Source organism: Paenarthrobacter sp. YAF11_1 (assembly GCF_052113445.1).
Lineage (GTDB): Bacteria > Actinomycetota > Actinomycetes > Actinomycetales > Micrococcaceae > Arthrobacter.
Genome location: NZ_JBFRDF010000011.1, coordinates 57,672 through 115,342, shown reverse-complemented (window position 1 = coordinate 115,342; position 57,671 = coordinate 57,672). Strand labels below are relative to the sequence as shown.

General features: G+C 63.9%; 47 protein-coding genes, 1 tRNA gene and 1 riboswitch (2 of these 49 cut by a window edge). Of the genes, 27 read left to right on the top strand and 21 right to left on the bottom strand.

Annotated features, from left to right (window positions below):
* The 4 genes from AB4Y77_RS16995 to AB4Y77_RS16980 form a co-directional block, all read right to left on the bottom strand.
* On the bottom strand, window positions 1-558 hold the 5' portion of the coding sequence (locus AB4Y77_RS16995; protein ID WP_442014732.1) for an amino acid ABC transporter permease. 102 nt of this gene lie to the left of the window's left edge; the window shows 558 of its 660 coding nt (coding positions 1-558); the start codon lies at window positions 556-558; the stop codon falls past the left edge of the window.
* Entirely contained in the window at window positions 559-1,374 is an 816-nt protein-coding gene (locus AB4Y77_RS16990) for an amino acid ABC transporter substrate-binding protein (RefSeq protein WP_311215078.1), read from the bottom strand.
* Window positions 1,375-1,600: 226 nt separating this feature from the next.
* Window positions 1,601-2,308: a hypothetical protein gene (locus AB4Y77_RS16985; protein WP_442014731.1), complete on the bottom strand. Its 708-nt coding sequence runs from the start codon at window positions 2,306-2,308 to the stop codon at window positions 1,601-1,603.
* Window positions 2,305-3,027, bottom strand: coding sequence for a hypothetical protein (locus AB4Y77_RS16980; RefSeq protein ID WP_442014730.1), 723 nt, complete (start codon window positions 3,025-3,027; stop codon window positions 2,305-2,307). The genes AB4Y77_RS16985 and AB4Y77_RS16980 overlap by 4 nt, the downstream gene beginning before the upstream one ends.
* A gap of 209 nt (window positions 3,028-3,236) precedes the next feature.
* Between AB4Y77_RS16980 and AB4Y77_RS16975 the strand changes: the two genes are divergently transcribed.
* On the top strand, window positions 3,237-4,904 hold the full coding sequence (locus AB4Y77_RS16975; protein ID WP_442014729.1) for an ABC-F family ATP-binding cassette domain-containing protein: 1,668 nt from the start codon (window positions 3,237-3,239) through the stop codon (window positions 4,902-4,904).
* Entirely contained in the window at window positions 4,901-6,814 is a 1,914-nt protein-coding gene (locus tag AB4Y77_RS16970) for an ABC transporter ATP-binding protein (RefSeq protein WP_442014728.1), read from the top strand. Before AB4Y77_RS16975 ends, AB4Y77_RS16970 begins: the two co-directional genes overlap by 4 nt.
* An 8-nt stretch (window positions 6,815-6,822) precedes the next feature.
* Here AB4Y77_RS16970 and AB4Y77_RS16965 read toward each other — a convergent pair whose 3' ends face one another.
* From AB4Y77_RS16965 to AB4Y77_RS16955, 3 genes are all read right to left on the bottom strand, one after another.
* Window positions 6,823-7,236, bottom strand: coding sequence for an NUDIX hydrolase (locus AB4Y77_RS16965; RefSeq protein WP_442014727.1), 414 nt, complete (start codon window positions 7,234-7,236; stop codon window positions 6,823-6,825).
* The gene (locus AB4Y77_RS16960) at window positions 7,233-7,691 is read right to left on the bottom strand and encodes a DUF6314 family protein (RefSeq protein ID WP_442014726.1); all 459 of its coding nucleotides are present in this window, start codon (window positions 7,689-7,691) and stop codon (window positions 7,233-7,235) included. The genes AB4Y77_RS16965 and AB4Y77_RS16960 overlap by 4 nt, the downstream gene beginning before the upstream one ends.
* Before the next feature lies 1 nt (window position 7,692).
* Window positions 7,693-7,765, bottom strand: a tRNA-Arg gene (locus tag AB4Y77_RS16955).
* A gap of 108 nt (window positions 7,766-7,873) precedes the next feature.
* Here AB4Y77_RS16955 and AB4Y77_RS16950 point away from each other — a divergent pair.
* On the top strand, window positions 7,874-8,671 hold the full coding sequence (locus tag AB4Y77_RS16950) for a DUF998 domain-containing protein (RefSeq protein WP_442014725.1): 798 nt from the start codon (window positions 7,874-7,876) through the stop codon (window positions 8,669-8,671).
* 319 nt (window positions 8,672-8,990) lie between these two features.
* A complete protein-coding gene (locus AB4Y77_RS16945; protein WP_442014724.1) occupies window positions 8,991-9,815 on the top strand; it encodes a DUF998 domain-containing protein in 825 nt (274 codons plus the stop codon).
* On the opposite strand, the gene AB4Y77_RS16940 is transcribed toward AB4Y77_RS16945, so the two are convergent.
* A complete protein-coding gene (locus AB4Y77_RS16940) occupies window positions 9,757-10,380 on the bottom strand; it encodes a hypothetical protein (protein WP_311211788.1) in 624 nt (207 codons plus the stop codon). The genes AB4Y77_RS16945 and AB4Y77_RS16940 overlap by 59 nt on opposite strands.
* A gap of 33 nt (window positions 10,381-10,413) precedes the next feature.
* On the opposite strand from AB4Y77_RS16940, the gene AB4Y77_RS16935 reads away from it, so the two are divergent.
* From AB4Y77_RS16935 to sucD, 5 genes are all read left to right on the top strand, one after another.
* Window positions 10,414-11,259 (top strand): inositol monophosphatase family protein, encoded by an 846-nt coding sequence (locus AB4Y77_RS16935; protein WP_311211789.1) that lies wholly within the window; start codon window positions 10,414-10,416, stop codon window positions 11,257-11,259.
* A gap of 88 nt (window positions 11,260-11,347) precedes the next feature.
* Window positions 11,348-13,891, top strand: coding sequence for a DNA helicase PcrA (gene pcrA / locus AB4Y77_RS16930; protein ID WP_442014723.1), 2,544 nt, complete (start codon window positions 11,348-11,350; stop codon window positions 13,889-13,891).
* 37 nt (window positions 13,892-13,928) lie between these two features.
* Window positions 13,929-14,618, top strand: coding sequence for a hypothetical protein (locus AB4Y77_RS16925; protein ID WP_442014722.1), 690 nt, complete (start codon window positions 13,929-13,931; stop codon window positions 14,616-14,618).
* A 253-nt stretch (window positions 14,619-14,871) separates the two neighbouring features.
* Window positions 14,872-16,041, top strand: coding sequence for an ADP-forming succinate--CoA ligase subunit beta (gene sucC, locus AB4Y77_RS16920; RefSeq protein ID WP_089593935.1), 1,170 nt, complete (start codon window positions 14,872-14,874; stop codon window positions 16,039-16,041).
* 12 nt (window positions 16,042-16,053) lie between these two features.
* The gene (gene sucD, locus AB4Y77_RS16915) at window positions 16,054-16,956 is read left to right on the top strand and encodes a succinate--CoA ligase subunit alpha (RefSeq protein WP_159703364.1); all 903 of its coding nucleotides are present in this window, start codon (window positions 16,054-16,056) and stop codon (window positions 16,954-16,956) included.
* A 148-nt stretch (window positions 16,957-17,104) separates the two neighbouring features.
* On the opposite strand, the gene AB4Y77_RS16910 is transcribed toward sucD, so the two are convergent.
* Together AB4Y77_RS16910 and AB4Y77_RS16905 are read right to left on the bottom strand one after the other, a co-directional pair.
* On the bottom strand, window positions 17,105-20,026 hold the full coding sequence (locus AB4Y77_RS16910; RefSeq protein ID WP_442014721.1) for a chitobiase/beta-hexosaminidase C-terminal domain-containing protein: 2,922 nt from the start codon (window positions 20,024-20,026) through the stop codon (window positions 17,105-17,107).
* Window positions 20,027-20,147: 121 nt separating this feature from the next.
* A complete protein-coding gene (locus AB4Y77_RS16905) occupies window positions 20,148-20,939 on the bottom strand; it encodes a gamma-glutamyl-gamma-aminobutyrate hydrolase family protein (protein WP_442014720.1) in 792 nt (263 codons plus the stop codon).
* Window positions 20,940-21,014: 75 nt separating this feature from the next.
* Between AB4Y77_RS16905 and AB4Y77_RS16900 the strand changes: the two genes are divergently transcribed.
* Window positions 21,015-22,154: an LOG family protein gene (locus AB4Y77_RS16900; protein ID WP_442014719.1), complete on the top strand. Its 1,140-nt coding sequence runs from the start codon at window positions 21,015-21,017 to the stop codon at window positions 22,152-22,154.
* 7 nt (window positions 22,155-22,161) lie between these two features.
* Here the strand turns inward: AB4Y77_RS16900 and AB4Y77_RS16895 are convergent, their stop codons facing one another.
* The 3 genes from AB4Y77_RS16895 to AB4Y77_RS16885 all read right to left on the bottom strand — a co-directional run bounded on the left by AB4Y77_RS16895 (window position 22,162) and on the right by AB4Y77_RS16885 (window position 25,389).
* Window positions 22,162-23,124: a matrixin family metalloprotease gene (locus tag AB4Y77_RS16895; protein ID WP_442014718.1), complete on the bottom strand. Its 963-nt coding sequence runs from the start codon at window positions 23,122-23,124 to the stop codon at window positions 22,162-22,164.
* A 109-nt stretch (window positions 23,125-23,233) separates the two neighbouring features.
* Complete coding sequence (locus AB4Y77_RS16890; protein ID WP_311211796.1) at window positions 23,234-24,133, bottom strand: matrixin family metalloprotease; 900 nt, start codon at window positions 24,131-24,133, stop codon at window positions 23,234-23,236.
* A gap of 83 nt (window positions 24,134-24,216) precedes the next feature.
* Window positions 24,217-25,389 (bottom strand): VIT1/CCC1 transporter family protein, encoded by a 1,173-nt coding sequence (locus AB4Y77_RS16885; protein ID WP_442014717.1) that lies wholly within the window; start codon window positions 25,387-25,389, stop codon window positions 24,217-24,219.
* A 233-nt stretch (window positions 25,390-25,622) separates the two neighbouring features.
* Here AB4Y77_RS16885 and AB4Y77_RS16880 point away from each other — a divergent pair, with 233 nt between their 5' ends.
* The gene (locus tag AB4Y77_RS16880) at window positions 25,623-25,820 is read left to right on the top strand and encodes a hypothetical protein (RefSeq protein ID WP_311211798.1); all 198 of its coding nucleotides are present in this window, start codon (window positions 25,623-25,625) and stop codon (window positions 25,818-25,820) included.
* Here AB4Y77_RS16880 and AB4Y77_RS16875 read toward each other — a convergent pair.
* Complete coding sequence (locus AB4Y77_RS16875; protein ID WP_442014716.1) at window positions 25,817-26,125, bottom strand: hypothetical protein; 309 nt, start codon at window positions 26,123-26,125, stop codon at window positions 25,817-25,819. The genes AB4Y77_RS16880 and AB4Y77_RS16875 overlap by 4 nt on opposite strands.
* 16 nt (window positions 26,126-26,141) lie before the next feature.
* Window positions 26,142-26,261, bottom strand: a riboswitch (SAM riboswitch).
* Between the two features lie 203 nt (window positions 26,262-26,464).
* Window positions 26,465-28,000 (bottom strand): sodium:solute symporter, encoded by a 1,536-nt coding sequence (locus tag AB4Y77_RS16870; RefSeq protein WP_311211800.1) that lies wholly within the window; start codon window positions 27,998-28,000, stop codon window positions 26,465-26,467.
* A gap of 266 nt (window positions 28,001-28,266) precedes the next feature.
* On the opposite strand from AB4Y77_RS16870, the gene AB4Y77_RS16865 reads away from it, so the two are divergent.
* Window positions 28,267-28,842 (top strand): helix-turn-helix domain-containing protein, encoded by a 576-nt coding sequence (locus AB4Y77_RS16865; RefSeq protein ID WP_024819844.1) that lies wholly within the window; start codon window positions 28,267-28,269, stop codon window positions 28,840-28,842.
* Window positions 28,843-28,930: 88 nt separating this feature from the next.
* On the opposite strand, the gene AB4Y77_RS16860 is transcribed toward AB4Y77_RS16865, so the two are convergent.
* Window positions 28,931-30,904, bottom strand: coding sequence for an amino acid transporter (locus AB4Y77_RS16860; protein ID WP_442014715.1), 1,974 nt, complete (start codon window positions 30,902-30,904; stop codon window positions 28,931-28,933).
* A 221-nt stretch (window positions 30,905-31,125) separates the two neighbouring features.
* On the opposite strand from AB4Y77_RS16860, the gene speB reads away from it, so the two are divergent.
* From speB to AB4Y77_RS16790, 14 genes are all read left to right on the top strand, one after another.
* Window positions 31,126-32,187: an agmatinase gene (gene speB, locus AB4Y77_RS16855; RefSeq protein ID WP_311211802.1), complete on the top strand. Its 1,062-nt coding sequence runs from the start codon at window positions 31,126-31,128 to the stop codon at window positions 32,185-32,187.
* Window positions 32,184-33,884, top strand: a complete 1,701-nt coding sequence (locus tag AB4Y77_RS16850) for a thiamine pyrophosphate-binding protein (RefSeq protein ID WP_442014714.1) — start codon at window positions 32,184-32,186, stop codon at window positions 33,882-33,884. The genes speB and AB4Y77_RS16850 overlap by 4 nt, the downstream gene beginning before the upstream one ends.
* Before the next feature lie 211 nt (window positions 33,885-34,095).
* A complete protein-coding gene (locus AB4Y77_RS16845) occupies window positions 34,096-34,578 on the top strand; it encodes a MarR family winged helix-turn-helix transcriptional regulator (RefSeq protein ID WP_442014713.1) in 483 nt (160 codons plus the stop codon).
* An 8-nt stretch (window positions 34,579-34,586) separates the two neighbouring features.
* A complete protein-coding gene (locus AB4Y77_RS16840) occupies window positions 34,587-36,698 on the top strand; it encodes an MFS transporter (protein ID WP_442014712.1) in 2,112 nt (703 codons plus the stop codon).
* A gap of 303 nt (window positions 36,699-37,001) precedes the next feature.
* Entirely contained in the window at window positions 37,002-38,735 is a 1,734-nt protein-coding gene (locus tag AB4Y77_RS16835; RefSeq protein ID WP_311211806.1) for an ABC transporter ATP-binding protein, read from the top strand.
* The gene (locus AB4Y77_RS16830; RefSeq protein WP_311211807.1) at window positions 38,732-40,810 is read left to right on the top strand and encodes an ABC transporter ATP-binding protein; all 2,079 of its coding nucleotides are present in this window, start codon (window positions 38,732-38,734) and stop codon (window positions 40,808-40,810) included. The genes AB4Y77_RS16835 and AB4Y77_RS16830 overlap by 4 nt, the downstream gene beginning before the upstream one ends.
* A 74-nt stretch (window positions 40,811-40,884) precedes the next feature.
* Window positions 40,885-41,301 (top strand): acyl-CoA thioesterase, encoded by a 417-nt coding sequence (locus AB4Y77_RS16825; protein ID WP_442014711.1) that lies wholly within the window; start codon window positions 40,885-40,887, stop codon window positions 41,299-41,301.
* An 80-nt stretch (window positions 41,302-41,381) separates the two neighbouring features.
* Window positions 41,382-42,146 (top strand): copper homeostasis protein CutC, encoded by a 765-nt coding sequence (locus tag AB4Y77_RS16820; RefSeq protein WP_442014710.1) that lies wholly within the window; start codon window positions 41,382-41,384, stop codon window positions 42,144-42,146.
* Window positions 42,147-42,289: 143 nt separating this feature from the next.
* Window positions 42,290-45,355: a glycoside hydrolase domain-containing protein gene (locus AB4Y77_RS16815; protein ID WP_442014709.1), complete on the top strand. Its 3,066-nt coding sequence runs from the start codon at window positions 42,290-42,292 to the stop codon at window positions 45,353-45,355.
* Window position 45,356: 1 nt separating this feature from the next.
* Entirely contained in the window at window positions 45,357-47,291 is a 1,935-nt protein-coding gene (locus AB4Y77_RS16810) for a DUF5107 domain-containing protein (RefSeq protein ID WP_442014708.1), read from the top strand.
* Between the two features lie 98 nt (window positions 47,292-47,389).
* Window positions 47,390-47,992 carry a DUF1349 domain-containing protein gene (locus AB4Y77_RS16805; RefSeq protein WP_442014707.1) on the top strand — a complete coding sequence of 201 codons (603 nt, stop codon included), beginning with the start codon at window positions 47,390-47,392 and terminating at the stop codon, window positions 47,990-47,992.
* Between the two features lie 73 nt (window positions 47,993-48,065).
* Entirely contained in the window at window positions 48,066-50,300 is a 2,235-nt protein-coding gene (locus AB4Y77_RS16800) for an McrB family protein (RefSeq protein WP_442014706.1), read from the top strand.
* 112 nt (window positions 50,301-50,412) lie between these two features.
* A complete protein-coding gene (locus AB4Y77_RS16795) occupies window positions 50,413-51,621 on the top strand; it encodes a 5-methylcytosine restriction system specificity protein McrC (protein WP_442014756.1) in 1,209 nt (402 codons plus the stop codon).
* 36 nt (window positions 51,622-51,657) lie between these two features.
* A complete protein-coding gene (locus AB4Y77_RS16790) occupies window positions 51,658-51,897 on the top strand; it encodes a PLD nuclease N-terminal domain-containing protein (RefSeq protein WP_442014705.1) in 240 nt (79 codons plus the stop codon).
* 5 nt (window positions 51,898-51,902) lie between these two features.
* Here AB4Y77_RS16790 and AB4Y77_RS16785 read toward each other — a convergent pair whose 3' ends face one another.
* A complete protein-coding gene (locus AB4Y77_RS16785; RefSeq protein WP_442014704.1) occupies window positions 51,903-53,573 on the bottom strand; it encodes a sensor histidine kinase in 1,671 nt (556 codons plus the stop codon).
* Between the two features lie 99 nt (window positions 53,574-53,672).
* Between AB4Y77_RS16785 and AB4Y77_RS16780 the strand changes: the two genes are divergently transcribed.
* On the top strand, window positions 53,673-54,413 hold the full coding sequence (locus tag AB4Y77_RS16780) for a response regulator transcription factor (RefSeq protein WP_442014703.1): 741 nt from the start codon (window positions 53,673-53,675) through the stop codon (window positions 54,411-54,413).
* A gap of 14 nt (window positions 54,414-54,427) precedes the next feature.
* On the opposite strand, the gene fdxA is transcribed toward AB4Y77_RS16780, so the two are convergent.
* The 4 genes in view from fdxA to AB4Y77_RS16760 are tightly spaced (at most 26 nt apart) and all read right to left on the bottom strand, a layout consistent with a single transcriptional unit that may run on beyond the window.
* Window positions 54,428-54,712 (bottom strand): ferredoxin, encoded by a 285-nt coding sequence (fdxA, locus tag AB4Y77_RS16775; protein ID WP_442014702.1) that lies wholly within the window; start codon window positions 54,710-54,712, stop codon window positions 54,428-54,430.
* A gap of 6 nt (window positions 54,713-54,718) precedes the next feature.
* Window positions 54,719-56,194 (bottom strand): aldehyde dehydrogenase family protein, encoded by a 1,476-nt coding sequence (locus AB4Y77_RS16770; protein WP_442014701.1) that lies wholly within the window; start codon window positions 56,192-56,194, stop codon window positions 54,719-54,721.
* 26 nt (window positions 56,195-56,220) lie between these two features.
* Window positions 56,221-57,033 (bottom strand): SDR family oxidoreductase, encoded by an 813-nt coding sequence (locus AB4Y77_RS16765; protein ID WP_442014700.1) that lies wholly within the window; start codon window positions 57,031-57,033, stop codon window positions 56,221-56,223.
* Window positions 57,033-57,671 carry the 3' portion of a dihydrodipicolinate synthase family protein gene (locus AB4Y77_RS16760; protein WP_442014699.1) on the bottom strand. The gene runs 318 nt beyond the window's last position, so 639 of the gene's 957 nt are visible here — the last part of the coding sequence; its start codon lies off the right edge, out of view; the stop codon is at window positions 57,033-57,035. Before AB4Y77_RS16760 ends, AB4Y77_RS16765 begins: the two co-directional genes overlap by 1 nt.

Genomic DNA, 57,671 nt, shown 5'->3' with positions numbered 1-57,671 from the left:
GGCCATGAACTCCTGGCTGAAAGCAGCGATCTGCTGGGCATTGCGGAACAGTTCGGTCACCAGGATCAGGGATGCCAGCGAGGTGTCCTTCACCAGCGAGATGAAGGTATTGGACAACGGGGGAACGGATACCCGGGCTGCTTGGGGGAGGATGATGCGCACCAGGGTTTGCGGCCTGGACATGCCGATGGTGTGGCCGGCTTCCCATTGGCCTTTGGGCACGGACAGGATGGCTGCCCGGATGATCTCGGCCGCGTAACCGCCCACGTTCAACGAGAACGCGATGATGGCACTCGGCCAGGGATCAAGCCGGATGCCAATGCTGGGGAGGCCGAAGAAAATCACGAACAGCTGTACCAGCAACGGAGTGCCACGGATGATCGAGACGTAGAAACGGCCGATCCCGGACAGCAGCCAGTTGGGGCTCAGCCTCATCAGGGCCACCACCAAGGCGAGCACCAGGCCGAAGGCGAAGGAAGCGAGCGTCAGCGGAATGGTCCCCGTGACGGCGCCGGTGATGAGCGGGCCGAAGGAACTCCAGATGAGGTCCCAGTTCATCTATTTGGTGACGTCCGCGCCGAAGTACTTTTCGGAGATCTTCGCCATGGTTCCATCTGCCTGGAGGTCGGCCAGGGCCTTGTCCACGGCCGAGGTGAGCTCCGTTGAACCCTTGCGGAAGACGAACGCGCTTTCAGTCTTGTCCGGTGCCTCTGCAGCAACCTTCAGGCCCGAGTCCGGTGTGTTCTTGGCGTAGTCCAAGTAGGTCAATTTGTCATTCACCGTCGCGTCCACGCGGCCCTGCTGGACCAGCGTGGCGGACTGTGCCCACCCTTCCACTGCCTGCACGTTGGCGCCGGCTTCCACTGCCATCTTGTAGAAGTTGCTGGTCAGCGACTGGGCGGTGGTCTTGCCCTTCAGGTCCGCGAAGCTGTTGATGCTGGTGTTGTCCGACTTGGTCACCACTACTCCGGTGGAGATGGTGTACGGGGTGGAGAACTCGTATTTGGCCTTGCGTTCGTCGTTGATGGAAATCTGGTTGGCGATGGTGTCGAAGCGCTTGGAGTCCAGGCCGGCGAAGATGCCATCGAACTGTGTTTCCTGGAACGTTGCCTTCACGCCGAGCTTTCCGGCCACAGCCTGGGCAATCTCGACATCGAAACCGGTGAGGTCCCCGGCGCCTTCGGCATGGAAGCTGAAGGGGCGGTACGTGCCCTCGGTGGCGATGACCAGCTCACCTTTGGACTTGACGTCCGAAAGGGAGGTGTCTCCGCCCGACTGCGCGGGAGTTGAACCTCCACCGCACGCTGTGAGCACAAGGGCGGCCGAGGCCAGAGTTGCGGCAATGACGGAGCGGCGGGTGCGAAGGCTGTTCATGGAGCCATCTTAGCCACCGTAAGGAGCCTTGCTGGGTGTGGGGCCGCTGGGGCGTTAAAAAGGCTGAGTGGGGGCGGTCCCCAACAGCCCGCCACCACTCATCCCCCCAATTGTGATCCCATGGGCGCCACATCCACCGGAAACCCGTTCTCTGATTCCGGTGTCAGGCTGCAACCGTGTTCACACATTCATGATTGTGCCACGATCTAATGCTTTTGTGAAAGTCTTACGCTGCGAGACGTCGTTTTCGTCGCGAATAGGCCTTGGAGAACCAGATTCCGGCCAGTCCGATGCACGTGGACATGGCTGCCGAGTAGTTGATGAGCACCCTCAGCCACGCCTCCGAGAAGGGGATCAACGGGAAAAATTGGGACAGCAGGAGCAAGCCCAGCCCCAGGAGCAGCAACGCTGAAGCAACCCGGAGCAGGACAGGTGCCGCGCTCGCCACCGTCCGCCAGATTGCGGGTACCAGGCAGGCGGCAACGAAGCCCGGGTAGAAGCGGCCCATGAACGCATAGGCCTCCAGCGACGGCCCCCACGTCAGTCCGCTCATGCCCGCTGAGGACCCTCGCGTGTCCGTAATGACGAAGAAGTACACGGTCAGGATGGCCACGATGGCCCCGACAGTAAGACCAACCGGACCCCGGATGGCACGGACGGCGGACGGGGAACCGAACGCGGTGGCGATCTTGATGCCCATGAGGAAGAACGTGGCGTACAGGAGGAAGCGGAGGACCAGATTGCCGATGTTTATTCCACCAAGCCAGCCGTCGAGGACCAGATAAGGCGCTTCGATGCTGATGAAGATGCTCAGCGAGATCAACGAGAAAATATAGAACACCACGCGGTTCTCGCCCCGCAACGCGCTGGGGATCCGTGCAACGGTGACAGCCAGGCATACAACCAGCGTCACCCAAGGCAGCACAGCCGTCATCCGAGGTTCTCCCAAATTCGTTCAGTACGTTCGTGGTCTTGTTCCTGGCGTTTCAGGGTCTTGCCCAGTGCCAGGAGCCGTTCGCCGGCCAGAGTAACCAGCGAGCTTCGGGTCATTCGGTCCAGGGCTTCCCGGCGGGCATTCGGTGGCCACCCGGCCTCGGCCTCGGTGATCAACCCTCCAGCCACCAGCCCCCCGGCAGGTCCGACGCCGGCAGCCCGGGAAGTGGCGATGGCCAGTTCAGGCGGCAGCCTGTTGGCAGTCAGATGGGCAGAGAAGTTCTGCGGCGCAATCCCGGTGGCTTCGCTGACCCGGTGCCGCAACTCGCCGTCGTCGATCGCGTCCACCCAGTTCCGCACTGATGTGGGGTGCGGCGGTTCAGAAAGAAACGCGGCGGGGGTCGGGCTTGGCTCACTGCGTTCCACCACTGCCCGCAGCAGATCGATGGTGGCGACCTGGCTGACCAGTTCGCAGGGCGTCGGCGGAACCGGGCCGCCCCTGAGATCGGCATAGAGATCAAACGTGGCCAGGGCCTGCACCGGATCCACCTGGAATCCGCGGCTGATGCTCACCAGCGTTGACTCGGCAACCTTGCCGCGGACCAGTTGCTGGGCCAGGGTTGTTCGTTTGATGCCGGCGATCCTGCAGACATCAGCGGTGCTGGCATCGGGCGCGACGCCGTGAAGCCAGCGCTGGAACGCCTTGGAGGGTAAGGGCATGGGGAACTTTCCGTGACGGGTCGCGGGGCAGGACTTCAGGAAGCCGTAAGTGGGAGTACGAAACGATTTTACGCCGACGCCACATTGAATTATGCTTGATGCTTGAACCCGTTGGTCCGTACACCCCCCAAGTCCGGACCAACGGGTTTTTCCATGCCTGCGGGAATCGCGGCCTGAATTCCTGCGTTTCCCTGCTGGAGGATACACACATGACAGCAACCTTGGTGGCCAAGGATCTTGCCGGTGGCCACGGCCATCGCACCCTTTTTTCCGACCTTTCCCTGACCGTTTCGCCCGGCGATGTTGTGGGCGTCGTGGGTGCGAACGGCGCCGGGAAGTCCACGCTGCTTCGCATCCTTGCCGGCGTGGACCAGTCGCAGGCGGGCAGCGTCAGCCTGGCGCCTTCGGACGCGTTTGTGGGCTGGCTGCCCCAGGAACACGAGCGCACCGCGGGGGAGAGCATCGCGGCGTACGTTGCGCGCCGGACAGGGTGCGCCCAGGCCACTGTGGAGATGGAAACCACCGCAGAAGCCCTCGGGTCCGGGGCCCCGGGAGCCGATGACGCCTACTCCCTGGCCTTCGACCGCTGGATGGCCTCGGGGGCGGCGGACCTTGAAGACCGCATACCGGCCGTGCTGTCCGATCTCGGTCTGGAACTGGGTGCCGATGCCCTCATGACAGGGCTCTCCGGTGGGCAGGCTGCACGCGTGGCTCTGGCAGCACTGTTGCTCAGCCGCTTCGACGTAGTCCTCCTTGACGAACCCACCAACGATCTTGACCTGGACGGACTGGCCCGCCTCGAAGCTTTTGTCCAGGGCCTTCGTGGCGGTGTTGTCCTGGTATCCCACGACCGCGAATTCCTGGCCCGCTGCGTGACCACCGTGGTGGAATTGGACCTGGCCCAGAATTCCGTGGCCGTGTATGACGGCGGCTACGAGGCGTTCCTCAAGGAGCGCGCCGTGGCCAGGCGCCACGCCCGTGAACGGTATGACGAGTTCGCCAACACCAAGGCAGACCTCATTTCCCGCGCACGCACCCAGCGGGAGTGGAGCTCCCAGGGTGTCCGCAACGCCATGAAGAAAAACCCGGACAATGACAAGATCCGTCGCGCCGCGAGCAGCGAGTCGTCGGAGAAGCAAGCCCAGAAAGTCCGGCAGATGGAGTCGCGCATTGCCCGCCTGACCGAGGTGGAGGAACCGCGCAAGGAGTGGCAGCTGCAGTTCAGCATCGGCCAGGCACCCCGCTCAAGTGCCGTCGTCGCCACCTTGCGTGACGTCGTCGCGCGCCAAGGTGACTTCACGCTGGGACCGGTGAACCTCCAACTCAACGGCGGCGAACGCATCGGCATCACAGGACCCAACGGCGCCGGCAAATCAACACTGCTGCGCCTGCTGCTTGGAACGCAGGAACCGGACGACGGCGATGCCTCCATGGGTGCCTCTGTAGCCATCGGCGAAATTGACCAAGCGCGTGGACTGCTCGACGGCGGGCAGCCGCTTGGCGACGCCGTCGAAGCGGTGCTGGTGGACTGGAACAGCGCCGATGTCCGGACGCTCCTGGCCAAGTTCGGACTCAAGGCCGACCACACCTCGCGCACTGTGGATTCGTTGTCTCCGGGGGAGCGGACACGTGCGGCCCTTGCGTTGCTGCAGGCCCGCGGCGTGAACCTGCTGGTGCTGGACGAACCCACCAACCACCTGGACCTCCCGGCGATCGAGCAACTCGAAGAGGCGCTGGAAAGCTACGAAGGCGCACTCCTGCTGGTCACCCATGATCGCCGGCTGCTGGAAAACGTGCGGCTCGATTCACGCTGGCACCTTGAAAACGGACAGGTCCAAGAACTGCACCACACCCCCAGCCAGGAGAAGCAACCATGAGCATGGACCGCGTGGCCTGGAGCTCGCTGTACAACATCACCACTGCCAAGAGCGGATCCAAGCCGTTCTCCAAGGAAACCCTGAAGCGGGTCATGGCCTTCGCCGCCCCGCACAAGGGCAAGCTCATTGCCTTCGTGATCGCTTCCATCGCAGGTGCTTTCCTGGCTGTCGCCACGCCCGTGCTGGCAGGCCAGGTGGTGGATGCCATCATTGCCAACGCCGGGGTGGGCACGGTCATCTGGCTTGCGGTCCTGATCGCCATCGTCGCGGTGGGCGAGGCCGGTGTGGGGCTGGTGACCCGCTGGCTGTCCTCCATCATTGGCGAGGGCGTCATTGTGGACCTCCGCACCCGCGTGTTCGACCACGTGCAGCGCATGCCCATCGCGTTCTTCACCAGGACGCGGACCGGTGCCTTGGTCAGCCGCCTGAACAACGATGTCATCGGGGCGCAGTCCGCCTTCGCCGGCACGCTGTCCGGGGTCGTCAGCAACGTGGTGGCATTGGCCCTGACCCTCGTGGTCATGTTGAACACCTCATGGCTGGTCACGGTGCTGGCCATGGTGTTGCTGCCGATCTTCCTGATCCCGGCCCGGCGCATGGGCTCAAAACTGGCCGACCTCCGCCGTGAAGCGGCCGCGCACAACGCCGCCATGGGCACGCAAATGACCGAAAGGTTCTCTGCCCCCGGGGCCACGTTGGTGAAGCTGTTTGGCCGCCCGGATGAGGAATCCCGTGAATTTGCCGACCGGGCGGGCCGGGTCCGGGACATCGGAATCCGGACCGCCATGCTGCAGTTCACGTTCGTCACGGCCCTGACGTTGGTGTCGGCCTTGGCCTTGGCCTTGGTCTACGGCCTGGGCGGTTGGCTGGCGCTCGGCGGACAGCTTGCACCGGGCGATGTAGTGGTCCTGGCCCTCCTTCTCACCCGGCTTTACGCCCCACTGACAGCCCTGTCCAACGCCCGTGTGGAAATCATGAGTGCCTTGGTCAGTTTCGAGCGGGTCTTTGAAATCCTTGACCTGAAGCCACTCATCACGCAGAAGCCTGACGCCCTTACCGTGCCCGCAGGCCCCGTGGCCGTGGAATTCGACGACGTCCGCTTCTCCTACCCCTCCGCCGAAAAGGTGTCGCTGGCTTCCCTGGAAGACGTTGCCACCCTGGATACCCGGGGCGGGGAGGAAGTCCTGCACGGGCTCAGCTTCCGGGTTGAACCTGGACAGACCGTAGCTCTGGTGGGTTCCTCCGGCGCCGGCAAGTCCACCGTGGCACAACTGCTCTCACGCTTGTACGACGTCGACTCCGGCGCGGTGCGCCTTGGCGGACGAGAGCAAGGAGCCGGTGTGGACGTTCGCGATCTCAGTTTCGATTCCCTGCGGGACACCATGGGCATGGTGACCCAGGATGGGCACCTGTTCCACGAAACCATCGCCTCCAACCTGCGCCTTGCCCGGCCGGATGCCACCGAAGAAGACATGTGGGACGTGCTCCGGCGGGCACGCCTGGAACCAATGATCCGGTCCCTGCCCGATGGCCTCGAAACCGTGGTGGGGGAGCGCGGCTACCGTCTGTCCGGCGGCGAACGCCAACGGCTCACCATCGCCCGCCTGCTCATCAAGCAGCCGCGCGTGGTGATTCTCGATGAAGCCACGGCAGCGCTGGACTCCACCAACGAGGCCGCAGTCCAAGCGGCCCTGGGTGAGGCGCTCGAGGGGCGTACCGCCGTCGTAATTGCACACCGGTTGTCCACCATCCGAGCGGCCGACGCCATTCTGGTGGTGGAGGACGGCAGGATCGTGGAGCGCGGCACGCACACCGAACTGTTGGCCGCCGACGGACGCTACGCCGAGCTGTACCAAACGCAGTTCGCGGAGGCCACGGCGGTGGCGCAGGAAGCTGTCCCGGAGCTGTAGCGCTGTCCTTAGGTGGGCGTGGTCAGCAGCGGGATAACGTGATCCGTTAGCAGCGGCGCCAGATCGCTGGGCAAAGGCCCGTTGAGGTCCAGCCAGCGGATCTCGGCGATCTCCGCCGAGGGGTGGGCTTCCCAGGTGCCGGGAGCTGTGAAAACGGTGGCCTCGATGTTGGTCGCCGCTTCGTTGGCGGCCACCGCGAGCCAGACACCCAGCGGCTGGAGGAGGTCCGGCGCAACCTCGATGCCCACCTCTTCATGCAGTTCCCGCGACGCTGCTTCAGCCGCCGTTTCGCCGGGTTCCGGCTTGCCGCCGGGATGCATGAATTTGTCCGTGCCACGCTTCCGGACGGTTAACAGCTGGCCGTCCGTGTTGTAGACGCACACGGCGCTGACCACGATCAGGTCCGTGCCGGTTCCACTCATGCTTGCCTCCCGGCATCGATGCGGACCAGGTGCGATTCCAGCAGGAGATCCTTCGCCGGTCCGTGGACATCCCACGTGAAGCTGAACGAATCCGGGCCTAAGTAGATGTAGCTGACGCGGTAATCGTCGGGATCGCACCAGTGTTTGTCCTGGTTGCCTTGCTCGGAGAAGCTCATGACGTGGAAAGGCCTGCCGTCGGGAAAGAACACGTCCATCGAATCCGCTGTGGCGCCTGGTGTGAGGACATACTCGCGGAAAGCAGGGCCGGAATGGGAAGGCCAGTGCATGGTTCCGTCTTCGCGGTAGTCCAGGCCGCCGTCGGGATTCAACGAATAGCGCACGACGCCGGTAAACGTACCGTTGGTGCCTGAGGCGCGGTCCAGGAGGGTTCGCTCCACACTCCAGCTGCCGGCCAGGTAGGCCTGCAAGTCCTGGGTGGGTTGCTGGTGATTCAAGTGCCCTCGATTGGAATCGAACCAACGACACCGGCTTTAGGAGAGCCGTGCTCTATCCACTGAGCTACGAGGGCCTGTATGTCCATGGCTCTGAATCCCACTGCTGGAGCTCAAGGGCCCGGACACGACTACAAGCATACAAGCTGCCGGGGCGCTGCCCGAACACCGCTAGGCTGGCGAGCATGACAGGGCCCTCGACTGTACCGGCGCAGGCCGGATCGTTCTTTCCCGACGTCCGTAACATCCGGGCCAACATCGGCGGGTGGGCGCAGCTGAGCGTCGTCCAATACTTCGTGGCCGAGGCCGCCGTCATTCAGGCGTGGGCCGGTCCCGAGCCCTACAGCCGCGCAACCGGATACATCAGCGACCTCGGAGCGGTGTCCTGCGGCGTGTACGAGGACCGGGCCGTGTGCTCGCCGTTGCACGTGCTGATGAATGCCTCGTTCGTGGTCCAGGGGCTGGCCCTGATACTGGGTGCGCTGTTCCTGACCGCGGGACTTCTGTGCGTCGCGGCAAAGCCTGGTGTTGCTGCCCGCCGGTTCCGGTCTGTTGCGGTTGATTCTGCTGCCGCCCGCGTGCTCACCGTGCCGTGGATCCTTGCTGTGGCCATCCGTATCCTCACAGGAGTGGCCGGCGTTGGAACCGTCCTTGTTGGCCTGGTGCCCGAAGACCTCGACTCGCCATGGCATTTTGCTGGTGCCCTGATGTTCTTCATCGGTGGCGGATTCGCACTGCTGTTGTTGGGCATCCTGTGGTTCCGTCAGACACCGGTGAGCTGGTTCCTTGGCGTGTGCGGCCTGCTCTGTATCGCTGCGCTCATTATCGGCGGACTCACTGGGATGGAGGTGCCCTTGCCTGGCCTTTTGGAGCGGTTCATGGGGTATCCGGTGACCATTGGGCTGGCTGCTGCCGGTTTGGTCGTCGCGCAGCGGGTGCACACGGAACGGAAAGCGGCACGATTGCGGATGGGGTCGCACTGAGGGGAGCGCACCTGTTGGCGCCGATTGCGCCCGTAGGCTCTGGTGCGTTTGGCGCGTAGTGGTGCGGCTCTGGCGAACAAGTGGTGCGTTTGGCGGGTAGTGGTGCGGCTCTGGCGAACAAGTGGTGCGTTTGGCGCGTAGTGGTGCGGTGTTGGCGCACGAGTGGTGCGTTTGGCGGGTAGTGGTGCGGCGGTTGTTTTCGGGGAGCGCACCTGTTGGCGCCGATTGCGCCCGTAAGCTCTGGTGCGTTTGGCGCGTAGTGGTGCGGCTCTGGCGAACAAGTGGTGCGCCGCGTGAACGCGAGGTCTATCCTGTCGATATGACGACGGCGGCTGGTCCGCGCGGCATTGACCGCGGGCTTCTGCCCGACCTCGCCGGGAGACGCGAGCTGGTTGGGGGATGGGCAGCGATCACGCCCATCCACTACTTCATTGTGGAAGCCGTTGCGATAGCCGCCTGGCTGGGCAGCCCGGGCTATGAACGGCGGGCCCACGTCATCAGCGATCTCGGCGCGGCCCACTGTGGACCCTTCAATGGGTACGAAGTCTGCTCCCCGCTCAATTGGTTGATGAATGTTTCGTTCGTGCTTCAGGGCGTAGCCATGATTCTGGGCGCCGTGTTGGTGAATACGGCCGTGTTGTCCATCGCAGCCCAGCCTGGCGCGCGTGTTATCACTCCCCGGATGGCCTCGGAATCCCAAAGGACGGCCGAGTCTTTTCCTTGGATCGCGGCCGGGGCGGTGCGGGTGCTGATCTTCGTGGCGGGCATTGGCCAGGCAATGGTTGGACTGGTCCCGGAGGACACGGACCTGGCACTGCATCTGGTCGGCGCCGGCATGTATTTCATCGCCGGCCCACTGTCCTTGGCGATCCTGGGCGTCGTGTGGCGCAGGCATACGCAGATGTCCTGGTTTGTCCTTGTCTGCGGTGCGGTGTCGTTGGGCACCACCATCTACATCCTCGCAGTGGGGTTGCGCGTGGAGGAGCCGGGCGCGATCGAACGCACCATGGCCTATCCGATCATCATGGGGCTATCCATGGTGGGCCTTGTGGTGGCACGACGCGTGACGAAGCAAAGGAAAGCCGTCAGGGCTTTGCGCTCTTCCGGCCCAGGAAAACAGCCAGCACGCCGCACGCGAGGCTGACCAGGAACAGTACCCACGACGCAATGGTGAGGCCGGACGCCAAAGCCACCGAACCGGCGTCGGGCGCGTCCGATGCCAACATCGAATCGATGGCGACGTTGGACCACAGATGAGCCACGGCGAACAGCATGGGAGCCGCCCACATAGCCCAACGCCATGACTTCCGGGCCACGTTGGTGCCGATGAGCAGGAGCCAGCTGAACCCGAAAATCAGGGGAAACAATGTGCCTGCGGTCTTATGCACGTAGTTCAGCTGGCCGCGCGCGGATTCGTCCATGGCCTCGCGGAGTTGGCCGACGTATTCCTGCGAGAATCCGCCGATCAATGAATCCGGCATAGCCAAGCCGCCGGAGAGCTGGGTCATCTGGTTCAACGTCAGCAAGTGCAGGTACCAGAACAGGAACAGGCTGGCCACCACGCCCGCGATCACGATGAGCTTGGAGTTGCTCTGCGCCTTTTGCGGTGTCCGCTGGGTGGTGGTGTTGATCACGGGAGGCAGTGTGTGATCGGGAACCACTGCCTTTGCTCCGTGCTTCTTGATGCGCTGGGCTGGTGTCTTGGCCATGTCATTCATTATCCGTCCACATAAGCTGGAACCATGACCACCGGCAGGCACACAGCAACTGAACTCGATCCAACACTGAATGACTACCAACTGGCCAGCGCGCTGGTCCGTGAGGCAGGCCAGTTGGCGCTGCTCATGCGGATGGGCGGCCTGCAGGGCGAACGCAAGACCTCAGTGTCCGACGTCGTCACTGCAGCCGATCACGCCGCCGAGGCCTACGTCCTGGAACAGTTGCGGCGCTGCCGGCCCGAGGATGGCATCCTCGGCGAAGAAGGTGCGTCGGTGGCGGGAACGAGCGGCCGGACTTGGGTGATCGATCCCGTGGACGGCACTTACAACTTCCTGCACGGATCCACCTACTGGTGCTCGGCGATCGCCCTCAAGCGGGACGGCTCCGAGGACGGGACCAACCCCGTTGCCGATCCGGAGGTGCTGCTCGGCGCCATTTACCAGCCTGAGCTGGACAAGCTGTGGCTCGGCGGGGAAGAACACCCCGCGACGTTGAACGGCGAACCGATCTCCGGCTCGGGCGATCGCGCCGTGGGAGAAATCAGCGCGGCCACCTACATCCACCCCACGTGGCTGGCGGATCCCCGCGCGGCCATGCCGTGGCACGCCGCTGCGGTCACCGCGGCGTCCCTGCGCATGTTCGGCTCGGGTTCGTGCGACCTCGGCCGCGTAGCCGACGGCGAACTCGGCTGCTGGTTCCAGCACAGCTGCCCGGAATGGGACTGGCTGCCCGGAAAAGCGATCGTCCGCGCAGCAGGCGGGGACACCGCCGTCGTGAAGGTCAACGGACTGAACTGGTTCGTCGCTGGAGGCCCGACGGCGGTGCGCGAGTTGAGTGCCGCACTGGCCTCGGTTCCCCAGTTTGCTTAGTCGCTGAGGCGTGTGAAGCGTCGATGAACCGGTGCCGGATACCCGGTGCCTTATTGTGTCGGGGCCACCGCCTAGACTGGTAGGCACCATGGATATGTTGTTTGACCCCTACGCAGACGGACCCTTCAAAGCAGGCACCAAAGCCGCAGCCAAGGCTGCCCCGGAGCTTTCCCACTCAGGGGGAGGCGCTGCCGGCGCCCGCCTCCAAGGGGGCAGCAGTGGGTCGTCGGACACTGCGGCGGGCCCGGCATCGGGAGGATGGGGCAACACCGGCGGGTCGGGACTTTTGTCTGCTGATGCGCTTGTGCAAGGGCTGAACCCGCAGCAGGAAGAGGCCGTTAAGCACGCCGGCAGCCCCCTGCTGATCGTGGCCGGCGCGGGATCGGGCAAAACCCGTGTCCTCAGTAACAGGATCGCCTACCTGATCGCCACCAAGCGCGCACACCACGGGGAAATCCTGGCCATCACCTTCACCAACAAAGCGGCAGCGGAAATGCGGGAACGCATCGAAGCCTTGGTTGGCGGCCGGGCCAAGGCCATGTGGATCTCCACGTTCCACTCCTCCTGTGTCCGCATCCTGCGCAGGGAAGCCACCACGGTGGGCCTGAACTCGAATTTCTCCATCTACGACTCCGCGGATTCCCTGCGCCTGATAACCCTGGTAGCGAAGAACCTGGACCTCGATCCCAAGAAGTTCGCGCCCAAGGCCATCCAGCACAAGATCTCGGCGCTCAAGAATGAGCTGATCGACGCCGATTCCCATGCCTCGTCCGCCAACTACAACGACCCCTTCGACACCGCCGTGGCCGAGGTCTTCAAGGGCTACACGCAGCGCCTCCGCCAAGCCAACGCCATGGACTTCGATGACCTCATTGCTGAGACCGTCTACATGTTCCGCGCCTTCCCCGCGCTCGCAGAGTCCTACCGACGCCGATTCCGTCACGTCCTGGTGGATGAGTACCAGGACACCAACCATGCCCAGTACGCTTTGGTCCGGGAAATCGTTGGAGTGGGAACTGACACCAGCGTCCAACCCAGCGAGCTGACGGTGGTGGGCGACTCCGACCAGTCCATCTACGCGTTCCGCGGTGCGGACATCCGCAACATTGTGGAGTTCGAGGCCGACTACCCCAATGCCCGCACCATCAAGCTCGAGCAAAACTACCGCTCCACCCAGAACATCCTCAGCGCCGCCAACTCCGTCATCTCCCGCAACCCCAACCGTCAGGAAAAGCGCTTGTGGACGGCGGAGGGCGATGGCGAAAAAATCGTTGGCTATGTGGGCGAGAACGAGCACGACGAAGCCCAGTTCATCGCCAAGGAAATCGACCGCCTGCAGGATGAGGACGGCCTCCGTCCGGGCGACGTCGCCATCTTCTACCGCACCAATGCCCAGTCCCGTTCCATCGAAGACGTGTTGGTCCGGGTGGGCTTGCCGTACAAAGTCGTGGGCGGCACCCGCTTCTATGAACGCAAGGAAATCAAGGATGCCTTGGCCTACCTTCGCGTCCTGGTCAACCCGGATGACGACGTCAACCTGCGCCGTATCCTCAATGAACCCAAGCGGGGAATCGGTGATCGGGCCGAAGGCGCCGTAGCTGCCTTGGCAGAACGCGAGCGGTCCTCCTTCATGGCTGCTGCCCGCCGTGCGGACCAAGCGCCCGGAATGGCCAGCCGTTCGGTCAACCTGGTCCTCAGCTTCGTGAAGCTGATGGATGATCTCGCCGAGGTCGCGTCAGGTTCCGGTGCCGCTGCCGCACTGGAAGCTGTCCTGGAGCAGACTGGATACCTCGCCGGGCTGCGGGCCAGTAATGATCCTCAGGATGAATCCCGTGTGGAGAACCTCGCCGAACTCGTGGCCGTGGTCCGTGAGTACGAACGCGACAACCCGGAAGGTTCCTTGGGCGAGTTCCTGGAACAGGTCTCCTTGGTAGCCGACGCCGACCAGATCCCGGATGCACCCGGCGCTGACATCGACGCCGCCGTGGCCGAGGCAAAGCGCATGGGCGTGGTCACGCTCATGACCCTGCACACCGCCAAGGGCCTGGAGTTCCCGGTGGTCTTCCTGACCGGCATGGAGCACGGGATCTTCCCGCACCAGCGATCGGCCACAGACCCCAAGGAACTCGCGGAAGAACGCCGCCTTGCCTACGTGGGCCTCACCCGCGCCCGCAAGCGACTCTACGTCACGCGATCCGAAGTCCGCAGCATGTGGGGCCAAAGCCAGTACAACCCTGCCAGCCAGTTCCTCGAAGAAATACCCTCCGAGCTGGTGGAGTGGAAGCGCGAAGGCATGAGCCGCCAGGCGGGCGGATGGGGCAGCGCCCCGATCGGTTCCAATCGCTATGGCGGTTCGTTCTGGGGAGCCGGCACCTCGCGCGGTGCTGCCGCCAGCCCCACTGCAGGGTTCGACGCCGACGTTCCTGCCGCCGTCGCACGCAACAGGGTGCAGCCGCAGAAAGAAGTCATTTCAGTGGTGGTGGGGGACAAGGTCAACCACACGAGCTTCGGCAATGGCGTGGTGCTGGGCGTCGAGGGCGCTGGCGATAAGACAGTGGCCAAGGTGAAGTTCGACGTCGGCGAGAAGCGCCTGCTGTTGCGGTACGCGCCGCTGACCAAACTGGACGCTTGATCTTCGCCGGCATCCGGTTACCGGCATAATTGGTGGCATGCGACGGACTGTTCTGGGGATTCTTGCTGCCGCGCTCTTGGTCTTGACCACAGGGTGCTCCTTCGCCACCGAGGATCCGGACTACGTTCCTCCTGCCCCGTTGGCGCCCCTGGAGCAGTTGCAGCAGGTTCCGGTCACCGAGCAGACCACCCTGGCTGCGGGCGAGGATGTCACTGCGTTTGTCACGGCTGATAAGAACATTGTCTGCGCCCTGACTTCCGCCAGGGGTGGCCACTTGAACCTTCCATACGAGGCCAACTCCTACTCGGACGCCGCCAACAACAAGTTCGCAGTTGTTCCCGTGGCTCATTGCGAACTGGCGAAGTATGCCAAGCCTGACCTGGCCGACATCGCCGACGACTGCGCCGGAACGGGCCTGGGCTACCTCGGTGGCACGGTCCTCCTTTCGCCGGACAAGGCCGTCTACGGCTCATGTCGTTCCGGCGTAACACAAATGGAGTCGGAGTTCGGGCCCAAAGGCAGCCGCAACGGGCCTATCTCCAAGTTGCGGGAGCTGGCCGATGGGCAGAACATCGAGCGCAACGGGCTGCGCTGCTCTGCCTATAACGGCGGTGTTGCCTGCGGAAACGTCTCCGGTGGCGTGGCTTTCTTCGTGACTCCCGAGGGGTACCAGCTGATTTCCGACGGCGGCAAAACAGTCACGGGGAACCTTAAGCAGGCCTCATGACGGACGTCGAATGGCCCAAAAACCGCGTCATTCTGCGGTTTTTCTACAGGCGATAGAAGTGTAAGGTTACTCACTTAACAGGTAGTGTGTAGCTGGCGGGACTCCTCATAGGGCTAAAGTTCCGAGAGGACCTTACGCAATGTGACCGGCTTCAATCCTGGTTGTTACCGCGTACTTTCCGCAGCTGGCTATCGCGGTCATCGCGGTTCCCGGCTGAACAGAAAACTACTTCGACGTAGAAGGACACTAAACCGTGGACCTGTTTGAATATCAGGCGCGCGATATGTTCGAAGCGCACGGTGTACCCGTGCTCGCCGGCATCGTGGCGCACACTCCTGAAGAAGCAAAGGCAGCTGCCGAGAAGATCGGCGGCGTAACTGTCGTCAAGGCACAGGTTAAGGTTGGTGGCCGCGGCAAGGCTGGCGGCGTCAAGGTTGCCAAGACTGCCGAAGAGGCACTTGAGCACTCCACCAACATCCTGGGCATGGACATCAAGGGCCACACCGTCAACAAGGTGATGATCGCCCAGGGCGCCGACATCGCCGAAGAGTTCTACTTCTCGGTCCTCCTGGACCGCGCCAACCGCAACTACCTGGCCATGTGCTCCGTAGAAGGCGGCATGGAGATCGAGCAGCTTGCTGTCGAGCGTCCCGAGGCCCTGGCCAAGATCGCCATCGACCCCGCTGTGGGCATCGACCAGGCAAAGGCCGACGAGATCGTCGCAGCTGCAGGTTTCGCTGAAGAACTGCGCGGCAAAGTGGCCGACGTCATTCTGAAGCTCTGGGACGTCTTCAAGAAGGAAGACGCAACCCTGGTTGAGGTCAACCCGCTGGTCCGCACCGGTGCAGGCGAGATCGTTGCCCTCGACGGCAAGGTTTCCCTGGACGAGAACGCTGACTTCCGCCACGTGCACCACGCCACGCTGGAAGACAAGGACGCAGCTGACCCGCTCGAGGCCAAGGCCAAGGCCCAGGACCTCAACTACGTCAAGCTGGACGGCGAAGTAGGCATCATCGGCAACGGCGCCGGTCTTGTGATGTCCACCCTCGACGTCGTCGCTTACGCAGGTGAGAACCACGGCAACGTCAAGCCCGCCAACTTCCTGGACATCGGCGGTGGAGCTTCCGCCGAGGTCATGGCCAACGGTCTGGACGTCATCCTTGGCGATTCCCAGGTCAAGAGCGTGTTCGTGAACGTCTTCGGTGGCATCACTGCGTGTGACGCCGTGGCAAAGGGCATTGTGGGTGCACTTGCTGAGCTTGGTTCCTCCGCGAACAAGCCGCTGGTAGTCCGCCTCGACGGCAACAACGTTGAGGAAGGCCGCCGCATCCTGACCGAGGCCAACCACCCGCTGGTTACCCTGGCCGCCACCATGGACGAGGGCGCCGACAAGGCTGCCGAGCTCGCCAACGCAGCTAAGTAAAGGGACGCGACAATGTCTATCTACCTCAACAAAGACTCCAAGGTCATCGTTCAGGGCATCACCGGCGGCGAGGGCACCAAGCACACCGCCCTGATGCTCAAGGCCGGCACCAACATTGTTGGTGGCGTAAACGCCCGCAAGGCCGGCACCACGGTCCTGCACGGCGACAAGGAAATCAACGTCTTCGGCACCGTCAAGGAAGCCATCGCTGAAACCGGCGCAGACGTCTCCATCGTCTTCGTCCCGCCGGCATTCACCAAGGACGCCGTTGTTGAAGCAATCGAAGCCGGCATCGGCCTCGTTGTGGTCATCACTGAAGGCGTTCCGGTTCAGGACTCCGCCGAATTCTGGGCACTGGCCCAGTCCAAGGTTGACGCTGACGGCAAGCAGATCACCCGCATCATCGGGCCGAACTGCCCCGGCATCATCACCCCGGGCGAAGCCCTGGTGGGCATCACCCCGGCGAACATCACGGGCAAGGGCCCCATCGGCCTCGTGTCCAAGTCCGGTACCTTGACCTACCAGATGATGTACGAACTCCGCGACCTCGGCTTCTCCACCGCGATCGGTATCGGTGGCGACCCCGTCATCGGCACCACGCACATCGACGCCCTGGCTGCGTTCGAAGCTGACCCCGAGACCAAGGCAATCGTCATGATCGGCGAAATCGGTGGCGATGCTGAAGAGCGCGCAGCCGACTACATCAAGGCCAACGTCACCAAGCCGGTTGTGGGCTACGTTGCCGGCTTCACGGCTCCCGAGGGCAAGACCATGGGCCACGCAGGCGCCATCGTGTCCGGCTCCGCTGGCACCGCACAGGCCAAGAAGGAAGCTCTCGAAGCTGCTGGCGTGAAGGTCGGCAAGACGCCGTCCGAAACCGCCAAGCTGCTGCGTGAAGTTTTCGCAACGCTCTAGCTAGGCTGCCGTAAGGCACCTGAAGTACGACGACGGCCCGGTGCCTTCCCCACGGAAGGTACCGGGCCGTCGTCGTACTTTAACGCGGCTGACGCGGGCCGAAGAGTCTGGGGGAAAACTCCGACCCGCGCCAGGTTCATGGGGCCGGCTAGGCGATGATCTTCAAGGCCTGCCAGCCGGTGCCGAGGCTGACCGGCGGTACGTTGCTGAACGTCCCGCCGCCCGATCCGGGATACAGCCACAAGGTGTCTCCGATGCGGCCCACGACGTCGTTCCTGCCGTCGCCGTCAAGGTCCCGCGGCCCGGCCACCGCAGTGCGGGTTCCCCAGCCCGTCCCGATCTGCGTCCATTGCAGCCAACCCCCGGTGCCATTGCCCGGATATAGCCATAATGCGCCTGTATCCGCACGGCGCGCCAGTACATCTCCCTTGCCGTCGCCGTTGAAATCGCCGGTACTGAAGATGGCGTTCATGACGTCCCAGCCCCAGCCCACCGTGTAGGGAGTCCGCTGCCCACCGGTGCCGTTTCCTTCGTACAGCCGGAGCTCGCCGTTGCTTCGACGGCCGATGAAATCGGGGATGCCATCGCCGCTGAAGTCGCCGGGGGAGAAGAGCTGCGACATGGTGCTCCACCCGGTGCTGACCTGGGTCCGTGCCCCGAAGCTGCCCGCACCGTCGCCGGGGTAGAACCAGAGGACATCGCCCGCCCGTGCCAGGAGATCGGGCTTGCCGTCCTTGTTGAAGTCGCCGGGGGTGAGGGTGTCCGTGACGGTGGACCAGGCTGGCGCGGCCAGGGCGATCTTCCTGGTGTCCAGTCCGCCGGAGGCGTTGCCGGGGTAGAGATACAAGTTCCCGGCCGTATCAGCGGCCAGCACGTCCGCCCGGCCGTCACCATTGAAATCATGGGCCGACGGCGGTCCGGCTGCCGGCACGGTGTAGGTCTGGGTGCCCACGGCCGAGGTGTTGCCGGCAGTGTCAACACCCAGGTACTTGACCACCAAGGTGGTGCCGCCCATGACGATCGGATTGGCGGGGTTGTACTTGATGTTGGTGGCTGATTCCGTAGCCGTTGGCGTACTGCCGTTGGTGGTGTAGTAGATGGCGGCAGGTTCGTTCGCTGACAGGGCAATGGTGGCTCCGCTGGCCAAGGCTCGGCTGGTGGGGTTGGCCGTGACCGTGGGAGCGGTCGTGTCAGGTGGCACGGTGTAAGTCTGGGTCACCACCTCGGAGACGTTCCCGGCGGTATCCCGGGCGAAGTACTTCAACGTCATGGGACCGGGACCGTTGAAGGGGATGGCCGCGGTGTAGGTGAGCCCGGCCGTCAGGGGATCGGTACCGTCCGTGGTGTACCGGATTTCGGCCGGTTCATTCGCGGTCAGTGTGATGGTGGTTCCCGCTGCGTGTTGGCCGCCCACGGGGTTGGCCGTGACCACCGGCTTGGTGACGTCCGGGCCGGTGGAGTAGGTCTGCGTGACCACAGCCGATGAATTGTTGGCGGTGTCCACGGCGAAGTACTTCAGGGTCAGCGGGCCGCTCAGAATCAGCGGAGCGGTGTATTTGCTGCTGGCCGTGGTGGGGGTGCTTCCATTGGTGGTGTAGTAGATGGTGGACGTTTCATTGGCGGTGAGGGTGACGGCCTGGCCCGCCGCGTAGGTTCCACCCGGGGGCGCCGCAGTGACCACGGGGGCCACGTTATCGGTGCCGAGGTAGGCCTCGAACTCGGCCAGTCCGGCATTGGTGGTGCCGGCACTGACGGAGGTGATGTTGAGCCGTACCGAGCTCACTGTCTTGGCGGGAAACTTGATGGTGAGGCCCGATCCGTTGTTGGGCAGGGACGGGACCGCCACAGTGCTTCCGTCCGAGAACTGCAGGTTGCCGCCGGTGATCTGATCGGTCAGGAGGGGCCGGTCGGACAGGGTGACCGCATTGATGGTCCGGGTGGGAGTGAAGTTGTATTGGATCCAGCTGCCGGCTTTTTCCCCGGCTGAGACCCATTCGCGGGTTGCATCCATCGGAGCGCCCCAGTGGTACCCGTCACGGACCTTCTCAGGGCTTTGCGCCGCAGCCTTCTGCGACGACGCAGTGACGGTGGTTCCTGCGGACTTGGCGGCGTTGCCCACCCACTCGATGGCTGTAATGTACTGCCGTTTCAGCCACTCGTCATAAGGGGAATCCGGACAGCCCTCACCGGGGCTGCTGCAGACGTACATGTCGAAATCGGCGAATCGCACAAACGTGTCCACCTTGGCGGTGAGCTCAGCGCCGGTCACGTTCTGGGCGTATTCATCAATGACGTAGGCATCGTAGGCCATGGACGTGTGCGGTCCGGTGTAGCTGCGGGTGGCAAGCTGGGCAAATTTTGCGGTAGCCCAGTGGTCGCTGTGGTCGTACGGGGTGGTGAAGTTTCCGGTCCAGTCCTGGGTGCGGAAGGTGGTGGGCTGGAAGTTGGCCACAAGCCGGTTCAACGCTGACTGGAACTGGGACTTGGTGAAGGTAGCAGCGTTGTCCACCGGGCGGATGGAGGAAAGCCGGCCGTCCCAGAGTTTGAGGATGCTCTGGCTGTTGTACGCGGCGCTGCCCAAGCCATTGGGGAAGCCGTCCGGCAGTCGCATGTACACCACGGAGACATTCGGGGCACCGTTGAGGGTCCGCAGGGTGAGCGGGCGTCCTGGTACACCGGCGTCGGAGGTCGTCCAACTGTTCGATACTCCGGCCATTTTGGCGTAGCTGGCCTGGATCCCTGATTCGAGGCTGCGCCAGTAGGTGGCACCTTCACCTGCCTCGCCGGCGGTGGCAAACACCGTTTGAACGCAACGCTTCGCCTGGATATCTCGCATGAAGTCCGGGCTGAGGAAAAGCAGGTCATCATCAGTGTGGGCAACGATCTGCATGGCGCCGCCCGTGCCCGCGCACGGCGGTTCAGCAGCAGCAGCGGGAGCAGCGGTGGTGAGGGCGAACCCGCCCATGACCAACGCGGGCCCCAGGAGAAGGCCCAGAATGCGTTTTATTAAAGAATGGCGGTTATTCGGACGAAGAGGACGACTGGCGTATTTTGGACGGTCCACAACCATGCTCCTTTGAGCAGATGTTGGGCCCCCCAGCCGGCAAACTTACGACGCCCCCTGGACGCCTTGATGAATGAAGTTGGTACTGGCTGAACTTCCGATGACGCTGAAAGCGATGCAGTGAGCGCTACTGTACTCCACCAGGACGAGCCTGGATAGGGTGCCGGCACACTTCCACAAAGGAAGTGAAAGGCACCAGCCGTTCTGAGTCGGCGAGCTGGGAAACTTCGGGGTGCCACTGTACGGAGGCAACCCACCGGGATGGATCTTCCAGCGCTTCCACCGTACCGTCGGCGGCGATGGCCGTGACAGCCAATCCCTCGCCCACCCTGGCCACCGCCTGGTGGTGCCCCGAGGCGACCTTGACAGTGGACCCGCCGGGGGAGCCATAGAGGGCCGCAGCCTTGGATCCGGGGGTGAGCCGGACGTCATGCCAGGACCACTCGCTGGCTGCGGGATCGTGTGGATCCAGGCCACTGTGGTTTACCGAGGTCGGGGCCATGTCCTGGGTCAGCGTCCCGCCATACAGAACATTCAGCAGTTGATGGCCACGGCAGATGCCCAGCAGAGGCAGGCCGGCGTCGATGGTAGCGCGGGCAACGTCCATGTCCAGGTGGTCCTGCTCCTGGTTCACGTCATACAGGGAGTCTTCTGGGTCCTGGCCGTACAAACGGGGATTGATGTCGCCGCCGCCGGGGAGCAGCACGCCGTCGAGCATTTGCATCTCGGCAGCCAAGCGGCCTGCGCTGTCCGCCGAAACCGGCGTCAGCAGGACCGGCTGGGCACCGGCCTCGCGCAGCAGGTCCACGATGAAGGTGAAGAGCTGATTGGCTTCGCCCACCCGGGCGTCGGGGGTGTCCGAACTGCTGAGGCGTACCGGAACACCGATGCGCGGACGGGCAACTTCTGAACTCTTCATGTTTCATGATGCACTGGACAGCTGCCCGGTGCGCAAACGCCCGCGTCACAGCCTTGGCGATACTACGCTGAAACCATGAATCGCACCGGCGCCCTGAACCCGAGCCCGCGGACGCTCGACATAGAAAGCGTGGTCCACTTCCACCATCTGGTGACCGCAGGAGCCGGGTCCATGAATGGCTGGCACGCGCAGTCACTGGACCTGCGGGGACACGCACGGGAGCTCAAGTCCCTGGACGCCCAGGGCGCGATCTTCCTGGGATGCACCTTCGACGAGGGTGTGGAAGAGAGCCTGCGGCGCCGTGGAGCGCTGATCTTTCCCACGATGCAGGGCGTGCCGTTCGACCCCTACCGGAACAGCCTGTACACGGCAGCGGAACTCTACCCGGACATCTCCTCCACAGAGTACGAGACAACCCTCGACGCCCGGGTCTACCAGTGGAGCATCCTCCCCGGGCAGCGGGGAAGCCTGGATGCCACCCTCGCCGCGGCCCTGCACGACCACGCAATCGGCGACGCCCTGGACGAACTCCTGGACCACGGAGCACTCTCCGGCACAAAAACAGTGGGTGTCATGGGTGGACACGCCGCCCAGCGCGGGACCAGCGACTTCGCCGACGCCGCACGGCTGGGCCGGCTGCTCGCCCAATCAGGATTCGCTGTCGCCACCGGCGGCGGACCCGGGGCCATGGAAGCAGCCAACATGGGCGCCTACCTGAGCGGAACGTCCGACGCCGATGCTGCAGCCGCGCTGGAAACCCTCGCCGGAGTACCGGGGTTCAGGCCCTCGGTGACGACCTGGGCGCGGCAAGCAGCCGCCGTCGTCGAACGCTGTCCGGAGGGCACCGCGACACTCGGGATCCCCACCTGGTTCTACGGCCACGAGCCACCGAACCTGTTCGCCACACACATTGCCAAATACTTCGCCAATGCCGTCCGGGAAGCCATCCTGCTGGAACTGTGCACCGGCGGGATCGTCTTCCTTCCGGGCGCCGCAGGCACAGTGCAGGAGATCTTCCAGGACGCCTGCGAGAACTACTACGGAGCACCCGAAACCATCAGTCCCATGGTGCTGGTGGGACGTGAACACTGGGAACGGACACTCCCAGCCTGGCCGATGCTGCAGAGCCTCGCCGCGGGAAAACCGATGGAGGAGAAGATCTTCCTGGTGGACACCGTGGAGGAAGCGCTCGCAGTGGTCTCCACTCACGCGTGAGGCACAGCTAGAAGTCTTTGCTGCAGGGGCCCGAGCCGAGTTGGGCCAAGCCGGTCCTGTCGCCTGCAGCGTACTGCCGGACCCAGGAAGCCTGGTCAAACATCAGTTGCCGGGGGTCGTCCACGTGGTCAAGGCCCAACAGGTGTCCCAGCTCGTGCATGATCACCGCTACCCCGATCTCCTTGCCCTCGGAGGTGTCCACGATGCCGGCGAACTGTGGGGCGTCCAGGGACACGGTTCCGGTGACATAGGCCTTGTAGCCATCGCTCAGGCCAATCGAGGAACTGCCACCCAAGCCCACGGTTTGGCCCGTCAGGCGCGGTACCTGCTCCGGAGTGCTCCACGCGATCAGCACGGGCGCCCACCGGTCACCGTATCTGGCGGGCTGGTATCCCTGCCTGTTGGTGGACGGGACCTCGGAACTGGGGCCGTCGTAGACGAACTTCAATCCGGTGGCGACGCTGGCTTGGCGAATGGCCTCGTCCACCAATGGCTGCCAGGACGGATCCCCGAGATCCGCGTTCACCACGTAGTGGATGGGCCTGCACGGGGAGTAAGCCAGGGGCGTTCCGTCCTCCTTCACGGCGAGGAACTTGTACGAGGTACTGGTCCGGTTCACCGGTGCCGGAGTTCCCAGTGGCGCGTCGGCTTCTTCCAGACCGGGCAGAGGGTCTTGGCGCTGCCCGAACGGCACCAACCCGGGCCGGGGTGCCTGGCTTTGCGTGGCGGAGGAGCCGTACAGGAACCGCTGCAGGTCGCCGCTGAAATACGCCCCCGCGCACACCAATGCGAGGATGCCCAGGAAGAACAGGATGGCGGCGGTGCTGCTGTGCTTGACGGGCGGCCGTGGCGTGGCCGGTTGCCGGACCGGCGGTGCCAGCGTTCCCTCGGGCCGGTAGGGGCCATGCGGAGGATCATGGGGGCGGGAAGGATCGGGGTCCTGCCACTCGGGCGACCCGTAAGGTTCCATGGAACCCCCTGACGTGGAGGCTGCGACGGGAGGTGGGGCGCCGTCGTCGGCCGTTCCCGACAGCATAAGTCCGGTACCGCCGGGAGTCCATGGCGGACTGAACGGGCTCTTAGATATCCTCGCGGCAGGGGGCCGAGGCAAGGAGGTGCAGTCCGGTCAGGTCGCCGGCCGCAAGACCGTCAGGGGCGCCAATCTCCGGGTACATCAGCTGGACCGGATCTTCCACATGGTCCAAACCCATGACGTGCCCCAATTCGTGCTGCATGACCGCCAGGACGTAGTCGGCGCCTTCGGGGTCAGCGAGCAGTTCGGAGACCTGCGGGGTGTCCAGCTCCAGGCTGCCCGTGATGTAGCTTTTGGGTCCGTTGTTGAGTGAGTACATGGTGCTGCCGCCGGTGCCAATGACTTTGTCCGCCAAAGCCGGAGCGGCCTCTGGCGTGGTCCACGAAATCAGCAAGGGCGCCCACCGGTCGCCGTACTTGGCCGGCTGGTATGGCTCCCGCCGGTCTACCGGCAATTCGTCGGTGGTGCCGTCGTTGACGAACTGGATCCCTGAAGCGGCGGAGACATTGGCGATCGCTGTCTCCAACAGTGCATCGGAACCCTCCGGCGCGGAAGCGTTGTTCACCACGTAGTGCAGCGGCCGGCATGGCGAGTACCCCACCGGAGTGCCGTCGTCGTTGGTGGCCAGGAACTTATACGAACCGTTGGTAGTTTCCGGCGCCTTCGGCGAGGCCAACGGGGCGTCCGCCTCCTCAACTCCGGGCGGCGGGGCGTCTGCTGCACGTGCAGGCGCCGTTTGCTTCTGCCCGGGGTGCCCGTCCTGCGCGGCACCTGGGACGCTCACACCCGGGAAAAGGGCGGTGATCCGTGGGTCTCCATGCAGGAATCCGCTGACCAGCACTGCCACCACAGCGGCAATTCCGGCCATCAGCACGCCGCGGAGAATGCGCCAGGCCGTCCCGGCACGCCGGTGCTTGGGCGCACGCGTTTCCCGCTCCGAGTCCACGGTTCTCCATTCCTCACGCCCTGGTCACGCGGGGCAGCGCGGAGGACGAACCAACATTACGGGCTGCGGGGGAGCCGTCCAAACTAGATGATGGTTGCCCCGAACACCAGGCCCAGCCCGTAGGTGGCGGCCGCAGCTCCCAGGCCGATCGCGAGCTGGCGCAGTCCGCGGCTCAGCGGCGACGTTCCGGACAACAAGCCCACGACGGCGCCGGTCGCCAGAAGCGCGATGCCCACCAGGACACCGGCCACCATCAAGGCGGCAAAGCCCGTCATGCCGAAGATAAAGGGCAGGATGGGAACGACCGCACCGGAAGCGAAGAAGCAGAAGCTGGACACCGCGGCGCCCCACGCGGAGCCGACGGATTCGTGCTCGTCGGTAGCAGGTTTCTCAGGCTGCAAGGAGAGGCTGGGATCGCAGTCGCAGCTGAACACGCCCATGCGCTCTGCGGCGCGATGCTCAGCGGCTTCGCGCGTCATGCCGCGGGCGAGGTACACCAGCACCAATTCGTTGTGCTCGATGTCCAACGACGGTGCAGCCGTGAGGGTGGCTTGGGTTGGCAGGGTCGCATTGAGCAGTTCCCGCTGGGAGCGGACCGAGACGTACTCGCCGGCGCCCATGGACAGTGCGCCGGCCAAAAGACCTGCCACACCGCTCATCAGCACCACCGGACTGGGTACGCCGGTGGCAGCCATGCCCATGACCAGCGACAGGTTGCTCACCAAACCGTCGTTGGCGCCAAAGACCGCGGCACGGAAAGTACCGGAAAGCCGGTTCCGGCCGCGGGTGGCCAGTCCCCTGACCACCTCTTCGTGGATCTGTTCGTCAGCCACCATGGCAGCTGTTGCCGCGGGTTCGGTGCCGTAGGGGGAGCGGCCCTCTGCTCGTTGGGCCAGGGCCAGCACAAAGACGGACCCGAAGTTGCGGGCCAGGAAGCCCAGGAACTGGCTTCGGGATGATGCGGCCTTGGGCATTCCGGCGTGCTCACCCAGGAGCTTGAGCCAGTGGGCCTCGTGACGGCCTTCGGCTTCGGCAAGGGCCAGCAGGATTTGGCGTTCTTCGCCGTCGCGTCTCTGGGCGAGTTCGCGGTACACGGCGGCCTCGGCACGCTCATCGGCGAGGTACTGACGCCACCGGCGGATGTCGGCGTGCGAGGGCGGCGGCGGTTGCGTTACGTCGTTTTCGGGGGCTGCCGATTCCGGGGTGGGGTCCGGAGCGGGGCTCGACGAACCGGGGGATTCCTGGTGCTGTTGCACTTTCTCTCCTGTGCTGGGTGGGGTAGTTGCGGCCCCATTGCACGCCCCACACTACCGCTTATCCGCGCGGATTTTTGGCTGGTATTCCTTAGCTGGAATGTTCGGTGCACCGTAATTTCCGGCCGTCCTTGACCCTCGACTGAGCCGGTGCTCAGATGGAAGGACAGGGGCGGGGGCCCTCCCCGCACACGTTCAACTGGGCTTTGRGCAGCCCACGAGACGGAGGTTGCAGCATGGACACCACCGAATCACACGCCAAGCACCCGGACCGGGCAACCATCGAGTCGGATCCGGCCTACGACTACGCAGAGGACCAGGAAGTGGACGAGGCCTGGGTGGAAGAAGTGGACGCCCCGGAGGACGACGAACGCGTGGTCCCGATCGATGAAACCGAAGAATTCCGCGACGAGGACGAGGAAATCCAGGCTTAGTCCTCCCGGGTGAGGGTGTAGTGCTGCCGCACACCCTCGCGTTCGCCGACGGCGGCAACAGTCACCGTGAGTGTCTTGGACGACTCACACCAGCGCGTCGGACGGACGGCCCGGGCCAACGCTTGCGCGATCAGGTGCGGCTGGGGATGTCCAAACCGCCGGGTTCCGGCCTTCGCGGTGATGGTGACCGTGCCCATGAAAAGGTCGACGGCGGGAATCACCGTAACTGTGGGCGTGGCTGTTGGTGCCGGGGTGCTTGGTGCCGGACTGCTTGGTGCCGGGGTGGTATCGCCTTGGTATGGCAAGGGACTGCTCCTTGGGGGAGTGCTCTTGCCCGCTCGGTTGTCTCTGGTCCGGGACGGGCCGCTTCCTCATCCGAACCACCCGTGAACATGGGGTTGGTGTGTGGCCAGTCGGAGCTTGGCACCACATCTCTTGAAGCTGGGACCACCCTACCCCACAGCACCCCAACCCCCTCCCGTTGTGAGGCCTGCTCTGCGTGCTTTGGCGGGGCTTTAGGGCGCAAAGCGGGCCACGCAACGCCCAGTTCCCGGAGGCAAAACAACGGCGGGCATAAAACAAGGGCGGCGCCGCCCCGGAAAGGGGAGGCGCCGCCGTCGAACGTTGCTCTGTTGCTTGTTGCGTTACTTGTGGCTGCTGACCGGGTGGGCCTCAGGCGGGAGTTCCTCAGAGACGGCACCTGCAACGCGCTTGTCCCAGGCCGCGCGGACGGCGGGATCCGTTGGCGGGGTGAGCAGTGAAATCACGACGTAGGCGATGAACGAGGCAGCGAGGCCGAAGTAGATCGGTTCGTTGGCGTAGACGCCGTCCGCACTCGGAATGACACCCACGGCGAAGAGGATCAGCAGCGTCAGAGTCAACACCGATCCCACTGCCATGGACCACGCAGCGGCGATGCCCGTGCCGCGCTTCCACACCAAGCCGCCCAGAATTGCGACCAGGAGGCCGCCTACCAGGATGTCGTAAGCGATGGTGAGGGCTACCACCACGTCCTGTGCTGCCATGGAAATCAGAACTGCTACGATGCCGAGTCCAAGAACCCAGTAGCGGTTTGCCTTGACGTCGTGCTCGGGGTTTTCGCTGTCATCGGTGTTGATGGTCTTTCCGAACCAGCTGGCCACGAACGGGACAACGTCCGCACGTGCCACCGTTGCTGCGGCAATCAGGGCGCCGGAAGCGGTGGACATCATGGCTGCGACAGCCGCGGCCATGACCAGGCCGCCGATGCCGACGGGCAGGATGTGGGTGGCTACCTCTGCGTAGACAACGTCCTTGCCGAGGTTGGCGACATCGATATCCGGCAAGGCCACGCGGGCAGCCAGGCCGATCAGGGCGCCGGCGATGCCGTAGAGAATGCAGTAGACACCGGCCGTGGCGCCACCCCAACGGGCAACCGTGGGGGTCTTGGCGGTGAAGACGCGCTGCCAGATGTCCTGGCCGATCAGCAGGCCCAGCGTGTAGACCACGAAATACGTGATGATGGTCTGGGCGCCGATGCCATCGATCTGGAAGAAGGTGTCGTCGAGGCGCTCACGGATGCCGTCCATGCCGCCGGCAGCGTTCAGGACGAACGGGAGCATGAGGAAGAAGATGCCGACAGTCTTGATGATGAACTGGACCTGGTCGGCCAAGGTGATGGACCACATGCCGCCAATGGTGGAGTACACCAGGACGATCGCGCCGCCAACGGCGATGGCCAGCCAGCGTTCCCAGTCGAAGAGCACCACGAAGATGGTGGCGTAGGCGCCGGTGGACGTAGCGCAGAGCATGAGCGTGTACGCCAGCATGACGATGCCTGAGGTCTGTGTGGCCCTGCTGCCGTAGCGAAGGCTCAGCATCTGGGAGACCGTGTAGATCTTCAGGCGCTGGATGGTGCCGGCGAACAGGAGGCTGAGCAGCAGCACGCCTGATCCGATGGCCACCACCAGCCACATGCCGGAGATGCCGAACTTGTAGCCGAGGCCGACGCCGCCCACGGTGGAAGCGCCACCGAGGACCACAGCGGCCATGGTGCCGGTGTAAAGGAACGGTCCCAGGCGGCGGCCGGCCACCAGGAAGTCGCTGTTGTTCTTGGTGCGGGACTTGCCCCACCAGCCGAATGCCAGCATGGCGAGCAGGTACACCACCACGATTGCGATGTTAATAGCCGAAGATTCCATGAACGGTCCTTGGAGCTGATGCACGGAGGTTGGGGTTTTCGACGATACTCCTGCGAAGCGTCGAAGTCTCTGTGCTGATGGTTGGAGATTGGGGAGGTGTTGTGTGCCTCACAGACAACACTTGTTGCCTATGAGGATATGTTGTGATCGGAGTAACAGTCAAGGTGCTTTGGTCATGGTTCCGCGGATTCTGGTCGTGTTGGCCTGTCTCCCGGCTACTATTGCTCCAATGACAGGGCCACATGACAGGCCTGAAAGGTTCGTGAATGAAGGCTCTCCCCGTTGAACCGAGCAATGTTCCCGTTGCCATCGGTTCCAGAATCCGCGCAGCCCGGCAGGCGCAGCGCCTCACCATCGAGCAAGTGGCTGATGCTACCGGCTTGACCAAGGGCTTCCTCAGCCGTGTGGAGCGTGACCTGACATCGCCGTCGGTCGCTTCTCTGGTCACCCTGTGCCAGGTCCTGTCGGTGTCCGTAGGCGACTTGTTCGCCGCCCCGGAAACGCACCTGACCAAACGCGACGACGGTCCGCGCATCTCCTTGGGTGGCCAGGGCATTGTGGAGCGTTTGCTGACGGCCCGCTCAGAGCGTCGACTCCAGATTTTGCAGGCCACTATAGAGCCGCGGGGCCGTGGGGAGAACGAGCTCTACGCCGTAGACTGCGACGTCGATGTCCTGCACGTGGTCAAGGGCAGGATCAAGCTCATCCTGACCAATGAAGAGTACGACCTTGAAGAAGGGGACACACTCTCCTTCCCCGGCCGCGAACCGCACACCTGGATCAACCCCACGGACGAAACCGTCGAAGTGCTCTGGGTGCTGGTGCCGGCGGCAAGCCGCTAGATTTTCTCCCCGCGAGATGGCAGTTAATGCCCATGTTTGCGGCAAACATGGGCATTAACTGTAGTTTCGGCGGCGGGGGAGCAGGTGGTCAGCCCACGTGCACCCACGGCCGGCGGGTGATGTCCGGCTCGGCCTCCCTCAGCACTTCACGGGTTACCGGCGCGATCTCGCCTTCGCCGAAGAACAGGAACTTGCTGAGGTTGGAGATCGGGTTGCCCTCGGTCCAGCGGAAGTAGATGTGGGGCATGAATCCAGTGACGTCGCGGATGTGGAGGAGGACTGCCGCCACGGTGTTGGGGACATTGTTGCTGTGCACTTCCAGGATCTTGAAACCGTGCCGGATCTTGCCCACAACCTGGAGTTCCTGTTCGAAGTCCGAGCTGTCGTCCACGATGACCTCGATGAAGACGGCGTCGCAGTCGACGGGCAGGTGGCTGGCCTGTTGCGCGTGCTGCAGTTTCTCGCGGTACCTGCTGGCGCTGAGGTGTTTGGGTTCATGCGCGATGATCCGGACGGGTCCCTCGGAAGCGTTGGCGGTGAACTCCAGTGCTTTCTCGTCCATTTTGATGTGGGTTGCCCGGAGTTCGAAGGCACGCCGCATGCGGGATATGAAGCTGACCACCATGATGCCCAGGATGAAGAGTGCTGCGATCTTCAGGCCGTCAGGACGCTCGATCGAGTTGACCACTGTGGTGTAGACGAAGACGAGGGAGATGATCCCGAAGCCGATGAACTGGCCGCGTTGCTTCTTTCGCCGTGCGGACAAGGTGACTGCGATGGAAGCGGAAGTGATGAGGACCAGCACGCCTGTGGCATAGGCGCCGCCCTGGGCATTGACGTCAGCCTTGAAAATGATGGTGACGATGAAGGCGATCACAGTGAACACCAGGACCAGCGGGCGCAGTGCCCGGGCCCAGGCTGGAGCCATGCCGTAGCGGGGCAGGTATCGCGGAACGAGGTTCAGAAGCCCGGCCATGGCGGACGCGCCGGCGAACCAGAGGATGGCGATGGTGCTGACGTCGTAAACAGTACCGAAGCCGTCGCCGAGGAACTTGTGCGCCAGGTAGGCGAGTGCGCGGCCTTCGGCTTTGCCGCCGTCCTGGAATTCGGCGGCGGGGATCAGCATGACGGTGGTGAAGCTGGACGTGATGAGGAATGAGCTCATGATGATGGCCGCAGTGGTCAGCAGTTTGTGGGCGCCCTTGATCCGGCCGGCCGGGTTGGCTTCGGTGTCTGTGGCGTGTCCCTTGATCTGGGGCATGACGGCCACGCCGGTTTCAAATCCGGAGAGTCCCAGCGCCAGGCGGGGGAAGACCAGGAGGGCCAAGGCAACCATCATGATCGGATCGCCGTGGGAGGTGGTGAGTGCGGTCCACCAGTCGGTTATGACTCCGGCTTCGGTGAAGAGATGGGTCATGGATACGGCGATGACCACGAGGTTCAGTGCCAGGAACGCTGCCACCAGCACTACTGCCACGTTGATGGCTTCCTTGAATCCGCGAAGGAAGACCACGCCCAGCCCGGCGATCAAAGCCAGTGTGATGACAACTTGCTGGCCTTCCAGGAAGTGCGGCGCGAAGGGGTTCTCGATCAGGTGGGCTGTGGCGTCGGCAGCTGAGAGCGTGATGGTGATCATGAAGTCCGTGGCCGCGAACCCCAGGAGGGCCAGGACGAAGAGCTTGCCGCCCCAGCGGGGGAGGAGCCGCTCCAGCATGGCGATGGAGCCTTCGCCCCGAGGGCTCTCGCGGGCCACGCGCCGGTAGACGGGCAGTGCGCCGGCCAGGGTTGCCAGCACCAGGAGCAGGGTGGCCAAAGGGGACAGCAAGCCCGCTGCCAGGGCCGCGATGGCGGGCTGGTAGCCGAGCGTGGAGAAGTAGTCCAGGCCGGTGAGGCACATGACCTTCCACCAGGCTTGCGGCTTGTGAGAGTCCGACGGGCGGCCGTGGGGGCCTTGCCTCTTGCCTGAGGTGTCCGGCATTCCTTCCAGCAGCCAGGGCTTGAGCTTGAAGGAGTTCTTTGGCCGGTTGGCCGGATCGGCCGGAGGCCTCGACAAGGTGGTCACTGTGTCCTTTCGTGCAGCACGATGCTGCTTCCGCAAGGAGCGTATGGCCGCGTTCGACGCCGGGACCCCGGTTTTTATGGAATCTTTACGCCCACTGTGACCGGCATCTCAGGACGCACGCCTTCAAATCTGACTTGTAAACAGGTGATGCATATTAGGAAACTTTGAGTGTATGATGGGTGTCACAGTCATCCCAGCTATCCACTAAGGAGTGGCGCATTTTGGAAGAGCTCCGTATTGAGGCCAACGGCAACCTTGGTCCCATCGATTCGTCCCGCATCCCGCGCTATGCCGGTGCCGCCACCTATGCCCGCCTGCCCCGCCTGGACCAGGTGGCCAAGGCTGATGTCACTGTTGTAGGCGTCCCCTTCGACTCCGGCGTTTCCTATCGCCCCGGCGCGCGCTTCGGCGCCAACCACGTACGTGAGGCCAGCCGTCTGCTGCGCCCGTACAACCCCGCCTGGGACGTGAGCCCGTTCGAGAACATCCAGGTTGCCGACGCCGGCGACATGGCTGTGAACCCGTTCAACATCAACGAGGCCATCGAAACCATCCAGCAGAATGCCATGGACCTCACGGCCAACGGCAGCAAGCTGGTCACTCTGGGCGGCGACCACACCATTGCCCTGCCCCTCCTCCGCGCAGCAGCGGAGCGCGCCGGTGAGCCGATCGCCATGCTTCACTTCGACGCGCACCTGGACACCTGGGATACCTACTTCGGCGCCGAATACACGCACGGCACCCCGTTCCGCCGTGCCGTCGAGGAAGGCATCCTGGATACCGAAGCCATCAGCCACGTGGGTACCCGCGGCCCGCTGTACGGAAAGAAAGACCTCGACGACGACCACCGCTTCGGCTTCGGAATCGTCACCTCCGCAGATGTCTACTACCAGGGCGTCCTGGAAACGGTCGCCAAGATCCGTGACCGCATCGGCAACCGTCCGCTGTACATCTCCGTGGACATCGACGTCCTGGACCCGGCCCATGCCCCGGGTACCGGCACTCCCGAGGCCGGTGGCATCAGCAGCCGCGAACTCCTGGAGATCATCCGTGGCTTCCGCGGCATGAACCTCGTCGGCGCGGACATCGTTGAAGTTGCCCCGGCCTACGACCACGCAGAAATCACCGGCGTTGCAGGCAGCCACGTAGCTTACGAGCTCGTGACCCTCATGGCCGACAACGCAGTGGAAGGTGACCGCCTCGGCGCTCCGAACGGCTACGCGCAGCAGGCCCTCGGCGCTCGAATCGCAGAGCTCGCCAAGGCAACGGGGGATCAGCGATGATCGACTTCGACCCCGGCACAGCAGCTCCTACGAAGGGCACCAACCAGCGCAACGGTGGGGACCTCGTCGTGGAGACCCTTGAAGCACTGGGTGCGAAGACGGTCTTCGGTATCCCTGGGCAGCACGCGTTGGGTCTCTTCGATGCCATGGGCCGCGGTAACCTGCACTTTGTTTCCTCCCGCGTGGAGAACAACTCGGCGTTCGCAGCTGACGGTTATTCCCGCGCAACCGGAGAGGTGGGTGTGTTGTTCCTGTCCACCGGTCCCGGCGCGCTGACGTCCCTGGCCGGGTTGCAGGAGGCGTACGCCACGGGTGTGCCTATGGTGGTTGTGGCCAGCCAGATCCCGCTCGATGGCCTGGGCGCACGCCGCAAGGGCATGCTGCACCAGCTCGATGACCAGAAGGCTTCGGCGGCAAACGTCACCAAGAGCCAGCGACTGATCCAGCATGCTTCCGGCATCCCATCGGCCATCCAGGACGCCTGGACCGAAGCGATTTCCTCGCCACAGGGCCCGGTCTGGATCGAAATCCCGCAGAATGTCCTGCTGGATCCCATCATGGTTCCCCCGGTGGAGGACGCCCTCGCCGAGGCATTCGACAACCCGCCGCGCGTCGAACTGATCCGCGAGGCCGTGAAATGGCTCTCGACGGCGGAACGTCCGGCGATCATCGCAGGCGGCGGTACGCGCCGTGGCCGGGCCGAGAAGTCGCTGCTCTCGATTGCCGAGCAGCTGCGCGCCCCGGTGATCTGCACCCCCGGCGGCAACGGTGCGTTCCCGTGGACCCACGAACTGTCACTGCAGTCGTGGATCGAGGACCGGTACATGACCGACGTCCTGGAAGACGCCGACGTCCTGATCGTCATTGGTTCCTCCTTGGGCGAAGTGACCTCGAACTACTTCACGTTCGAACCCCGCGGCCGCATCATCCAGATCGACGCCGAACCCCGCGTCCTGGAATCCAACCGGCCCGGCCTGGGCATCCGCGCCGACGCCGGCCAGGCCCTCGCAGCACTTGACGAAGCCCTCGCAGCAGCCGGTGCCGCGGACGCAACCAAGCGTGATTGGCACGGCACCAGCCCCGAGAACGTGGTCAAGGAATCCTTGGCCAAGGTCACGGCACGCCTGGAATCACAGGACCTGGCCAAGGAACTGAAGTTCATGGCCGACATCCGCGAGGCTGTCCCCGCCGACATGCAGACGTTCTGGGATATGACCATCTCCGCCTACTGGGGCTGGAGCTGCTGGGACGCCCGTCAGGGCCAGTTCCACTCCGCCCAGGGCGCCGGCGGCCTCGGCTACGGCTTCCCTGCGGCAATCGGCGGGGCTGTGGGACTGGAAACCACGGGCAAGCCAAGCCGTGTGCTGGCTGTCTCCGGTGACGGTTCCTCCATGTACTCCATCTCCGAACTTGCCACTGCCAAGCAGCACAACGTCCCGGTGACCTGGCTGATCGTGGACGACGGCGGCTACGGCATCCTGCGCGAATACATGGTGGGCGCCTTCGGCCAAGCCACCGCAACCGAGCTTGCCCGCCCGGACTTCGTCAAGCTTGCCGAGTCCTTCGGCGTCCCGGCCCGCCGGGTCGCCCCGGAGGAAGTGGGGGACGCGCTCAAGGCGTCCTTCCAAGCGGACGGACCCAACGTCGTCGTGGTCGAAACGCTGCTGAAGATGTTCGGCCCCACCCATTTGGATTAAACAGACGCGACTAAAAGCCCCAAAACAGCCAGCCCCCGCACGGAACATCGTGCGGGGGCTGGCTGCGTTGTGAGGCCTGCTCTGCGCCCCAAACCGGGGAAATAGGGCGTGGAGCGGGCCCCGCAACACGAACCGAAGCCATCTTTAGTTTCCCAAAGCAATCAATCTGAGTTATAGTTGCTTTAGGCAAACAAAAAGAGGGGTGTTTTCCATGTCCGTCGGTTCTGCCACAGCGACCGATCTTGTGCATCAAATATTCGATCTCCAGCGCACGCTGCGCTGCGTGGTGACCGCCCACATGGCCCGCGTTCCCGACGTCGGAATGGCCGTCCAGGGAGTCATGCGGTTCATTGGCGAGGGGGAGACGCGGGCTACCCAACTGGCCACCCGCCTGGGCGTCAGCGCCCCGGTCCTGAGCAGGCACATCACCGAGCTGGAAGACCTTGGCTTTGTGGTGCGGCGACCGGATCCTGCGGACGGCAGGGCCCAACTCCTCGCCCTGACAGAGAGCGGCGCGGCCAAGCTGCGCGAATTTGAAGAACAACGCAGCGTGAGACTGCGGGATTACCTGGCGGATTGGAGCGAGGCAGACGCCCTCGAGGCCTCCCAGGTGATCAACAAACTCACGGAGTCCCTCAAGGACTCAATCCGGGCAACGGCGGCCGGCTCCATCACAACACACCAGACAGCTTAGGAGCCACCATGGCCACACCAGCAGTTCAGAACACCAAGGCGGTGGACGCCTCAGCGAGCCCCGCGGCCAGCAAGGCCGCCGCGCCCATGACCCACCGGCAGATCATGGAAGCCCTGACCGGGCTCTTGGCAGCCTTCTTCACGGCGATCCTCAGCAGCACGATTGTTGCCAACGCCCTGCCCACCATCATGTCCGAGCTCAAGGGCACCCAAACCGACTTCGCCTGGGTCATCACGGCCGCTCTACTCGCGAACGCGGCCACCACGCCCATCTGGGGCAAGCTCGCGGACCTCTTCGACAAGAAGCTCCTGGTCCAGCTGAGCATCATTATCTTCGTGGCCGGCTCGGTGATGGCAGGCCTGTCCGAAACCATCCCGCTGCTGCTGACCGCACGCGTCATCCAAGGTGTGGCGATGGGTGGCCTCACCGCCTTGGCGCAGGCCATCATCGGTTCCATGATCCCGCCGCGTGATCGCGGCAAGTACTCCGGCTACATGGGCGCAGTCATGGCTGTGGGCACTGCCGGTGGCCCGCTGCTGGGCGGCTTCATCGTGGACAGCCCGCTCGGCTGGCGCTGGACGTTCTTCGTCTGCGTGCCGCTGGCCGTCGTCGCGCTCATCCTGCTTCAGGTGACCCTGAAGATCCAGCACATCAAGCGCCCCGCCAAGATCGACTGGCTCGGTTCCATCCTGCTGACCTCCGGCGTGAGCCTGCTCCTGATCTGGGTTTCCTTCGCCGGCAACCCGGACTACTACGACTGGTTCTCCTGGCAGTCAGCCCTCATGGTGGGTGGCGGCGTAGCGTTGCTGGCCGTGCTGGTGTTCGTGGAAACCAAGGTTGAACAGCCGATCATCCCGCTGAAGATCATCTCCGAGCGCACCACGGCGTTGGCAATCGTTGCTTCGGTTGCCGTCGGCATCGCCATGTTCGGTTCCTCCACGTTCCTGGGTCAGTACTTCCAAGTTGCCCGCGGCGCCACGCCCACCGAGGCCGGCCTGCTGACGCTGCCGATGATCGCCGGCAACCTGATTGGGTCCGTCGCGTCCGGCATCCTGATCAGCCGCTTCGGTAAGTGGAAGAGGTTCCTGATCGCCGGCTCCGTCCTGCTGATCGGCGGCCTGGCGTTTGCTGGAACCATGGACCACACCACGGAACTGTGGATCGTAGCCATCTACACGGGCGTCTTCGGCCTGGGCCTTGGCATGCTGATGCAGAACCTGGTCCTCGCCGTGCAGAACACGGTCCAGGCAAAGGACATCGGAACGGCCAGTGCTTCCGTGGCGTTCTTCCGCTCGGTTGGTGGCGCGATCGGTGTCTCCGTCCTGGGTGCCATCATGTCCACCCACGTGAAGGACCTGGCCGTTGAAGGCATGGCCGCCGCTGGTATTCCTGTCCAGGGCGGCGCGTCCGGGGCCAGCATGGACCTCGCTGATATGCCAGCCCCCGTCGCCGAAATCATGAGGGCTGCCTATGGTGACGCGACCGCACAGATCTTCCTGATCTCCGCGATCATCAGCGTCGTGGCACTCCTGGCGGTGCTCTTCATCAAGGAACGGCCGCTGCGCCGGACCGTGGATGCGGCTCCGGAGAAGGAACTGATTGCCACGGCCTCCTCGGACGCTGGGATGTCCCTGGACACGGCATCGATGGACGCGCTGAAGGCGGACGATTTGAGGGCGGACGGACTGAAAGCGGACGACGACGGCGCTGGCACCTTGGGTGCCGGGCGTCAGGTTCCGGTGGGCGAACGTCAGGTTCCGCGCACCGAACGCCCTACCTCCGGCCCGGACTCCGGTTCCGACCTGGATCTGGAGTTCGCCAGGATCCTCACGCAGGAACGCCCGCACGCGGCAAGTGACGTGAGGGAAGTGCAGGAGCAGTTGTCCCGCACCCAGTACGTCCTGGCCGAACAGCAGTTGCAACTCAGCCGCGCCAACGTGGAACTGCAGGCAAGGCTGCGGGAGCAGCAGGCCATCGCAGAGCAGCAGGCCCACACTGCCGAGGACCTCGCAGCGATCCGGAAAGAACTCAAGCGCGAACGCAGGCAGCAGGAGCGTATGGCGTTGCTGCTCCTCCAAGGCGTGGAAGCACGTCCGGACCACGGCAAGCACGCAGGCTGACTCCGCTACGGATCCCGCCTCTGTCCGAAACTCCTGACGTACTACGGGGAGCATGGCCAACAAGGGCGGGATTGAAAAGCGCCGGCTGGGATTCCAGCCGGCGCTTAGCCGTCCCCGGGGCTCTGGCGTCCGTTGCTGCTTCGGAGTACCCGCGACACGGCGGATACTCCGCTGGGATGATCTTTTCCGTAAGTTGTTTCGCCGGGGCAACGGATTTCGTAGAGTAGGGAGGCTAATACTGTCAGCCCCGGCTGCGACACTTCTCTTATCTCATTCACGCACTCTTTCTAAGGACCCGTGGGCATGCTTGTCACCCTTATACGGCGCTACTCCAAGCCGTATTTGCCGCAGATTGTGGCCGTGCTGATTTTTCAGTTGGCATCCACCATCGCCACGCTCTATCTCCCCAGCCTCAACGCCAAAATCATTGATGAGGGAGTTTCCCGCGGCGACACCGATTTCATCTGGCAGACGGGTGCGCTCATGCTCGCCGTCGCCCTTGGGCAGGTACTCACTGCCATCGTCGCCGTGTACTTCGGCTCCCGCGTTGCCATGGCGATCGGCCGCGACCTGCGCCGCAGTGTCTTCCGCCAGGTCAGCAGCTTCTCTGCCCAGGATGTCAACAAGTTTGGTGCCCCCACACTGATTACCCGTGGAACCAATGATGTCCAGCAGGTTCAGATGCTGGTGCTCATGGGCCTGAACTTCATGGTGTCCACGCCCATCATGTGCGTTGGCGGCATCATCATGGCGCTCCGCGAGGACCTCAACCTTTCCTGGCTCGTGTGGGTTTCCGTTCCTGTCCTGGTAGCGGTTGTGGGCTACCTCGTGGTCCGGCTCATGCCGCTTTTCCGCTCCATGCAGACCAAGATCGACGCCATCAACGGCGTGCTGCGCGAGCAGATCATCGGCATCCGCGTGGTCCGTGCGTTTGTGCGTGAACCCCACGAAGCCAAGCGCTTCGGCGATGCCAATGAGGATCTCACCGCAGTCTCCGTGAAAATCGGCAACCTGTTTGTCCTGATGTTCCCGGCCATCGGCATGATCCTCCACCTCTCCACTGCTGCCGTTCTCTGGTTCGGCGGACAGCGCGTGGACTCCGGCGAGATGCAGGTGGGCGCGCTCACGGCATTCCTCCAATACCTGCTGCAGATCCTGATGGCCGTCATGATGGGCACCTTCATGGCCATGATGATTCCCCGCGCTTCGGTTTGTGCAGACCGCATCGGCGAGGTTCTCGACGTCGAGCCTTCCATCCACAACCCCAGCTCGCCGGTGGTTCCCGCTGAGAAGAAGGGACGCGTCGAATTCCGGGACGTCACCTTCAAGTACCCCGGTGCCGAGGCCCCGGTGCTGAGCAACATTTCCTTCACTGCTGAGCCGGGCAAGACCCTCGCCATCATTGGCTCCACGGGTGCGGGCAAGACCACCTTGGTTTCGCTGCTGCCGCGACTCTACGATGTCGCTTCCGGAGATGTATTGCTCGACGGCGTCCCCGTCACCGACATGGATGCCTCGGAAATCACCAGCCGGGTATCGGCCGTTCCGCAGAAGCCGTATCTGTTCTCCGGAACCATCGAGCACAACCTGCGCTTCGGCAAACCGGATGCCACTGACGAGGAACTGTGGGAAGCGCTGGAAACGGCGCAGGCCAAGGGCTTCGTGGAGGAAAAGTCTTCGGGCCTGAACCGGCGCATCGCCCAGGGCGGAACCAACGTCTCCGGTGGACAACGCCAGAGGCTGTCCATTGCCCGTGCCTTGGTGACGAAACCCAACGTCTACCTGTTCGATGATTCATTCTCGGCCTTGGACGTCGCTACGGACGCCCGGCTCCGAAAGGCCCTGAAGGCCAAAACCCGGGACGCGACAGTCATCATTGTGGCCCAACGCGTTTCCACCATCGCGGATGCGGACGAGATCCTAGTGTTGGATAACGGCAGGATCGTTGACCGCGGAACGCACGACGAACTGCTGGAGACGTCACCCACGTACCAGGAAATCGTTGAATCCCAGCTGAGCGTGGAGGAAGTGGCATGAGCGAGCAGAACCAGCAGAAGAAGCGTGGTTGGGCTGCCAAGTCTCAAGCCGCAAAGGATGCCCAGGCAACAGCCGAGGCTGAGATAGCAACCGAAGCCCTTGACGACGACGACTTTGTCGAAGAGGAATACGTCCCATCAGAGGCTGATGGCGGCATGTTCGGCGACGTCCCGGCAAAGAAGGCCAAGGAGTTCTGGCCGTCCGCCAAGCGACTCATGGGCCTGCTGAAGCCAGAGGCCGTTGGCGTGTACATCGTGATCGGGCTCGTTATCGTCTCGGTGGTCCTCAACGTGATCGCCCCCAAGGTCCTGGGTAACGCCATGGACGTCATCTTTGGTGGCGTCATGGGCAAGCAGATCCCCGAGGGCGTCTCCCAAGAGCAGTTCGTGGAACTCATGCGTCAGCAGGGCCAGGGCAACTTTGCGGACATGGTCTCCAAGATGGAGCTCACCAACGGGATCGACTTCCCCAAGCTGACGTTCCTGATTTCGATCGTGCTCCTCATGTACTTTGTGGCCAACATCTTCCTGTGGGCCCAGGGTTGGTTGCTCAACAGGATCGTCATGCGGGTCATCAAGAAGCTCCGCAACGACGTCCAGGCCAAGCTCAACCGGCTTCCGTTGAACTACTTCGACACCCGCCAGCGCGGCGACATCCTGTCCCGCGTGACCAACGACGTCGACAACGTCCAGCAAGGCCTCCAGCAGGCGTTCTCCCAGTTGGTCAGCTCAGTGCTTACGGTCCTTGGCATCACGGTCATGATGTTCATCGTGTCCTGGGAGTTGGCGCTGATCGCGTTGATCGCCCTGCCGTTGTCCGGCATCGTGGCGGGTGTTATTGGTGCCCGCAGCCAGAAGCTCTTCGCCGCACAGTGGAAGAACACCGGCGCCTTGAACGGCCAGATCGAAGAATCGTTCTCAGGCCACGACCTCGTCAAGGTCTTCGGTCGCGATGCCGACATGCTGGAGCGTTTCGACGAGAAGAACGAGGAACTCTACAAGGCCTCCTTCGGTGCGCAGTTCGTGTCCGGCGTCATCTTCCCGGCCATGAACTTTGTGTCCTACCTGTCCTACGTCGGCATCGCCGTGGTGGGTGGCCTCCGGGTTGCGTCGGGCTCCATGAGCCTGGGCGACGCCACGGCGTTCATCCAGTACTCGCGTGAGTTCACCCAGCCGCTGGGCCAGATCGCCGGTATGGCGAACATGCTCCAGTCCGGCGTGGCCTCTGCCGAGCGCGTCTTCGAGTTCCTTGATGCTGATGAAGAAGTCGAAGAGAACGGCACCCGTCACCTGCCTTCCAAGACCGACGGTCACGTTGAGTTCGAGCACGTCTCGTTCAGCTATGTGGAGGACAAGCCGCTCATTGAGGACCTGTCGTTCGCGGCCGAACCTGGCCACACCGTTGCGATTGTAGGACCCACTGGTGCCGGCAAGACCACCTTGGTGAACCTCGTGATGCGCTTCTACGAGCTCAACGCCGGCCGGATCACCTTGGATGGCGTGGACATCAAGGACCTCACCCGTTCCGAGCTTCGGTCCAAGGTGGGCATGGTGTTGCAGGATGCCTGGCTCTTCGGCGGAACCATCTACGACAACATCAAGTACGGCAACCTGGACGCTACAGAGGAGCAGATCATGGAGGCGGCCAAGGCCACCTACGTGGACCGCTTCGTCCGTGCACTGCCTGACGGCTACCAGACGATCATTGACGAAGAAGGAAACAACGTCAGTGCCGGTGAGAAGCAGCTGATCACCATCGCGCGGGCCTTCGTCTCCGACCCCTCGTTGCTGATCCTGGACGAAGCTACCAGCTCCGTGGATACCCGCACCGAACTTCTGCTGCAGAAGGCCATGGCCGCCCTCCGCACGGACCGGACGAGCTTCGTGATCGCCCACCGCCTCTCCACTATCCGGGACGCAGACACCATTTTGGTGATGGAGAACGGCAAGATCGTGGAACAGGGCAACCACACCCAACTGCTCGCCCTCCAAGGCGCGTACTACCGGTTGTACATGTCCCAGTTCGCCGGTGAGGAAGAGACCGCTGTGGATGATTCGACGGCGGTGCACAGCTGAGTACCGATTCACTGAAGACCGGGCAACCCGCCCGGGATTCCGTTGCACCCCAGCGCATTGAGGTCCTTGTACCCATGCGCTGGGGTGACATGGACGCTTACGGACATATCAACAACGTGCAGATCGTTCGTATGTTGGAGGAGGCCCGCATCGCAGCCTTCGGGGCTCCCCGCGGCGCTGGCCTTCCCGGCGTGGACCCTCCGGCTGCCCTGTTCAGCGACGTTGAAGAGGGCATCATGACCCTCGTGGTGGAGCACAAGGTGCGGTATGTCCGGACCTTGGAGTACCGCAACATTCCTGCTGTTGTGGAGATCTGGGTGGGTGCCGTCAAAGGCGCCAGCTTCGATCTTCACTACGTCATCAAGGACCCTGTTACGCGGGAGGATTGTGTCAAAGCCACCACGCATTTGGCGTTCGTCGCCGAGGACACCGGCCGGGTCCTCAGGCTCACCCCCGGGCAGAAGGAAAAGCTCGGGCGCTACCAAGCCTGACGAGTTTTTGTACAGGTGATGCCCTTAAGGAGCCTTCTTAGGGGCATTACCTGTACAAAAACTCCGCGTAGAGTTTCAGCATGAAACTTGAAATTGCCGTGGTCAGCGCGGCCGGTGCGGGTACCGCTGCCGCTGAGGGAGCCCACCGCGTGGAGCTGTGCAGCAGCCTGGAGCTGGGTGGTATCACGCCCAGCCAGGGACTCATGGAAGCCAGCATGGAGCACGTTGACGGCCGTCTGGAGATCCATCCGCTGATTCGCTCCAGGCCCGGCGACTTCCGGTACTCAGCCTCGGACGTGGACACGATGGTCCACGAGATCCGCCACCTTCTGGCGCAGGGCGCCCACGGGGTGGTGGTGGGAGCGCTGACTCCGTCCGGAGACGTGGACGTTCACGCGATCCAGCGTCTGGTGGAGGCCACCAGGGCGACCAACCCCGCAGCCCAGTTGACCTTTCACCGGGCCATCGATCAGTCCAAGGAACCGTTGGCCGCGCTGGAGCAGCTTCTGGAGCTGGGCTTCACCAGGATCCTGACCTCCGGACACGAAGCCACCGCTGGCGAGGGTCTAAAGACCTTGGCTGCCATGGCGGAACGTTCCGGGGATGCCTTGGAAATCATGGCCGGCGGGGGACTGACCCTTGAGGACATTCCGGCGATGCACGCTGCGGGCTTGTCCGCCGTTCACTTGTCGGCCAAGAAAACCGTGTCCACGCTGGGGGACGGCGCCATCTCCCTTGGCGCGCAGGATGGCGCAGATCCCACCGCCTACACCGTCACCGATCGTGAAATGGTGCGTGCAGCAAAGGCGATGGTGAACGCGCTCAACCTGGCCGCCGCAAAATAGCCCGGGCGTCCACTGTCTTGGGGCAGAAATCCCAGTAAGTACGCATCGCAATAACCCTTTACGGCCCCGATGAAGGCCGGGATGATGTAAGGATTCACCAACTCGGTGACAAGCCCCGGATGCTACCTTCAGGAGTCCCAGCGATGCCGCTGCCCACGCCGGTTTCACCGGCCGTCATGTCCCCGCCCACCATCACCCCCTATATCAAGACAACAGGCCACCCGGAGGTGGAATGTGGCGTTGGAAACTGGGACAAGCTGCTCTACGGAAACCACCGATTCGTCGTGGAAGTCGTGGAAGCAGCGGAAGCGGTGGGCCACGCCCACAGAGTGGTCCTCCCGTGGCGTCGGCAGGACCAGGACCCGGGAGCGGTGGACGTCATCGTCGTCTCGGAAAAGAACGGTTCCAGGGTCCGGAACGTGATCCTGGAAACGGCCACCCGGGAGTCCGGAAGCATCGTTTTCGAAGCAACCGACGGCCCGGGGATCTACTTCGTCTACTACTTGCCCTACGCCATGCTGGGGAAACCCCACTATCCCCAAGCGGAGTACCTCCCGCATCGTCCATCAGCAGAGCCCGGGTGGGCCGCCGGCGTCGTGCCTTCACCGTGGTGGCAGGCGGCGGAGGCCGAACGTCCGGACAATGAACTACCACTGGCAACCGTCCTCCGCTATGAAGCCGCCAGCGAGCGCGACTCGTTCGCTCCGATGAACTTCACGGCCCGTGCGGACGAGGTGGAGGGGCTCAACACCAGGTACACGGGCGAGGCTTTCCTGCTCTTCCCCGAGGACCGGCTGAATCCCGTCTCCATGCAACGGGATCTGCCGCCGCATTGGGTCATCAACGGACCGCAGCGGAGCTTCCATGCGAGTGCAGAACCGGGGGAGGACTACGTGGTCCAGGTGGGCCTCTACGCCCTGGAGGATCTGCACGGCGTGAGAGTCGACGTGATCTCGCCGGCCGGCGGACATTGCCTTAACACTGATGGAGTAGACCGTTTCGGGAAGCCGTGGCGCACCAGCCTGGCTGTTCCGGCCGGGCGGGTGCAGGCGCTGTATGTGATTCTGCCGGTCCCTCCGGAAAAAGCGGGAACCTCTCTGGAAGCGTTGCTCAGGGTCACTGCCATTGGCCAGGCTGCACAAGAGGTTGAGGTCAGGCTGGACGTGGCCGCCGAAAGCGACGCGGACCCGGCGATTGCCGCGGGCAGCTTCGGCGATCCCCGTTTCCTGCGCCGCTTGGCGTGGCTGGATTCTCCGGTGGCCCAGGACGCGGAGCTCGTCAGCCCCTTCACGGCCATCACCGTGGACCAGTCCAGCAGGACGTTGGGGATTCTGGGCAGGTCCCTGCGGTTGGCGGAGTCGGGACTCCCTGCGCAGGTGACGTCTACCTTCACCGCCGCCGTGACCGCGACGGATGGTCCCGCCGTCGAGCTCTTCAGCGGCCCGATGCGTCTGGACATCGACGATATTCACTGGAGCTGTTCGCCGCTTACTTTCACGGTGGAAGGGCCGGCCCGGATCTCGTGGCGGTCCACGTGGAAGGGTCTGAAGGACACCAAGGCCATGCTGGCTCTGGAGTTGAACGGCGTGCTCGACGCCGACGGAACGGTAACGTACTCGCTGCAGCTCAGTTCCGGGGAAACTGTGGACGTGAACGACGTCGGTCTGCAGCTTGAGTTCCATGAGGCTGCGGTTCCGCTGGCGATGGGTATGGGAGTTCCCGGTGGACGGCGTCCGCAGTCCTTGGACTGGACATGGGACGTAGCGGCGAAGAACCAGGACGCGCTGTGGCTTGGGAGCGTCAACGTGGGGATGCAGGTTGCCCTGCGGGATGGCAGCTACGAGCGTCCCCTGAATACCAACTTCTACAGGGAAAAGCCGTTGGTGGAACCGGTGTCCTGGGCCAATCGCCGGGAGGCCGACGGCGTAAGCGGAGTCCGCGGCGGGGTCACCCTCCGGACCAGCGAGGGCAGAGTGACACTGAATGCCTTCAGCGGCGCCCGGACGCTCGCGGCGAACGAGCCGCTGGACTTCAACTTCCGTCTCCTCCTGACACCGTTCAAACCACTCCAACCCGGCCGGCACTTGGCCAAACGCTACTTCCACCAGCCAGCGGACCCAGCAGACATTTCAGCGGCCGGAGCCACGGTGGTCAACATCCACCACGCCACGGCACCGGCGCCCTATATCAACGACCCCCTGCTGAGCGGCGACTCATTGAGGAAGTACATCGGCGAATGCCACCGGCACGGACTGACAGCCAAGGTGTACAACACGGTCCGCGAGCTCACGTTCCACAGCCCGGAGTTACTGCCGCTGCTGCAGCTGGACCACGAGATCTTCAGCGACGGCCCGGGCAAGGGACACATCTGGCTCCAGGAGCATGCCGGGAACGGCTACGTGTCCGCCTGGTTCGCTCCCAACGTGGAGGACATCGCAGTGGTGACCACGGGAGAGTCCCGGTGGGAGAACTTCTACGTTCGCAGCTTGCAGGAGCTGGCCAGCGGCGAGGATGGGATCGACGGCATCTATCTTGACGACATTGCCTATGACCGCCACGCGATGCTTCGTGTCCGCAAGGTCCTGGAGAGGGCCTGCCAAGCCAGGGGCGTCGAGGGTCCGGAGATAGACCTTCACTCGGCCAACCAATTCACGGCGCACGACGGGTACGCGTCCTCGGCCAATCTGTACATGGAGCAGCTGCCCTATGTGGACAGGCTCTGGCTTGGGGAGTATTTCGACTACGACACCACCGATCCCGAGTATTGGTTGGTGGAACTGTCCGGCATTCCGTTCGGGCTCATGGGCGAAATGCTGGAAGGCGGCGGCAATCCGTGGCGGGGAATGGTGTTCGGCATGACCGGCCGGGCACCCGCCGTCGACAACCGGCCGCTCTGGGAATTCTGGGCCGAAACCGGGCTGGAGCACGCCCCCATGCAGGGGTTCTGGGAACCGCAGTCGCCCGTGCGGTCCAGCCATCCGGACGTCCTGGCCACCATGTGGCTCACAGAACGCGGAATGGTGGTGGCGCTGGCTTCCTGGGCCGAGCACACTGAGCACGTGAGGTTGATATTCGACGACGCCGCTGCCGCCACCAGCCACATGAACGCCCCGGCAATCCCCGGTTTCCAAACCGCCGCGAGCTACGCTCCCGGCGATCCCATCACCCTTGATCCGCAGCGCGGCCTCCTCCTCACGATCGGATACTGACGTGGCCACCACCACCAGCTCCAACCTCACCGTCACCACCATTTCCCTGACCATGGCCGAGCTCGGTCCGCTCAACCCGTTGCCCGTGGTCGCCGCGGAGCTCGACCAGCCCTACACCGTGGGCGAAGGCGTGTCGGAGGAACTCCAAGCATCGGCCCGCTACGGTGTGGTGCCCAACATCTACCCGTATCTCATGCAGGACGGCTACAGCCGAGAGGCGGCGCCCCGGGAGGTCCCCGCCGTCGTGCTGGAAAACAGCAAACTGAAGGTGACCGTCCTCCCGTCCCTGGGTGGCCGCATCTGGGAGTTGCTGGACAAAGCGACCGGCAAGCAACTCCTCCACACCCACGATGCGCCGCAGCTGGCCAACATCGCGCTGCGCAAGGCCTGGTTCGCGGGCGGGCTGGAATGGAACATCGGTACCCGCGGCCATTCGCCCACCAGTTGCGATCCGCTGCATACGGCGATCGTGCACACCCCGGACGGTAAGCACATCCTGCGCATGTGGGAGTTCGAACGGCTGCGGGAAGTGGTGTTCCAAGTGGACATGTGGTTGCCGGAAGACTCAGCCGTTCTGTTCGCCGCCGTCCGGCTGCGGAACCCCAATGACCACGACGTCCCCATGTATTGGTGGAGCAACGCAGCCATCCCGGAGACAGCCCGGACCCGTGTCATCGCCCCGGCGGACGAAGCTTACGGCAGCGACTACACCACGGACATCACCCGCGTCCGGCCCACCAAACACGAAGGCTATGACGGCACGTGGCTGGTCAACAGCCCGCACGCGGCCGACTTCTTCTTCGACATCGACCCCTCCGAGCGGCGTTGGGTTGTGGCCGCAGACGACGACGGCGACGGGCTGGCGATGCTGTCCACGGACCTCCTGCGGGGAAAGAAGCTCTTCGTGTGGGGCCAAGGCCAGGGCGGGAAACGGTGGCAGGAGTGGTTGAGCCCCGGGGCTGGCCCCTATGCCGAGATCCAGGCAGGTCTTGCGCAAACGCAGTTTGAACACCTGGTGATGCCAGCCGGCGCCCAGTGGGCCTGGGTAGAGGCGTACGGGAACGGGCATCTGGATCCGGAGACCTCGCACGGTGATGATTGGGACGCCGCGGTGGCCCACGCCGGCGAACGCTTGGAAGGGCTTCTGCCGCACGAAGAACTCGAGGCGATGCTTCCCGCAGCCATCGCCGACGCCGACGTCCCGCCGTCGACAATTCTGCTGCACGGCAGCGGCTGGGGCGTGGTAGAGCGTGCACGCCGCCTGAAAACAGGCAGGACGTGGATCGATGAGAGCGGAACCCCGTTCGTGGACGAGAGCGTCACCGGGGAGCAGGAGCCTTGGCTTGGGCTGCTGCAGGGAAAAGTGTTCGACGGCGCGCCCAGCTTCGTCGCCGGGGCGGACTGGGAGGAGTTGCTGGCAGGGCAGAACAGTCCTGACGCGAAGCTGCATCTGGCCACCATGAAGCACGGCCGGCAAGACCTGGAGGGGGCCAAGACTGCCTACGGCGAGGTCCTGGCCACCAACGCCGGGCCGGGGACTACGGCGCTCGCACATCGTGGGCTGGGATTGGCGTTGCTCGCCGGCGGACAGGACACTGAAGGACTTGCTGAGCTTCGGAAGGGCGTGGAGTCTGACTCCGCCAACCCTGCGTTGCTCACCGAAGCCATCACGCTCAGCATCCGGCACGGGGACCCGGCGATGGCGCTGGAACTGAACGACTCGTCATCAAAGGAGGGTGCCGCCGTCGGACGTTTGACGTTCCTCAGGGCGCTGGCGCTTGCACGAACCGGGAACCCCACTGCAGCGGCCGCGATCCTGCGTGAGGGCGTCGAAATTCCGGACCTCCGCGAGGGCGAGGACGCGCTCGCGGCGCTGTGGCAAGAAGTCTGCCCGAACGAGGCGGTGCCGGAGGCGTACCAATTCGGAATGCACTAGGGATCTTTTTCGGCGGCACCGGGGTGGCCTCCCGCACATCCGGGGCAATGTCTGAAAGCGTGTTCTCGACGAATCAGCGACGACGAACGGAGCACGGATTGATCCCCGAAATACCAGGACTGCCGCCCTTGGAGTGGACGTCTTCAGCTGGGCACGCGAGCTACGACGAAGCGGAGGGGGCGCTGACGCTCACGGCAGCTCCCGGCGTCGATTGGACCAACGATTCCCTGGGAGGCGAGCCGCAGCACGGCTCCACGGCGCTGGGCTTCAGGGCGCCGGCGGCATTCTCGCTCTCAGCCCGGGTTCTGGTGGCCTCACCCAGGACAACGTTCGACGCCGGTGTGTTGACGTTGTGGGCGGACAGCGACCACTGGGCCAAGCTCTGCTTCGAGTACTCCCCGCAAGGAGAGGCCATGGTGGTCAGCGTGGTCACCAACGGCTATTCCGACGATTCGAACGGCCCCGTGGTCACAGCACCCTGGGTCTATCTGCGGGTCAGCAGGGTGGGTCCAGCATGGGCGTTCCACTCATCAGCCGATGGCAGGGAATGGTCATTTGTCCGCCTGTTCAGGTTGGATTCGGAGAAACCCGTGCACGTCGGTTTCATGTCGCAGGCGCCCATGGGAGAGAGCTGTGAAGCACGTTTTGACGCCATCGAATTGACGGAAGAACCTCCGGCTGACTTGCGCGACGGACGTTAGCGCCGGTCAAACGGGCAGGGCGGCTGCCTGTGGATATCCAGATGCTTAGGTAAGCCAAACAAGGTAAGTTGGCATGGTGATTTCCTCCGTAAAACCTGCCATTGACCGCGCCCCCGGAGTCTCCAAGGAGATCGAGGACGCGGCCTGGTATGTGCTCGGTCCGGCGCTGCAGGGGAGACCCTCGGCGCTGGACGGCCGGACACTGACGTGGACCGGGGACGCCGCCGGTGAGCTGTTGGAACGGCTTGAGCGCGGGGTGGAAGATTCCAAAGCTCCCATGATGACCAACCTTCGGCAGAACCTGGAAGGCGCGTCGCGTGAGGCCAAGGTGCTGGCCGTGGAATTGCTGTTCCTGCAGTCGTTGCCGCTCGCGCACGAGGTCAAGTCCCTCAGGGTGAAGCGAGCCCGTGTTGCCGAGGCCGCGTCCTGGGTTGAGCCGGCCGTTGAGCTGCCGGAGCAACTCTACGAGGGCATGACGGACCATGGAGTCATCCGTGACCGCACGGCCGAGTTCAACTGGACCATCTGGGACCACCTGAAGTGGTTGTGCCGTTTTGCAGCGCACGTGGACGGCCAGAACACGGCCACCATCAATGAGGCCCTCGAGGACCCACTGAAGTTCCACGAACTCGCGGTCGCTACACCCGAGGACCAACCGGCCCTGCGCCGCAGCATCGAATACCTGGTGTGGCCCAGCTATTTTGAGCCCGTGGTGGCGGATGTGGAGCGTCAGGAGATCCGGGACGCCTTTGCTTCGCTCGTCGGCGGTGCCAAGGGTGATTCGGACGAGGACATCACCGCGGACATCCACCGCATCCGCCTGCACCTGGACGAGCAAGCCGGGCAGCGCATCGACTGGTACGCCCGCCAACTGGTGAGCCAATGGCGCAAAGTGGGAGATCCAGGCCGTCGCTCCTGGCTCCTGCGCACACATCACGACAATGCGGACCTCTTGGCTGCCTGGGTTGCCGAGGAGAAAGCCACCTTGGACGTGGAGCATCTGCGTACCCTGACCGCGGGGGTTACGGCGGGCGTGGTCCAACATGCCGTGGACGAAGACTACAAACACCTTGGCTATGTGGAACGCGAGGATACCAAGACCGCCGTCTTCGCCTTCCTGACGGTCATGAAACCGGGCGATCTCACGCTCTACCAGCACGCGGGCCGGGTCCGTGTTGGCGTGGTCCTCGGCGAGCCCGAACACCACGAGGACAACCGCCGGATCCGCCGCAAGGTCCGCTGGTTCGATGACAGTTATGCCATCCCCGAACTTCCCCGGCATGCCCAGCGGCAGTTATCTACCCCCGGCATCCTCGTGGACGTCACCCGGGTCATTCAGGCACTGCAGGAACTACTCCCGGTAGAAGCCGAAACCGACGGCGAGGACGAAGCCCCGCCCACCGCCGTCGTCGAGGTTGTCCAGCAAGGCTTCCGGCCCCTGACCGAAGAATTCGCCGCGTCCCTGCACATGGACCTCGAACCGTTGACGGAAATCGCGGAACTGCTCGAAGAGAACCGGCAGCTGGTCCTTTACGGTCCTCCGGGAACCGGCAAGACGTACCTTGCCAAGCACCTCGCTGCTGAGCTTGCGGGCGACCACACCGACGAACGGGTGAAGCTGGTCCAGTTCCACCCGTCGTACGCCTACGAGGATTTCTTTGAGGGCTACCGTCCGGACAAGACCGACGACGGCCAGGTCTCCTTCAAACTGGTCGCGGGACCCCTGCGCCGGCTCGCGGAGGAAGCCGCCAAGCCGGAAAACGCGCACAAACCGTACTTCCTCATCATCGACGAAATGAACCGCGCCAACCTGGCCAAGGTGTTCGGTGAGCTCTACTTCCTGCTGGAGTACCGGGACGACCGCATCTACCTTCAATACAGCCCCAATGAGCCGTTCAGCTTGCCTGACAACCTCTACATCATCGGCACCATGAACACGGCTGACCGTTCCATCGCCATGATGGACGCAGCCATCCGGCGCCGTTTCGCGTTCATCGAGCTGCACCCCAAGGAGGAACCGATCCGCGGCACGTTGCGCCGGTTCCTTGCAGCGCGCGGCCTGGACACGCTCAACGCGGACCTGCTGGATGCGCTCAACGACGCTATTGACGACTGGGACCGGGACCTGATGATCGGGCCGTCGTACTTCATGAAGAACGCCGCCCAGAATCCCACGGGCCTGCGCCGGATCTGGAAGTACGAGCTCATGCCGCTGTTGGAAGAGCACTACCACGGGCAACTGAACCGGGCACAGCTGGAGGAGCGCTTCGGCCTGGAACAGCTGCTGGGACGTCTTGCAGCCCGCTAAGGCCATCCCGCCGCGGCCGGGCCGGGCACCTGCCAGCGCCGGGCGTGCTACCGCCAGCGCCGGCCGGGCTCCCGCCAGCGCCAGCCGGGTCACGGGCCCCCGGCATATCGTCATGGATGAGCTGTCCGGCGGCGTGGTGGACAAGCTCGACCCCCAGTCCGCAGCGTTCATCAATACCAGTGGCCTGGCGAAGGCCTCGCCGATGGGCATGGGCCTGTACCGGATTGAACCGGTGGGCAAGGTGGGCTCGGTCCGTACTGCCGCGGTGCAGTTGGAAGTCCGTCCCAAGGATCGCCTTGGCCTCAGCCGGTTGCTGTTCCTCCTCAGCTACGCAGGTGAACAAGGCTTTCGGGACCATTCGGTGGAGGCCGTAGAGCACCCGGATTTGTGGAGTGCCCTGGCGGAATCGCTGGCGCAGCTGGCGGACAGGGCCCTCAGCCGCGGCGTCCTGCAGGGCTACCTGACAGTGGAGGAATCGCTGCGGACCGTCAAAGGCCGGATCCGGATCTCTGACCAGATCTCCCGCCGGCCCGGAATGATGGTGCCGCTGGAAGTGTCCTACGACGAATTCACGGAGGATATCGCCGAGAACCGTATTCTCCGTGCCGCGTTGGAGCGGATGGGAAAGGTGCCGGGGGTACGGCCCGACGTCCTGAGCCGCTTGCGGCAGCTCAAGGGAAAGCTCGACGCCGTGACGCGGCTTCAGTCCGGGGCGCCGCTGCCGCCGTGGCGGGCCAGCCGGATGAATCTCCGGTACCACCCCGTGTTGAGGCTCTCTGAAGTGATCCTGCGCAATGCCTCCGCGGAAGCCGGCGAGGGCAAACAGCAAACAGCGTCTTTCGTGGTGGACATGGCCAAGGTGTTCGAGGAGTTCGTGGGGACCGCGCTGCGCGGAGCCATGAGCGCCCATCCCGGGGAGATGCGCCTCCGCTACGGAGCTCTCTTGAACGAGGCCGTGTATGACTCGGACCGGCTCACCGTACGTCCGGATGCCGTCCATTTCCTGGGCGGCCGTCCCGTGGTGGTCTATGACTCCAAGTACAAAGCAGCGTCCGACGCCGGGGCCTCGCTCAGTGCCGACCATTACCAATTGCTGGCGTACTGTACGGCGCTGCGGGTTCCCACTGCCTGGTTGGTATATGCCGGCCGCGGGGACGTGAAACTGCGGCGGATCCTGAACACGGACATCGACATCGTGGAGTATCCGTTGGACCTGTCGCTGCCGCCGTCGGAAATCCTGGCAGCGGTGGCGGACCTCGCTGAACAGTCCTGGGGCGAAGTAGTACGCCAGGCTGTGGCGGGCCGATCGGCGTCGGACTAGCCTGAGAGGTAAACCGTTCCTCGACTAGGAGGCATTATGGCCGGCAAGAAATCCTGGCGTGACATGAGCAAGGGCCAACGCATCTCGGTCATGGTCAGCGGAGCCCTGAACCTGGCTTTGCTGGTGGCCGCGCAACGCAGCATCGCCAAGACCCCGGATTCAGATATCAGAGGCAAAAAGGCTGTCTGGCGCGCGGTGTCGTTCATCAACTTCTTCGGCCCGGTCAGCTACTTCCTGTTCGGCCGCCGTCGTGATGCAGCGGGGCGCAAGAACTAAAACGCTCAGGCGGGCACTTTCACCGTAAACGTGGTGCCGCGGCCTGGTTCGCTCTCCAACGTGATGGTGCCGCCGTGCGCTTCCACGATGGCCTTGCTGATAGGAAGCCCCAGCCCGACGCCGGGTATGGCGCTCTTTCGAACCCCACCGGCCCGGAAGAACTTGGTGAAGGCTTCCGCCTGCTCCTCTTCGTTCATGCCCATGCCCGTGTCAGTGACGCGGCAAAACACAAAGTCATCGTCCTCCCAGGCGGCCACTTCCACGTCGCCGCCGTCGGGGGAGTACTTGATGGCATTGGACACGAGGTTGTCCAGCACTTGCGCAATGCGCGAGGAATCGACGTGGGCTTCCAACGCCTCGGGAAGGTCCACCGAGAGGCGGATGCCTGCTTTGGCTGCCCGTGGTTCCGCGGAGCTCACGCTGCCCCGGACCAGCTCAGCGACGTCAACTGCGTGGGGCTGGATGACGATTTGGCCTGAGCGCACGGCCAGTAGATCGGAAACAAGAGTGAGGAGTCGCTCCGCGTTGCGCCGGACGATGTCGAGTTGTTTGCGGGACCGCGCATCGAGGGCGTCGGGGTCGTCCAGAATCAACTCGACGTAGCCCAGGATGGACGTCAACGGGGTCCTGAACTCGTGGGAGACGTTGGAAACAAAGTCGTCCTTGGCCGCCAAGGCGTTCACCAGGTCCGTGACGTCGCTGAACACCACCACCGATCCCGCGAACTTTCCAGCGTCGTCCATCATAGGCCGGGCACTGGCGGTGAAGGCGCGTTGGCCCTCGCCGGCACCGAGCCAAACCAGTTGGTCGGTGAACCGCTCGCCCAAGACCGCGCGGCGCACGGGACGGCGGTCCGCGTCCAGCGGCGTGATCTTGTCGACGTCGAAGATCAGCAGCTGGGACTCGTTGGGATCGTTGTTATCGGCAGGAGTGGCGAGCGTGTGGGTCTGGCGTTGGCGACGGTTCATGAGGATGTCATGACCGTCGCCGTCTACGGCTACTACTCCCAGCGGCAGGGCTTCCATCACGGTATTCAGGAGTCGTTCCTGCTTGGTGCTGACCTCCAGGGCCGCTTTGAGTGCCTCGTCTTTTTCCTCCATCGCGCGCTGCTGGCGCACCATGGACAAGGTCAGGACGCTGACGGACACGCCGATTCCAAGGATCAGGATGGGGAAAAGCAGCGGCTTGGTAAGGGCCTGTTCGGTGACGTCTCCCCTGACAAACAAGGGAACCCACACAATGCCCAACGGCCCAAGGAATGACAGGACGATGGCCAATTTTGGATAAAGGCCCGACGCGCAGAGCCAAATAACAGGCAGCACCACCAGAACGCTGAGGCCAGTAAGTGCTTCTTGTCCACCTTCACGGCCGAAGGCTATGGAGACCATGTCCAGGATGGGGATTGCCAGAAAGCTGGGAAAGGGCAGCCGGTGCCACGGCACAATGACGCAGACGGCAAGGAGGAATGCCTGGCTCAGCAGGAATATCAGGAAGTATGGATTCTCCAGCGTTGCCGGGAAAAAGAGCCAGACCAGAATGGCCGAAAGACAAACACAAACTGACAACGGCAGTTGGCTGAGGACAACCCGCATCCTCAGGGTATGTTCGTGGAAAGAGCGTTGAAAAACCAAGAGTTTCTTCTTTTCACCAAAATCCCAAGTCGAAGGGTGGGTCATGGCACATCCACCACGGATGCAGAAGAAAGTCGGTTCATGAGATCAGCCTAACCATAATGGATATACTTCTGAGGTTATCGAAGGGGCTGAGGGGCAGCGATGAGTGAAGTACGTGTGGGGCTGGTCATTGAAGATGACCAGGATATTCGCGAGCTGGTAAGGGTAGTTCTATCCCAGGCGGGGTTTGATGTGCACACTGCGTCCACCGGATCCGCGGGTGTGACGTCGGCGCGTGAACTGAATCCGGACGTCATTACGTTGGATCTTGGCCTCCCGGACATTGATGGTTTTGAGGTTGCCCGCCAGATCCGCAAATCCTCCGATGCCTACATCATCATGCTGACCGCCCGCGCCGAGGAGCTCGACACCCTCATGGGTCTGGAGGCCGGTGGCGACGATTACCTCACCAAGCCGTTCCGGCCCCGCGAATTGCGCGCCCGGGTTGAAGCCATGATGCGAAGGCCCCGCGCGTCGTCGGACTCCAGGAACGTCGCGGAAGTTGCGGATCCAGAGGTGAGCCACAACGGCTTGGCCGTCTCGGCAGGTTCCCGGACCGCCGTCTTGAACGGCACGGAGCTGAAGCTCACCCGCACCGAATTCGACCTCCTGCTTGCGCTGCTGGAAACCGGACGGATTGTTCGGACCAAGTCTGATCTCGCGCGTCGCCTCCGCAACGAACCGTACGACGTCGGAAGTTACGTCAGCGACGCCGACGAACGGGCCGTTGAGGTCCACATGGGCAACCTGCGCAAGAAACTCGGCGACAGCATCCAGGCGCCCCGCTGGCTTGAGACGGTCCGCGGCGTCGGTTACCGCCTCGCGCCCTCGTCAAGCAACTAAGTGACACGCACCAGCTAAACCACCCGCAGGGGCTCCGCCGCGATCACCGGGTGGTCGCGGGTGGTGTCTTCGAAGAACTCCACGTTGGCCCGGACATAGTCCGCCCATTCGTCCGGGACGTCGTCGGCGAAGTAGATTGCTTCCACAGGGCAGACAGGGTCGCATGCTCCGCAGTCCACGCACTCGGAGGGGTGGATGTAGAGCGAGCGTTCGCCCTCGTAGATGCAGTCCACCGGACATTCATTAATGCAGGCTTTGTCTTTGACATCAACGCAGGGCTGGGCGATCACGTAACTCATGCCGGGTCAGACACCCGTGTAGACGGTTTTGCCCCACGTGTAGAAGTCCAGTGCGGACCTTCCCTGCTCGCGGAATGTGTTGGTGGAGGAATCCTTCACGCCACCGAAAGGCACGTTGAGGTCCAGCCCCGCAGTGGGGCGGTTCACCTTGACCACACCTGCTTGGGCGCGGGCAGCGAAATCCGTGGCGAGGGCCAGCGAGTCCGTGCAGATGCCGGCGGTGAGCCCGTAGCGGGAGTCGTTGATGGCAGCCAGTCCGGCTTCGTAATCGGGAACTTCAAGTACCGCAACTACAGGTCCGAAGATCTCCTCGGTGACCGCGGCGTCGTCCATCGGCAGGTCCGTGAGAACCGCGGCGGGGAAGAACAGCGGACCGCTCGGGTCGCCGTCGTACTGTCCGTGCAGGAGGGTTGCGCCGCGTTCGACGGCGGTGCGCACCGCGGCTTGGTCCTGCCCGAACTGCTGCCGGCTCACCACCGCGCCCATCCGGGTGCCGCTGTCCAGCCCGTCGCCGGTGCTGTACGCGGCTGCTTCCTCGACCAGCGCGTCCAGGAACGCTGCGCGGATGCCCGGCGTCACGTAGACACGCGAGGTGGCCGTGCAAGCCTGTCCGGTCAGGCCGAAAGCACCTGCGGCCACCACCTGCGCGGCTTTGCGGGCATCGGCGTCGTCGAGGACCAGGACACCGTTCTTGCCGCCCATTTCCAACTGGACGCGGGCCCGGCGGGCGTTGAGGATCTCCTGCAGTCCGAGGCCCACCTTGGTGGATCCAGTAAAGGACATGCCGGCAATGCGGGGATCCCGGGCCAGGGCATCGCCCACTACGCGGCCCTTGCCGTGCACCACGTTGAAGACTCCGGCGGGCAGCCCTGCGTCCTGCAGGACGCGGGCCAGATGGGTGGCGGACAGCGGAGTGAGCTCCGCGGGCTTGATGACCACGGTGTTGCCGCTGATCAGTGCCGGGGCCGTCTTCCAAGCCGGTATGGCGATGGGGAAGTTCCACGGCGTGATGAGCCCGATGACGCCCAACGGTTCGCGGCGCGTGGTGATGGTGGTGTCCGGCAAGCCGCTGGGAAGGACTTCGCCGGTGGCCGCCCAACCGAGCGAGCCGAAGAACCGGAGGACGTCCGAGGCGCGTTTGACCTCGCCCTTGGCCTCGGCCAGGGTCTTGCCTTCTTCGCGGACCAGGTCCTCGGCGATGGCAGCCTGGCGTTCGATCAGGAGGTTGCCGGCAGCGATGAGGATGGCGCCGCGCGACGGTGCGGGCAGGGCAGCCCAGGCCGGTTGCGCGGTGGCGGCGGCCGAAATGGCAGCGTTGACATCCTCTGCTGTGCCGCTGGGGGAGAGCGCCGCCACCTCGTCCGGACGGGCCGGGTTCAGCCTCTGGGTGTCTGCTTCGCCCAGCCATTGGCCGTTGATGAGGTGTTGTGCGGTGATGGTGGTGTTTAGGGCAGCGGTGGTTTCCAAAGCTGTGGACGTCATGGCGTTTCCTTTGAAAGTAGTGGGGGTTAGAGGCTGCGGATCAGGCCGCCGTCGCACCTGAGCGCGACGCCAGTGATGTACGACGCCGGCGCGCTGCACAGGAACGCTGCAGCCGCACCGAACTCGGCGGGTTCTCCATACCGGCGGGCGGGGATGGTCTTACGGGATTCGAGTTGGATGTCTTCCAGGGTGGTGCCGCGTCGTTTGGCGGCGGCCTGGTCAAGCTGGGTGACCCGGTCGGTTGCGATCCTGCCGGGCAGCAGCAGGTTCACGGTGACCTCGTCCAACGCCACTTCGGCGGCGAGGGTCTTGAGGTAGCCGGCCAGCGCTGCTCGTCCGGTGTTGGACACTGCGAGGTTGGGCAGCGGTGCCGAGACCCCGCTGGAGCCGATGGCCAGGATCCTGCCCCAGCGTCGTGCCCGCATCCCCGGTAGGACGTGCGATACCAAGGCATGGTGTGGTTTGAGCAGGAGGTCGAAGGCCGCGGCGATGTCCTCGGAGCTCAGGGTTGCAGCGGCGCCGGGCTTGGGGCCAGGACCGTTGAGGACCAGGATGTCGATGGGGCCCAGGTCCGCCACTGTCTGTTCGACGGCGGATTCGATGCCTTCTCCAGTGGTAAGGTCCGCTTCGATGGCCACGGCGTCGAAACCGCTGGTCCCCAGTGATCCAGTCCCGTACGCAGCCTGCAGTTCCGCGACGATCTCCTTGGCGCGGCCGCGGCGGCGGCCGACGATCGCCACCCGCACTCCTTCTGCGGCCAGAGCACGTGCCACGGCCAGGCCGAGCCCGCCGGTGGACGCAGCAACCAGGGCAGTCTTTCCGGCGATTCCCAGGTCCATCAGAAACTCCCTACGGTTGTCTTCACTGTTGTTGTCGCGGTTTCCAGCGCCGCAGCGGCTTCGCGAAGGTGTGTTCCCATACCGGCCCGCAGGTTTTCGGGGAAGCCAGCCGCTGGTGCACGGACACCGGAGTCCTTGATAAGGCCGCGCTCGCGCAGGCACTCCTTGCGGATGGCCAACGCCACCTTTGCCTGCTGCTCAAAGTTGATCAGCGGGAGGTACGGCAGCAGCTCGCGCTGGGCTGCGTCATACCCGTCCTGCTGCCAGGCCCGGACGCAGGCGATGAGTGCCTCGGGGTAGGAGAAACCGGTCATGGCGCCGCCCGCGCCGGCCATGAGCTCGTCCAGCAGGCCCTGCCCGCCAAGGCCACCAAAGATGGAAACCCCGACGGCGGCCTTCAGTTCCGCGATCGCGACGCTGGTGGGTGGCGCTTCGGCCTTGACGGCGATGACGTAGTCACAGGCCCTGACAACGGAGATCAGCGCCGACGTGGCGATGCTGACACCGCTGGCCAGCGGATAATCCTGCAGGACAACCTTGGCGCCGGTGGCCCGGTGAATGGCCTCCAAGTGCGCAATCACCGTCTCAGCCTTGGCCGAGTTGGCCTGCACCATCACAGCCGCGAGCCGGGTGCCGGC

Coding starts and splice junctions, on each gene's coding strand:
- AB4Y77_RS16990 (WP_311215078.1), bottom strand. CDS start 1,374: ATGAACAGCCTTCGCACCCGCCGCTCCGTCATTGCCGCAACTCTGGCC.
- AB4Y77_RS16985 (WP_442014731.1), bottom strand. CDS start 2,308: ATGACGGCTGTGCTGCCTTGGGTGACGCTGGTTGTATGCCTGGCTGTC.
- AB4Y77_RS16980 (WP_442014730.1), bottom strand. CDS start 3,027: ATGCCCTTACCCTCCAAGGCGTTCCAGCGCTGGCTTCACGGCGTCGCG.
- AB4Y77_RS16975 (WP_442014729.1), top strand. CDS start 3,237: ATGACAGCAACCTTGGTGGCCAAGGATCTTGCCGGTGGCCACGGCCAT.
- AB4Y77_RS16970 (WP_442014728.1), top strand. CDS start 4,901: ATGAGCATGGACCGCGTGGCCTGGAGCTCGCTGTACAACATCACCACT.
- AB4Y77_RS16965 (WP_442014727.1), bottom strand. CDS start 7,236: ATGAGTGGAACCGGCACGGACCTGATCGTGGTCAGCGCCGTGTGCGTC.
- AB4Y77_RS16950 (WP_442014725.1), top strand. CDS start 7,874: ATGACAGGGCCCTCGACTGTACCGGCGCAGGCCGGATCGTTCTTTCCC.
- AB4Y77_RS16945 (WP_442014724.1), top strand. CDS start 8,991: ATGACGACGGCGGCTGGTCCGCGCGGCATTGACCGCGGGCTTCTGCCC.
- AB4Y77_RS16940 (WP_311211788.1), bottom strand. CDS start 10,380: ATGGCCAAGACACCAGCCCAGCGCATCAAGAAGCACGGAGCAAAGGCA.
- AB4Y77_RS16935 (WP_311211789.1), top strand. CDS start 10,414: ATGACCACCGGCAGGCACACAGCAACTGAACTCGATCCAACACTGAAT.
- pcrA (WP_442014723.1), top strand. CDS start 11,348: ATGGATATGTTGTTTGACCCCTACGCAGACGGACCCTTCAAAGCAGGC.
- AB4Y77_RS16925 (WP_442014722.1), top strand. CDS start 13,929: ATGCGACGGACTGTTCTGGGGATTCTTGCTGCCGCGCTCTTGGTCTTG.
- sucD (WP_159703364.1), top strand. CDS start 16,054: ATGTCTATCTACCTCAACAAAGACTCCAAGGTCATCGTTCAGGGCATC.
- AB4Y77_RS16910 (WP_442014721.1), bottom strand. CDS start 20,026: ATGGTTGTGGACCGTCCAAAATACGCCAGTCGTCCTCTTCGTCCGAAT.
- AB4Y77_RS16905 (WP_442014720.1), bottom strand. CDS start 20,939: ATGAAGAGTTCAGAAGTTGCCCGTCCGCGCATCGGTGTTCCGGTACGC.
- AB4Y77_RS16900 (WP_442014719.1), top strand. CDS start 21,015: ATGAATCGCACCGGCGCCCTGAACCCGAGCCCGCGGACGCTCGACATA.
- AB4Y77_RS16895 (WP_442014718.1), bottom strand. CDS start 23,124: ATGGAACCTTACGGGTCGCCCGAGTGGCAGGACCCCGATCCTTCCCGC.
- AB4Y77_RS16880 (WP_311211798.1), top strand. CDS start 25,623: ATGGACACCACCGAATCACACGCCAAGCACCCGGACCGGGCAACCATC.
- AB4Y77_RS16870 (WP_311211800.1), bottom strand. CDS start 28,000: ATGGAATCTTCGGCTATTAACATCGCAATCGTGGTGGTGTACCTGCTC.
- AB4Y77_RS16865 (WP_024819844.1), top strand. CDS start 28,267: ATGAAGGCTCTCCCCGTTGAACCGAGCAATGTTCCCGTTGCCATCGGT.
- AB4Y77_RS16850 (WP_442014714.1), top strand. CDS start 32,184: ATGATCGACTTCGACCCCGGCACAGCAGCTCCTACGAAGGGCACCAAC.
- AB4Y77_RS16845 (WP_442014713.1), top strand. CDS start 34,096: ATGTCCGTCGGTTCTGCCACAGCGACCGATCTTGTGCATCAAATATTC.
- AB4Y77_RS16840 (WP_442014712.1), top strand. CDS start 34,587: ATGGCCACACCAGCAGTTCAGAACACCAAGGCGGTGGACGCCTCAGCG.
- AB4Y77_RS16835 (WP_311211806.1), top strand. CDS start 37,002: ATGCTTGTCACCCTTATACGGCGCTACTCCAAGCCGTATTTGCCGCAG.
- AB4Y77_RS16830 (WP_311211807.1), top strand. CDS start 38,732: ATGAGCGAGCAGAACCAGCAGAAGAAGCGTGGTTGGGCTGCCAAGTCT.
- AB4Y77_RS16825 (WP_442014711.1), top strand. CDS start 40,885: ATGCGCTGGGGTGACATGGACGCTTACGGACATATCAACAACGTGCAG.
- AB4Y77_RS16820 (WP_442014710.1), top strand. CDS start 41,382: ATGAAACTTGAAATTGCCGTGGTCAGCGCGGCCGGTGCGGGTACCGCT.
- AB4Y77_RS16815 (WP_442014709.1), top strand. CDS start 42,290: ATGCCGCTGCCCACGCCGGTTTCACCGGCCGTCATGTCCCCGCCCACC.
- AB4Y77_RS16800 (WP_442014706.1), top strand. CDS start 48,066: ATGGTGATTTCCTCCGTAAAACCTGCCATTGACCGCGCCCCCGGAGTC.
- AB4Y77_RS16795 (WP_442014756.1), top strand. CDS start 50,413: ATGGATGAGCTGTCCGGCGGCGTGGTGGACAAGCTCGACCCCCAGTCC.
- AB4Y77_RS16790 (WP_442014705.1), top strand. CDS start 51,658: ATGGCCGGCAAGAAATCCTGGCGTGACATGAGCAAGGGCCAACGCATC.
- AB4Y77_RS16785 (WP_442014704.1), bottom strand. CDS start 53,573: ATGACCCACCCTTCGACTTGGGATTTTGGTGAAAAGAAGAAACTCTTG.
- AB4Y77_RS16780 (WP_442014703.1), top strand. CDS start 53,673: ATGAGTGAAGTACGTGTGGGGCTGGTCATTGAAGATGACCAGGATATT.
- fdxA (WP_442014702.1), bottom strand. CDS start 54,712: ATGAGTTACGTGATCGCCCAGCCCTGCGTTGATGTCAAAGACAAAGCC.
- AB4Y77_RS16770 (WP_442014701.1), bottom strand. CDS start 56,194: ATGACGTCCACAGCTTTGGAAACCACCGCTGCCCTAAACACCACCATC.
- AB4Y77_RS16765 (WP_442014700.1), bottom strand. CDS start 57,033: ATGGACCTGGGAATCGCCGGAAAGACTGCCCTGGTTGCTGCGTCCACC.